Here is a 57,671-nt window from a genome sequence, read left to right on the forward strand (position 1 = left end):
TTCAATTTTTTTAGGTAAGCGAGCTCCATTCGCAGGGTTTGATTCTCCTTGATTAACGCTTCTATGGACCCTGTAGGGGGTTCTATTTCTATCTGAACCTCTTTATTGGCAACACGACCTCGACGCTCCACATAGAGCCCAGGAGCCCCCTCTTTCAGATATATCTGTTCCCACTTACGGACGGATCTGTCTGGTACGTCATGCTTCTTAGCGGCTGCCTTATAACTCAAACGGTTATTGCGCATGTCTTCGACGATGCTTTGCTTCTGCTCTCCAGAGTAGGTCCTCTTGGTATTTTTTACAGCTATCCCCTCAGCACCATGCTTGGAGTATGCAGCAACCCATTCATTTACTGTGGTGTGACTCATTCCATGTTTACGCGCTGCCTCATTCTCTGATAGCCCATTTTCCAGCACATCCTTGACCACTTTCAACCTTGTATTTCCATTAAATTTCACCATATAAAAAGAACTGCCCCCGTTTCAACTGGACTATTATAACATGTGTCCAAGTTTTGGGGAGCAGTTCATAAAGGTCGGTGGGGCTTTTTTACGTTTTATCTCTTTTTCAATCAAGTTATAGTAGGTTGCTGCAGGTAATGCTTATTTCTTTTTCTTCTTTGTGGGTCCGATCTGGCGTCTTACTTTATTGTTCTCGTCAACCTCAATAATATAAATGTCTTTCAATGTACCGGAAAGAGTAAACCATTCACGTAGAGCATCAGCCTCAGTCATTGGTCCCAATATTCGTTTCCCCCTATAACATATAAAAAACACTCTTACTCCTTAGTGAGTTTGCGAGAATGTAATAATCCTCAAAACGATACTCAATAACGATTTTCAGTGAGTTTTATTATTTTATATTAATGCTAAATTATAGGAGATGCAATGTTGAGAGATTGTTCCTGTTTATTTCAAGTAACATTTGAGGTCATCCAAGAAGGTTATTGGAAAGGTTGGGGACGCCTTAGACATTGGTTTTAGTAGGTGTTTATTTTGCTTGTATGTTGTTAGTTATTAATTGCTTAGGGTCATAGATCCATGGCGAAGTTATTTTTGACTTTTCGAAGTTCATGCGAAGCTATCAGCAAGCACGATACTAAACAGCGATTGACAAAATAGAAGAGCTGCCTAATACTAATTGATAATCATTATCAATGTTTAAAATGTAATTAACTTAAATAGATTGCGTAACGGATCGGAGTGAAATGCAAGATGAAGTTGGAAGATCATATTGCCGCATGGAATTATGCAGCCGTTAAAGTGTTGGATATTAGACATGCTGTGATGGAGCCTGGGGACAAGCTGCAAGGCTATATATTACCTGCATGTGGATTTATCTACTGTGTGCGGGGTACGGCCAGGTTGAATCTCAACGGTATAGATTACGACACAGACCGTCATTTTATTGTGCATGGTGGCAAGGGTATGAGACTAAGCATAGAGGCAGGGAAGATTTTTGAATACTATCTATTATTCTATAGAGCCTCCTTACCAGGAAGAAAGGATTTAGCAAGACTTTTAGAACGAAGCAATCCATTTCGAATGCAGTATGGCTTCGAGTCTTTAGAGCCATTGCCACTTCACTATCAACTAATGGCAATGGAACAACTCTGGGCACAAGGAAGTTTATTGGAAAGAATTCAAGTTAAAGGCTTGTTCTATCAGTTTATACATGAATTATTGAAGCAGTTTACAATGGATGGAAATAACCTTAGGCAACCGGATGTCATTGGACAGGTTGTCCGTTATATTGAAGTGCATTATCGTCACAATTTATCACTAGAGTCTATAGCGGAGCAATTTAATTATAGCCCTCGTCATTTATCAACGCGTTTTAAAGGGGAGACGGGGTTCAGCTTGATCGAATATTTGATACGATACCGGCTTGAACATGCAGAAGAGCTATTACGATGTACCGATGCTCCACTTCGCGATATTGCAGAAGAAGTTGGATATAGCGATGTATATTACTTCAGTCGTATGTTTAGTAAATATAATGGTCAATCTCCCATCCGATTCCGCAAGGAAAGCAGGCAGGTGAGCTCATCGGAGAATCGTCCATTTACCACCGCCAGATTCTCCATTGGCCAGAACATATCCTCCCGATATAATGTTGTTGAATATGATAATCATTATCAATACTATTATCATAATAAAATAACCGGAGGGTCTTCACCAATGCGAATAACAAAGACATCAAGTTTTATTGTAGCGATGCTGCTTAGCTTTACCTTGCTTTTAAGTGCATGCGGATCTGCAAACGTTGGTTCTACTGCCACGAATTCTAAGGGATCCAAAGCTTCTGAAGTTACATCATCATCAGCCAATAATTCAATTGTAACTGACAATAGCAATAAAGAGGCTCAGACAAGAACTATCTCTACGGTAAAGGGAGATATTGTCGTTCCAGCTAATCCAGAGAGGATAGTCGTGTTATACCTTCAAGGGGATCTTGTTGCCCTCGGCATTAAGCCAGTAGGTACTTCAAGTGTCTTTGAAGGAGCAGCCTTTGCAGAAGAGCTGGGAGGTATTGAAGATCTTGGTTCATGGTATGAGCCTAATCCAGAGGCTAATATGGCAGTAAAGCCGGACTTGATCATAGCTGCTTCTGAAGAAACTTACGAAATCCTTAAGGATATTGCACCGACTATTCCAATTCCTTTTGAAAAAATGGCGACGGACGAACGTATAATGAAGATTGGCGAGGTATTTGGCAAGGAGAAGGAGGCACAAGCTTTATTAGATAATTTCCACGAGAAGTTGGAGAAAAGTAAGCAGAAGCTTGATGAACTTGGAATTTTAGATAAGACGGTAACCATTATCGAGGGCGGTAAAAAAGAGATGGCGGTGATCGATAGCAAGCTTTACGGAAGAGGCTCTCAGATTATTTATGAATATTTAGGACTAAAAGCACCAGAGATTCTTCAGAAGAAGATTGATGGCAGGGAGAAGGCTACTGGAGGGTTTGTCTCCTTAGAAGTGTTACCTGAGTATATAGGAGACTTCGTGTTCCGCTCTGTATGGGATGGGGCTGATGATTTGTCGGACAACCCCATTTGGAACAGCATTCCAGCAATCAAAGAAGGTAGATTGATCGAAGTTGGGTTTGATTTTTCATATTATTCCGATATCTACTCTCTTGATAAGCAGCTAGATTTTGTAGTTGAGAAGCTAGTGTCAGCGTATGAAAAAAAATAGAAAGCTAGATGATAGCACAGCTGTTATCCCTAATTTAAGAGGGAAATCGTATTTCGGTCTGTTTCTACTCCTAGGGATACTGCTGCTGCTGCTTTCAGTAGCGGCTTCTATCTCTTTTGGCTCTGCTTCCATGAGCCTGAAGATGGCATGGACAGCGATTTTTAATTTTGATCCTGAACTGACCGAGCATCAGATTATTCATGCCCTTCGTATTCCGCGTACAGCTGCTGATATTATTGCGGGTATGTGTCTCGCGGTAGCAGGAGCGGTTATGCAGGGCTATACGCGAAATCCCTTAGCCGATTCGGGATTAATGGGAGTAAATGCTGGAGCAGCGCTTGCAATGGCCGTTACATTAGTTTTCCTTCCAGGGCAACTGCAGACAACTACCTTGCTGGTTAGCTTTAGTGGCGCAGGACTTGGAGCAGGATTAACATATCTTGCCGCTTCATTGAATCGTTCAGGAATGACACCTCAACGACTGGTGCTAGCTGGAATATCAATTACAATGCTTTTTGGAGCTGTGGGGTCATTTATCTCATTAAACTATGGAATTGGTCGTGCCCTTGCTTATTGGACTTCGGGAAGTGTGGCTGGAGCAACATGGGTGGAAATTAGGCTAGTTATACCTTGGTTCTTAGGTGGACTGGCTTTGTCACTATTCATTGCACGCTCTATCACCGTTTTAAACTTGGGGGAAGAGATCGCGAAAGGCTTCGGGCAACGGATCGTTCTCGTTAAGATGATAGCTACGCTTGCGGTCCTTTTACTAGCGGGTGTAGCTGTTGCACTTGTAGGGCCAATCGGCTTTGTAGGGTTGATTATTCCGCATATTATGCGTTTTTTTGTAGGTGTAGATTATCGTTATATTATTCCAGCATCAGCCATTTACGGCGGCGCACTTATGGTTGTAGCGGATATCGCAGGAAGGGTGATTAATCGTCCGGCAGAGACAGCACTGGGCATTATTTTTGCAATGATTGGTGTTCCTTTCTTCTTGCTAATTGCGAGCAAAGAGAGGAGAGCCTTCAAATGAATGTTGTTAAATCGCATAAGGCTACAATATGGATTCTATCTCTCATAATACTGCTTATTGCAGGAGCTATTCTTAGTCTTAATATGGGAAAGGTGTCCCTCAATCCACTTGAAGTATTTCAAGTATTGCTTGGACAAGGTCCAGAGGAACATAATCTCGTTGTTTATAAGTTTCGTCTTCCTCGGATCGTATTAGCGATACTTGTTGGATTTGGGATGGCTCTGGCAGGTGCAGTTATGCAGGCGTTGCTGCGCAATGATCTGGCTGATCCCGGCATGCTTGGTACTAGCTCAGGTTCAGGTCTTATGGTGTTGCTGATTATCTCAACGGTAAGCATTCAAGGCACCGCTATAACATTATTACTGCCGTCTATGGCATTCTTAGGTGGTCTGCTGGCAGCAGCTCTGATCTATATTCTAGCCTATAGAAAACGTCGTATGATTTCTTCTACACGACTTGTCTTGACTGGTGTTGCGATCAATATGGGGTTTAGTGCACTGTCGTTATTCCTAACTTTAAAGCTTGATGACCAGAAGTATGAGTTTGCGCAGCGTTGGCAAGCAGGATACTTATGGGGGGACAAGTGGTCTTATATCAGCTTGCTGGCACCTTGGGTATTGCTGTTATTCGCATATATTATTTCCAATTTCAGGACATTGAACGTCTTAGTGCTAGGCAACGAAATTTCGATAGGATTAGGAGTCGCTGTAAAGAAGAAATTTTTGCGTCTGGCGATTGCGGCTGTAGGCATTGCTTCTGGCTGTGTAGCGCTCGGGGGCTCGATCTTCTTTATTGGATTGATTAGTCCGCATGTGGCGCGCAAGCTGGTAGGTCACGACTACAAAGTACTTCTACCAACTTCAGCACTTATTGGTGCGCTATTGCTGCTTATAGCGGATACGATTGCTCGAACGGTCAGCTTTAAGTCGGATATTCCCGCAGGGATTATTGTAACAATGCTGAGTGTGCCTTACTTCCTATATTTATTGATGCGTTCAAAATAAATATCAGAGTTCTTTCCAACGTATAAAAAAGTCTTCTTTGTGGGTTTTGGTGCGAGCCCTTGCGATGTTTTTGAAAAAACAAAAAAACCGCGAATATCCTTGATTATACAAGGCTTTTCGCGGTTTTTAAATTTCTCCTCTTGGACTTATCTTCTGCTATCAAGCAACCCCAATGCTTGGTGTACTAAGTAGAATTATGACTGAGTGTGAGTAGAACAGTGTCGCAGTAGACGCATACGGCGTAACTAAATTCAAATATGAAAGGTTGATAAAAATGGAAAAATTAACGAATGAGCAAGTTGAAAAGATGGTAACGGAGTATTCGCGAGGCATGGAGTTCCGGGGGTATACTGCCGAGGAGATTTTCCGACTTGGGATGCTGAAAGCACTGGAGATTGCCGGAATCGACATTCCTGAAATCGTTCATCCAGATAATGCGTAGTTCGAAGATATAGCGACACAACAAGAAGACGGTGAACAGGAAGAACAACAGGAACCAGATGAAGAGAACGGTTATAAATCTAGTATCGAGAAGGAGGAAGAGAAGGGGGATTGAACAATTATGACATCCAACAAATGCTTGGTATAGGTGAACGTCAAAAATATGAACTATTAAACTCGGGTCATTTTGATATGGTGCGGGTCGGAAAGATGATAAAAGTATCCAAGGATGTATTTCTTAAATGGTTACAGGGATAAAAAAGTGGTGCCGATTACGGCACCACTTTTTCTTTAGTCTACTACAGGGCACCATAATGGCACCAATTCTTATTTCACTCAGAACATAAATATCCCTAAACAAAAGAAAAAGCCTATAGGGTGCGACATTCTGTGATGCACCGTGGTGGTCGGAGTCAGACTAACGGTTGGGCTTATGGCACGATAGCTTGTCGACCTTCTTCGCCAGCCGTACAAACAGTATAGTCATATTATCCATTTTCATCCTCTGTGGTGCAGTGCCGATCTTGCGCTGCATGGATGGCTAACGGGCAGGTTACCTTAACAAACTAAATGATGGATAAAATATAAATATAAGAGTTCTCTCCCAAACTATTGGAAAATATTATGGTACGATGTCCTTATTCGGTTGTTTCAAGTGGAGGGAAGATACCGTGCTAAATACTCAGGATATTGCAATAGAAGCATTAACTTGTTATTCAATTACTTATCAATCAATAGCTCATATTGGCCAAAATGCGAACACCATCTATAAAGTGACTGATAAGGAAAGTAACTGCTATAGTTTACGCATACATCTATCAAAAAATGATTCGATGGAAAGTATTTGGTCTGAAGAAAAAGTCATCCATTCAGAAATGCTTTGGCTGGAATCATTAACTAATGATACAGATCTGGTGTTGCCATCACCTATAAAAAATAACATTGGTGAATATGTTACTAAGATAGCTGACATAAACTGTACATTGGTAAAATGGGTAGATGGTGAGCAAAAACAATTTGTTCCAACAGTCAATGATGCCGAGTGCGTAGGCGAATTGATCGGAAAGCTTCATAAACAATCATCTTTTTGGAAAATTCCGTCATCATTTACTCGACCGTCCTTTGATAATTCTAGAATTTCACAATCATTAGAAAAGCTCAAACAGCTTGCTAACGGTGGTGAGCTCAATAAAAATGATGTGGAAATTCTGCAATTGGCCGGAGAGTGTGCAATTTTAATGATGAACGACATAGAAAGAACACCTGACAATTGGGGGATAATTCACGCAGATTTGATTCCAAGTAATTTTGTGTTTCATGAACAAGTAGCTAGAGCCATTGATTTTGGAGCTTGCGGGTTCGGATATTATTTATTCGATTTAGGTTGGACACTTTCTTATATCCACCCAGCGTTCAGAAGCCAGTTACTAGAATCATACGCAAAACAATTCGACCTGCCTCATAACTATGTTCAACAATTGGAAGGCTTCTTTGTAGCAGCCCAACTCGAAACAATGAATTTTTGGCTTGGGTTGCCTGAATCAAATGAGTGGTTACCCAGTCACATTAGTAAATTAGCAAGTCGGGAATTTAAGTTATATGTAAATAAAGAAGAATTTCTCTTTAGTGGTACTCCTTACTGGGAGTAGTTTGTTCAACTCCCATGGAAGAACGCATTTTCTTCCATCATCTGTGGTGCGGCGCTTGCGCTGCATGTATGACTAACGGAGAACGATAGTGGAATAGGGTTGCTTCGGCAGCCGTTTTTTATTTGTTCAACGACGGGCAGGATAGTTTAATTGTTTCTCGAATAGATTTCGAAATAGAGTTTTTACGAACCTCTCGTGAATAATACGTTATATGAAAGAAATGAAATGAGGTATTTATCCAATTTTCAAGAAATAGTAACGTAAAGAGATACATAGAACGGCAAGAATTTATAAGGGCTTTTGAAGAAGCACTATCTCTTTCGCAACACCATCCAACTTTTCTGAAAGCGTATGGCTGGTATAGAAAAGGCATTACTTCTGAAGATGCTTTTGATTCATTTCTCGCATTGTGGAATTCAATAGAAATAGTGACTTCTAAGTATCACCCTAGAACTGAAAGAGCAAAGAACGGTTCGAAATCACAGATTTGGGAATCATTTATATCAGTTTGGGGCGAATGCCAGGATTGGCCATTGATGATTAGAGGCAATAATCAGTGGATAGATCAGAACTACTTGACTAGAAATAATATTGCTCATGGATTAGCAAACGTAAACATTGAGGAAATTGATGAAGTTATTTCAAGGCTTGCAACAATAAAAATGGTATCAATAATGTTCTTAAAAGCATGGAAACACAATTTGTAAGATTCATCGGAGGGTGATTTCTTTCATATAACATAATATATCAACGCTTAGGCTGTTCGACCTCAGTTAATAAGAGCATTTCGGGATTAAACTAACGGCGATCGAGAGGTTAATAAATATACTAGAGAATGATCTCTTGATTGACTGACTTTGGAGGGGGATGAAATGTCTTTACTTAACTGGAAATTTGATGATAAAGTTCAATGTTCTTCGAATGAGTGGAATTGGGTAGAGATCACCTTAATGCTTGTAGATGGCAGCAAGCGGTGGAGTATTTTATACACACCAGAAAGGTTGCATAATAGCCTTTCACGACCAAACATAGATCCACCAGGATTACATATTCCGCATATGATTATCGTTAGAAGTTACGAAATCGACGACATTGAAAGAATGTTACGCTACCTTGAAAGTGAGGGAGAGCTTCTCACCGCTTCCAAGCTTATAGAATAGAAATAAAAATCACCTTATCAGGTAACTCATGCAAGCGTGAGGTGAGACTATGAGGTTAGAAATTATTGTTGTATTCACAGTTATCAGATTGAGATTCGAACAATTAAAGCCGCTGCAATGAATAAAACATAGAAGCCGACCATAGGTCGGCTTTTTTATCTATTTGAATTTGATTTTTCCTAGTAGTTAATTCCGTTAAAAGAGCACATTCTCACCTGCAAAACAATTTTAAAAAACTATTCTTGACCAAATCTTGACCAAAGACCAGTTTTACTCCTCATGTCATACTCCGAATTATCCCTAAAAAAAAGAAAAAGCCTTATACAATAAGGCTTTCTACATATAGGACGGATGGGGTTCGAACCCATGACCCCTACCCTGTCAAGATAGTGCTCTCCCGCTGAGCTACCGTCCTGCGACGAATTTCATAATACCATACGATAGAGTAGGATGGCAATTCTTTTTTTACAATCTGTAGGGATGATAGTTTACATAGTCTTAAAAACAATAAGAAAAGGGGATGCCCCTAACATCCCCTCTCACCGTCTCAAATAAAGAACGGGAGTAGAAATATATCGCTTATACCGAAAAATGGGATGCGTCGTGGAAAGAAGCGACGTCTTGGGAAAAAGCCAGGCCGGAAGCCAAATTGTCTATACGCCGATTCGTGTGTAGGCATTCCGTTTAAACGTTCTACCATTTCGTTGCTTGGAACCGCAAGAGTAACATAGTTTTGATCTACATGGGCAATAAAGCCATCAAAGGACTGACCGTCAGTCGTTGTAATACCAACGTATTTGTTCATACAATTCCAACTGACCTGTTGATGTAAATTTGCATTTGTATCCATAAATAACCTCCTCAATTGAATAACCCTGATAATAGTCTATGGTTCGTAGCCTATAACGTTCACGGCGTTAGCCTAGAGGGCATCATATAATTCGGGCTATTTTGTGTGAGGAAGTTAAAATGAAGCGGAATCATTGTCCCAGCGTATAGATCAAGTCTTTCTTGCCCGTAAGCGGGGAGTCATTTAAAAAGTACAACTTATCGCCACTCCGTTTCACGAACTTCAAAGTATCTCCTTTGTAAGGAGTATCGTTATTTTCTGCGTACTTCTGATCCTTTGCAGTAAGCAGCTCCTCGTATAAAAGCGTTCGCTTTCCTGTTTTGCGGTCGATTAAGGTAAGCAATCCTTTTTGATTACCGCGGAGCAGAAGGATATCGTTATCAATAGCTTCTATATAGTAAGCATCATCTTCTTTGCCTCCCAGTTTCAATAGATCTAAAGTAGCTGTTATATTGCCCGTGCCATCCTGTACGAATCGTAAAGTGTTGCCATCATGCAATAGCAGATTGTCGTCAAACGGTTTGAGATCTGCATCTCCTCTGAACTGGTAGGCGAAAGTAGCTTTGCGAAGTAACGCGCCATTCTTGAATACGAGGGTGACAACACGTGTATTGATATGGGGTTCTCCAAAAGAGTCAGTAATCGTAATGACGAGCAGTCCACCCGGTGTTTTATCAATCTGCATTCCTGCCCAGTCAAAACTAGTTTGAAGTGAGGTGAGAAGAAGCACTTTATCCTTGCCTTGAGAGACATATAAGTCTCCATTAGCTTTAATTAGTGTATAAGTACGCCCGCCATAGGTTTCTGTAAATACGTTGTAGGTTTTTAGATCGCTCGCTAATAATGTATTAGTTTTGGGATCCAGATGGAGATTACTACCTTCGAATGCTTTAACGATAAAGCGAGCGGGTACATATATGCCGTCTTCTTTAGATTTGAAAGGGGAACCGCCTAGAGCTACGGTTTTCCCGTCAAGAACACCATTTTGACTCCCGATTCGAACCGCGAAGCTTTTGGTCCAGCCTTTGAACAATGCGCGTTCGCCGGACTTATCCCATTCCATCTTCAGACCCGCACTCTCAGCGATTCCTCGAACATCTACGTAGATTACTCCATTTTTGAGTACCGCCGGACCTCCTACGGTTCCACCAGGAATACCGAATTGATAGTAAACCTGCGAAGAGTTGGACGCAGAGGTGAGTGAGACCGTCTCGTGCTCGGAATTAGATTGCAGAGTACTTGCTGATGCTGAAGTAGGGAGAAGAAGCATAGAGAGCATTACAGCTGATAGCAATGATTTTAAGTATGTAGAGTTCATATTAGTCAGCCCTTTCTTTTAACAGGAGTAAAAATTATCCATTATCTGTTTGTTTGACGCTGAAACGATTTTAAAAGTTGCGCCGTATATTTAGCCAAATGCTTTTTTATGGAAATACTCCTTAAGCGCTTATGATAAAATGGATAGTAATGTACAGCCGTTGGATAAAAATTGAAAGAAAAAGGAGCTTGAGATCTTGCCGCAAAATGAGCAGAAAAAGGATTCTTCCACGCCATGGAAATGGTTGGGGGGCGGGGCGGCGATGCTCCTGTTTAAAGGAAAGGCGATTTTGTCCCTTCTGAAAATAGGTAAAATAGCAGGGCCGCTAATTTCGATGATAATTTCGATATGGGCGTATGCGTTGATTTATCCGTGGGGGTTTGCCGTGGGTTTTGTTCTGCTCTTGCTAGTCCATGAATTAGGGCATGTAATAGCAGCTAAACGAATTGGGCTTCCAGTTAGCGCTCCACTGTTTATACCGTTTTTGGGAGCATTAATCACAATGAAAAAACAACCGCTGGATGCGAAGACGGAAGCTTATATTGCTTTTGGAGGTCCGATTTTAGGAACCGTTGGGGCTACTGCCGTTTTTGGGGCGGCTTTTTACATGGATAGTCCGCTACTCTATTCCTTGGCTTATATAGGTTTTTTGCTTAATCTGATTAACCTGCTGCCGATTCACCCGCTTGACGGTGGACGTATTGCTACCGCGGTTACGCGTTGGCTGTGGCTTGTGGGACTCGTGGGCGGTTTAGGCATCATCATATATATGCGTTCGATCTTATTCTTTATTATTTGGGCACTATTTGCTTACGATCTGTATAACAAATATGTTAAGAGACGTTCTAACAATCGTATTTATTCTGTAACGAAGGGTTTCTTAATTCCAGTAGAGCCGCTTAGAGATGCAGGCTACATGATTCCAGGGCCAGAGCATAGAAGAGATTTACCTTTTACCACTTACAGTGATTTGGAAAGACAGCAGTATGTAGGGGTGCGATGGGATCAACTAAACTACATTGGTAGAGCTACACTTCCTCAGCAATGCATAATTGAAAAGGTGCGTATCTCGCAGCTGGAGCCTGTGACCCTAGAGAATGGGATGCATCTTAAGATGAATTGCGATATTAGCTATACGGTCTACGAGAATGATAAGTATTACGATGTGCCAGCCAGCTCACGCTGGAAATATGGCATCGCTTATTTTGTATTAGCTGGTTTTCTGGCAGGGATGATGTACATGGTTCATGTCATTGGAAATGTGAATCTTTAAGGATTAGAATCAGGGAATGAAGTTCACCAATGGTTTATAAAACTCTTGAACCGTCAAAGCTGTAAAGAGAATAACCGCAGTTGAACGGTGAAAGGAGTATGACCATGCCTAAAATTATGAAATGGGAAGTCGGCGTTTGTCTGTTGTTACTGATGGTTTTGGTAGGTTGCTCCGAGGCAAAGCCAACAAAAGTCATGGAAATCAATGAGATGACGAATCTAGATGGAAAGATTAAAGGTCAGTACCCTCCATTGTCACCAGTGATGCAAGACATATACAATCGTTCGATTCCTGAAGAAGTATATACTGTAGATTAGAGCAGAGATAGAAGACGGTTTCTCATGCTCAGGCTTTTCTTTCTAGTCAAATTTTTATATAATAGACAACTATCGTTGGATACATAGAGAGAGGAGTTTGCGACTAACATGGCGGCAGAAATCTTACGGGTTACTACAGAGGAACAGCTTCGGATGGGGCTGGATATTCGTACTAAAGTATTTGTAGAGGAACAAATGGTACCGGTTGAGGAAGAAATTGATGAATACGATGTTATCGGTCCGAATGCGCACCATATTCTGATTATAGATGAAGGAGTGCCTGTCGCTACAGGAAGATTGATTTACTACAAAGCAGGTACAGCCAAAATGCAGCGTATCGCCGTGCTGAAAGATTATCGAGTTAAAGGATACGGACGTGTTCTGTTGCTGGCTATGGAAGAGCTTGCTCGGGAACTTGGACTAGAAGCTTCGATTCTTGATGCACAATGTCAAGCTGAGAATTTCTACAAGAAGCTAGGATATGAAGTGATTTCTACGGAACCTTTTTATGACGCAGGCATTCTACATGTACGGATGCAGAAAACTCTTTAAAATTAGCGCACATAATTTACCGTTCCATGAAGCAAGCTAGGATGTGCCTTATGATGGCAAATTCTACTGCAAGGGGCGAACTAAAGTGCCAAATAACGAACGCGAAAGTTTCGTAGCCGTACAGAAAAATGGAGATGGAGATCTAACCAGTTTCCAGACCTCCACAGGACGTGTCTTGGCGTATGATCAAGCGCTTCAAGAAGTACAGGCCGGAAATATTGCCGGAGTGAATGCTTTTAAAGGTAAAGACGGGGAGACTTATATTCGCGGCGATGCGGATGGGGATCCAACCAACAATTTGGATAATCTTCCGACATTCTCATAGTTCAAAAGGTAAAGACCGTACTAACGTCCTTGGACGTCAATGTACGGTCTTTTTTATATAATAGTCAAAGTTTATAAATTAGATGCTGCTCTATAAACTCCATCTCTCCTGTAAGTCCGACGAATTGCGGTTGTTCATCACTGTAATGCATGAGCTTGATGATACGTCGAACATCCTCGGGTAAAGACAATAACTCCTCCAGCGTGGTGTGAACAACGCCTGATCCACCAAGCTGACAGTCATGCAGAATCATTCGGATGCCGCGCTCACGCACAAGGTTTATCAGTAGATCCGGTTGAAAAGTCATATCCGCACTGTAGAAAATCTCGTTATTTATTAAAAGAGAATAGCTATCTTTACCGGGAATATGCGGTGTATGTATGATCTCGAGCGAAAGAGAAGGAGCAAGCTTGTACGTAATTCCGGGTTTCATAGTTGTAACCTCGAAGATATCGGTAAGGGAAGCTACTGCATCTTGTTGATATAATCCGCCCTTTAATGTGTTGTTCCATAGAGGCTCAACAAGCGTCTCAGGCAAAAGTAATCTCATCTTTTCCCCGTAGACGTGTTTTAGGGTTAGCGCTAGCTCTTCCAGACCTCCAACATGATCCGCATGAATATGCGTAATTAGAGTAGCATTTACGTCTCGGAAAGATTTTCCAATGGTATGCATGGCAAGCGGGGCTGTAATCCCGCAATCAATCAGTAGGGTATAAGTATCCGCTAGTAGCAAGCCATTGTTGTTGAAATAGTTTTTTGCAAAAGCATTGCCGGTTCCTAGCATTTGTAGGCTCAGACTCATAAGAAAGTACCCTCCTGAAATCACTGATGGCTAAATATATCAACTTTGAACAAATCCATAATATCATTTTTCGCAAGATGAATGAAATATTTACCTACAATTAGCGCAACTTGCTGAGACAAAGTAAGTATACATTAACAGTATGAATTATTTGGAGGGTTTCAAATGAATAGATGGAAAAAAATCACTTTATGCGTGTTTGCTTTTTCCTTAATGGGCGGTTCATTATTGTTCGCCGATTCCGTTAATCAGAAAATCAGGGTTTGGAACAACGGGAAGGAAATTGTGGACGGCGGTTATTTAATTGATGGGAAAACGTATATTCCCGCTAGAGAAGCAGGCGGGCTTGTGAGTTGGGATGGCTCTGGGAAAGTCTCGATTCTTAAGCCTAATGTTCATATTGTTCTTTTTAAGGATAATACGGTCTTTGGTAACGTTAACGTTGGCAAGCTCAAGATTAAGATATTAACCCAAGTAGATAGCTTAACAGAAGAAGTTTCAGCTGTGAAAGTAGCCATAACGGACCCATCTGGTAATGTTAAGGATATTCAGTCGCAGGAGCTTGAAGGCTCGAAGAAGGATAATTTCTGGTTTCCAACCTCGGAGTTTACGTATGATTTTAAAGAAACCGGGAAATATCGGGTGGGCTTTTATATGAAATCTTCGAAAAATGCAGATTATGTTCTTGTGTCAGAGAAGGTAATTACGGCTCTCAATTGATTGTTCTAAATTGACCTGAACTAATCTAACGTGGTACGATACCAGATGTAGGATAATACAATTCAAAGTGAGGTATTACAATGAGCGATCACAAACATGAGCATGGTGAAGCATGCGGTTGCGGGCATGATCACGACCATGAGCACGAGGAGTTTGTGCTGACCTTGACGAACGAGCAGGGCGAAGATGTAGAAATGGTGCTTGTAGAAACGTTCGACATAGGCGAGAAATTATACGCTCTGTTGTTAGAGCGCGAGTATCCAGAAGCAGACGGCATTATTCTGCGTATGGAAGAAGAAGACGAAGAAATGGTATTGTACAATATCGAAGATGAAGAAGAATGGAAAGCTGTTGAAGAAGCTTACAACAATCTGCTTGCTCAGCAAGAATAGATTTTAGCGACTAAATTAAGCTGTTCTATTGTGTATATGACAGTTGATGTTTATATACAGAAACCCGATACTTATTATGGTATCGGGTTTTTGTATAAATGAATGAAGTTTTTTAGGAAAATGATGGATCTTAGGATATAGGATCGGCTTCAACAATCACTTTTATGTTAGTGATGCTGCGGTCTTCAGGACCTTTAACCGGAAGGCCAATCTCCACATGGTCAATAATATAATCGATGTTATCCTGAGTGATTACTTCGCCAGGGAGAAGAATAGGAATTCCCGGCGGATATACATATATAAATTCTGCAATAATGTAGCCAGCAGATTCACGGAATGGAACTAACTGCGTATCCGCATAAAAAGCGTCTCTTGGAATCAGAGCAAGCTGCGGAATTTCTGGAACCTGAACCTTAAGCTCGTAAATTTCACCCTTGCTATAATGAATAGCGGACAACACCCGAAGTGCAGCTAATAATTTATCTACTGATTCTTGGGTATCACCTGGGGTAATAAGGCAAAGAATATTATACATGTCGCTTAGTTCTACTTCGATGTTGTACTTCTCGCGCAACCAGTTTTCGGTTTCGTATCCTGTGATCCCTAAATGGCGCACATGAATGTTGAGCTTGGTTGGGTCATGATCAAATGTGGCTTCTGTCCCAAGGATTTCTTTTCCAAAGCTGTACAGGCCTTCGATCGTATTGATCGTTTCGCGTGCATAGTTGGACAATCGAATGGTTCTTTCCGCCATTTCATGACCGTTCAGCGCGAGATTACGTCTTGATGTATCCAAGGACGCTAATAAAATATATGAGGTGGATGTTGTAGTCAGCATGCTCATAATGGTCTGTACCCGTTGCGGGTTAATCAGACCCGTCTTAGCATTTAGATTCAGTACCGAGCTTTGCGTCATGGAGCCGCCAAGTTTATGCACACTTGTGGCAGCTATGTCCGCTCCGGCCTGCATGGCCGATACCGGCAGATCCTCGTGAAAATGAATCAGTACTCCATGTGCCTCGTCCACCAATACGGGTACACCGTAACGGTGAGCCAGGTCGACAATCGAACGCAGGTCGGCGCATACACCGAAGTACGTGGGATTGATTACTAGAACTCCTTTGGCGTCTGGATGACGCCTTAACGCTCGTTCCAGCGAACTGGTCGTTATGCCGTGATCTATCCCGAGATTCTCATCCTGAACAGGCGAGACAAACACAGGCTTGGCTCCGGAGAAGATAATGGCCGACATTACAGATTTATGAATGTTACGCGGCACAATTATTTTATCACCCGGTGAGCAGACAGAGAGGATCATCGTCATGATGGCATTGCTCGTGCCCTGTACGCTAAAATACGTATAGTCGGCGCCGAAAGCCTTCGCAGCCAGCTTCTGAGCCTCCTGGATTACGCCAGTGGGCTGATGTAGATCATCAAGCGGTGCGATGTTGATTAGATCGATGGATAGAGCGTTATCGCCGATAAACTCACGGAATTCGGCATCGGTTCCTAGCCCCTTCTTATGCCCCGGAATATGAAATTGAACGGGATTGCCGGCGGCATGCTTTTTTAAAGCTGTGAAGAGGGGAGTACGGTGTTGATTCATTTAATGCTGTCACAACCTTTCGCGAATATTAAAATTTAAGGCAAGCATCAGTATAACAAAACAATCTACAGAATACTAGGATTTGGATGTGATAGAATGTCCACGAAAGCCGTGCAACGTACACATATCAGTCTGACATCACCATTTATTATGGAGATGTGGGTAATTATTTTTTTAGTTGAATTTGTGAAAGGGTCGCTTCTTGTCGCTTTGTTACCCGTGTATATGGAGAATATTTTGGGTCTATCAGTGACGGTAGTAGGTTTTGCCTTTGCACTCCAGTATTTGGGTGATAATCTATTCCGCAGTCCTTCTGGCTGGGTTATGGAGCGCATAGGATTTCGCTGGACCATGACAAGTGCCTTGTTGTTGATCCTAGTAGCTGTTGGCATGATAATATATGCTAAAACAGCAGTTACGTTATCGATTGCTTGTCTTATTCTTGGGATCGGGACATCCCCGCTTTGGCCTTGTGTGATGACAGGGATCACCGAATTGGCGGGATCTACTAAAAGCGGCAGCAGCGGGGCAGCTATGGGTGCTGTCGAGATGGCCTCGCTGGCAGGTACGGGAATCGGTCCGATCGTAGTGAATTTTTTGATGGATCATGGAGGACAAAGCTATCGTGTAGCCTTTTTGGTCCTGTTAGGTTGTGCAGCTGTTGTAGTTGTGGTGGCCCTATTTCTACCTAAGAGAATCTCGCCAAGTGGAACTCATGCCGTTGTAAGGGACATGCAGGGGCTCGGTGGAGTCATTGAACGTAAAAAGATTAGTCCGTTAGAAAGTATAAAAAGAACACTGCATCAGGTTAAGACGACGCTTAAGGTCAGTCGATGGTTATATCCTGCTTTATTTCTTCAGGCTTTTGCCATTGGCTTGATGACCCCTGTAGTTACTTTGTTTGCTCGCACAGAGCTTCATGTTAGTCCAAATCAGTTTAGTCTTCTTCTGATTGCAGGTGGGGGGATTACGGTGCTTGCTCTGATTCCAGCTGGTAAGCTGGTGGACCGAATTGGAACAACTGTGTTTCTGAATATCGGCTTTTTGCTCGCGGCCTTTTCCCTTGCTCTGTTCTCACAGGTCCGCTGGCTGCCGCTTGCCTTTATCGCGGTGGCTTTGGTCGGTATAAGCTACGCGCTTATTCTCCCGGCTTGGAATGCCTTTCTAGCCAAGCAAGTCCCTAAGGGGGAACGAGGGACTGTATGGGGGCTATTCTTGACGCTGCAAGGCTCTGGGATGGTGGCAGGTCCGGTATTATCAGGGAGACTATGGGACCATGTAGGTCATGGCGTCCCGTTCCTAGTAAGTGCAATAGTGATGCTGATGCTCTTCGGGCTGCATTTGCTCATTGTGCACAGAACAAAGCTGAAATTTAAACCGAGTTGATCTGAAATGTGAAAAGCCGCTGACAACCTGAGAATTAGGTTGTCAGCGGCTTTTTTTTAGGAATTTAAAAGACATTCGGTATAGCGTTAAACAATAATATGTGAATGATAATGCCCCAAAAGGACCGAAAGGAATAAAAAATTCCGATTAGCGTTTGGAGAATGTCTGTTGGGGGTAAAAATAGTCAATAAACCAAGTTACCGCTACATAAACTGAAGTATAAAATAAGACTAAGACGAACGCAAAAAGTAATGATTACTTGAAGAGGTCCGGCAGCCATAAATACTCTGAAATGGAACGAATGGTGTTGACTTTGCAGATGTGAAGCAGTTAGGGGGGAGTGCCGTGAACAAAAACGACGAGGTGGAGTACTGTAACCTGGAGCTGCGTTTCGACAGACAGCATATCCAGGACCTGATCAAGGATTTGATTCAAAAAGGTTATCCCCTATATTGGAGCGAGAACGATCAGGTCTTTGTAATTTCAGTCCGTACCGGCCGTAAATTGGTGAAATTACGTTTTCAAAGGATCAAAGACGGCTATAAACTCGTGGGTGACTATATGATTCGTGATGCTCGCTTGTCTGAATGGATGGAGAAATTAATTGGGGACATGCGGGGCCATGCCATTGTAAAACGTTTCCGAGACCGTCAGATTATTATTGAAAATATTTTGTTCGGCGAAGTGATACGTCTTGTCGAAATCTCGGGTTATCAGCAGCGGGTCTTATACCAGAAGGGTCCTATGCTCACCGATGAGGAGCTGACCAAGCTCTATTATTCTGTTGAAGGGGAAGAACGGATTCGCCAGCGTAGGATTGAAGTGGATGAGCAGCTGGATCGATTAAATGATGCACTTAAGGCAGAGGATACGGTTCGCGCGGACAAATGCCGAGCTCAGCTTACCTTTTTGACGAAGGAATTGTATACGTTAGAATGGTAAACAAAGTGCCCTACAAATGTTGCTTAGGGGCACCCCGAACTTCGGGGTGTCTTAGATTTGTGTGAGAACTTGCAGACAGGGGTTCACTTCTGGCGCTAAAAACGTTAAAATAGTCATTGTGATCATTTTCAGGTTGGCAATGGTTTTGTCAATGAATTTGATCTCTCTTCGCAGGGCAGGCTTTGCTGTCTCTGATAAAGGGTGGTATTCTTATACTGCGAGAAATGGATTTCCCAAAAATATAGGGTGCAAAGGGTGGAGGACCAGATGGCAAAACAACAAATCGGCGTTATTGGCTTGGCGGTAATGGGCAAGAATTTGGCTCTAAATATCGAAAGCAAAGGTTTTTCCGTATCCGTGTTTAACCGCTCACCGGAGAAGACACATGATCTTCTTGCTGAGGCGGAAGGTAAAAACCTCGTAGGCACATTTTCCGTTGAGGAATTTGTAGCTTCGCTGGAAACACCGCGCAAAATTCTGATCATGGTTCAAGCTGGTAAAGCTACTGATGCTACCATCGAGCAACTGTTGCCGCATCTTGATCAAGGCGACATTATTATCGACGGAGGAAATGCTTATTTCCCTGATACGGTTCGTCGCAGTAAATATCTGGAAGAAAAAGGATTCCGCTTTGTCGGAACTGGGGTTTCTGGCGGTGAAGAAGGAGCTCTTAAAGGTCCTTCCATTATGCCTGGCGGTCAAGAAAGCGCGTATAAGCTAGTAGAACCAATCCTAACTGCAATCTCAGCTAAAGTTAACGGTGAGCCTTGCTGTACATATATCGGACCAGACGGTGCGGGACACTATGTTAAAATGGTGCACAACGGTATCGAATATGGTGATATGCAATTGATCTGTGAAGCTTATCAGCTGCTCAAAGACGTTCTAGGTCTGGATGCAAAAGAACTTCACAATATTTTCAAAGAGTGGAATAGCGGTGAGCTCGACAGCTACCTGATCGAGATTACTACAGATATTTTTGCTCAGTATGACGAAGAAACTGGTAAACCAATGGTTGACGTGATCCTTGATTCCGCTGGCCAAAAGGGAACTGGTAAATGGACAAGCCAAAGCTCACTGGATCTTGGCGTACCTTTGTCCATGATTACCGAATCCGTATTCTCACGCTTCTTGTCTGCAATGAAGGATGAGCGTGTAGAAGCAAGCAAAGTGCTTAACGGACCAGAAACTACGCCATTTGATGGCGACAAAGCTGAATTCATCGAGAACGTGCGTAAAGCATTGTTCGCAAGTAAAATCGTATCCTATGCTCAAGGTTTCGCTCAACTGCGCGTAGCTTCCGACGAATACGGTTGGGATCTGAAATATGGCGAGTTGGCTAAAATTTGGCGTGGAGGCTGCATTATCCGTTCCCGTTTCCTACAAAACATCACAGATGCTTACGAGAACAATGCAGACCTTAAGAACCTATTGCTTGATCCTTTCTTCAAGGATGTTATGGACAATTACCAATCCGCATGGCGTAAAGTTATCGCTTCAGCTGTAACGATGGGTGTTCCAGTACCTGGTTTCTCCAGCGCATTGGCTTACTATGATAGCTATCGTACAGAAAGACTGCCTGCGAACCTGCTACAGGCTCAACGCGATTACTTCGGCGCTCACACGTTCAAACGTGTAGACAAAGAAGGCGTCTTCCACCACAACTGGATGTCAGCAGAATAATCTAGTCTGTTACGGTTATAAGCAAAAACGTTCTCGGCGTCCTATAGGGCGGTAAGCGTTTATGCGAGAAATATAAGGATAATGTATAACGAGAAACTTATACTTTCTTATATTTTCAAAAAAGTGGCCCGAATTGCTTCACCAGAAATGGGAGGCTTTCGGGCCTTTTTTGTTGAAAATTTGATGTGTATTTACTATGTGAAGCAGATTGTCTAATGTTTTGACCCTGTGTTATGATATGACAAATATCGCGGTTGGAGGATAGACATGACTGGGGATACAGAAGAATATAAAAAGTTGAACGAAGAGCAAAGAAATAAGAACATTATTTTAGTAGGGATGATGGCAACAGGGAAGTCAACAGTAGGTGCTATTTTAGCTAGGGAACTAGGCTATGAGCTGGTTGATTTAGATCATGTCATTACTGAAACTGAAGGCAGAAGCATTGCGGAAATCTTCGCAGAAGATGGCGAGGAATACTTTCGAAGCGTGGAAACAGCGGTTCTAAAACGTATGCTAGAGTCCGAGAATAAATTAATATCCACAGGTGGAGGCGCAGTATTGGCGCCGGGGAATACAGCGTTAATGCTGAGTAAAGGGCATGTGGTTGCGCTGACGGCAACGGAAGAAGAGATTATTGCTCGTGTTAGTGGAGATCAGAATCGTCCGCTGCTCGCCGGCAATGCAGAAGAACGGGTTAGACGGATTATGGAAGACCGCCATGATGCTTACCTGTTCGCGCATTACACGGTCGATACAACGGGACTGACTGCGGCAGAAGTGTCGCAACATATTTTAATGCATTACCGCGGTTGAGCTTTTAAGAGAGTGTTTCATTCCATTCAATCATACCGCCGCTTAAATTTGTAGCGTTAATGCCAAACTGTTGTAGATATTCGCATACACGCTGGCTTCGTGCACCGGAGCGGCAAATAAAGATTACTTTAGCATCGCTTGGAATATCCTCTGTGCGATGTGGAATTTCTCCCATGGGGATATGCTGTGCACCGGGAATCATCCCGAAGGCAACCTCTTCGTCTTCACGAACGTCGATGAGTACAAGGTCTTCCCCTGTCTCTAGACACTGCCGCAATTCTTGCGGTGTGATTTGTGGAACATTATGCATGGTTGTGACCTCTTTTCATCAGAAGAATGGTTTAATGATAACACAAGCATGGATTACCCTGTCAAACAAGCACTACATACAACTATATCTACTAAGGAGAGTTTATATTATGGACGTTATTGTTAGGCCAACGCCATCTCTGCAGGGGGAATTCGGAGCCCTCTCTTCCAAAAACTATACCACTCGTTATTTACTGGTTGCCGCATTGTCAGAAGGTGTAAGTACGATTTATCATCCGGCACATAGTGAAGACAGCGATGCAATCCGTCGTTGTATTGCAGATTTGGGAGCTGTACTCACAGAAGATGATGAGAAAATTGTGATTCAAGGCTTTGGACGCAAACCGAAGGATGTTAAGGAACTTAATGTGGGGAATGCTGGAGCAGTATTACGTTTTCTAATGGCTGTGGCTGCGCTAAGCCCTGAGGTTACATTTGTAAATACGTATCCTGACTCATTGGGCAAACGTCCGCATGACGATCTGATCGTGTCTCTAGAACAGCTTGGTGTGAAGGTAGAGCATAACGAAGGAAAACTGCCGATCACGATCCGTGGAGGTAAACCTGTTGGGGGTAAAATTACAGTTTCCGGTGCAGTCAGCTCCCAATTCCTAAGCGCTCTTCTGTTCCTGACACCATTGCTTGAAGAAGATAGTGAAATTATTGTCCTTGATGATTTGAAATCGAAGGTTGTCGTAGGTCAGACGTTAGAAGTATTGGAGCAGGCGGGAATTGTGGTTCATGCGGCGGATGATTACATGTCCTTTAAAGTGCCGGGGCGTCAAGCCTATGCGGCTAAGACTTATACGGTTCAAGGTGACTATCCTGGCTCCGCGGCTATTCTTGCGGCGGCTGCTGTTACAAAGTCGGATGTTAAGGTTCATCGACTTGTGGAACAGAGTAAACAGGGAGAAAGAGCCATTGTTGATGTGCTGCGTATGATGGAAGTACCTCTTACTCATAATGAGGGAACGGTACACGTACAAGGGAACGGTGTTCTGAAAGCCGTTGAATTCGACGGTGATGCTGCAACCGATGCAGTGCTGGCTATGGTAGCTGCTGCTGTATTTGCTGAAGGTACTTCGCGATTCTATAACGTTGAGAATCTGCGATATAAGGAATGTGATCGTATAACTGATTACTTGGCAGAGTTGACTCGTGCCGGAGCCAATGTTGAGGAACGCCGCGATGAAATTATTGTTCACGGCATGCCAGAAGGTGTCGAAGGTGGTGTGACCATCAACGCACATTACGACCACCGTGTAATTATGGCTTTGTCAGTAGTAGGTTTACGTGCTCGTAAACCGCTCTTGATCAAAGATGCTCACCATGTTGCTAAGTCGTATCCGCAATACTTTGATCACCTGCGTGCGCTTGGTGCGAATGTGGAGTGGGTACAATAGAAGTAAGGGGGCTAGCGAAACTAGCTTCAGTCTTCAGTGAAGTAAATCAGGATCATAAAGTGTAACTATGGAAAGGAGCACTATGTATGAGCTTTGAGAATCCAAGCCGGGAGCAGATCGGAGATATCCTTGCTTCTGCCGGTAATATTGCAGTTGTAGGCCTGTCTGACAAAACAGACCGTACCTCTTATATGGTTGCGGGTGCTATGCAAAGTCGGGGATATCGGATTATCCCTGTAAACCCTTTGGTTGACGGTGAAATACTGGGAGAGAAGTGCTATCATACGTTGGCAGAAATTCCAGAGCCGGTTGACATTGTCAATGTGTTCCGTCGTAGCGAACACTGTGCTAAGGTCGCACAGGAAGCCGCTGACATCGGCGCACGTGTGCTCTGGCTCCAGCAGGGGATTATCAGCCAGGAAGCCGCTGAAATCGCCGCTGAGCACGGTATGACGGCGATTATGGACCGCTGCATCAAGGTCGAGGAAGCGATCACGATGCATGGTCGTAGTCGGGCGTAAGTTCGATCAGAGAGTGTAGTCGAAGTCTGTACAATTTTTAATGCAAATCACTATTTGAACTTGTTATACTGAAGTCAGACGAAGAACGTCCTTTATCCGCATGATTTGCGGTGAAGGGTGTTTTTTTATTTTTATAGGGGAGGGTACCATAATGGAATTTGAAGAAGCACATGGTATGTTCATTAACAAGCACTTGAGTGAAAGATCAGGAGAAAGAAGGGGGAGGCTGGTTAGAGGCCATAATTATGCGGAGAAGTTGTTCTTGCAGAATGTATGGTGGCCATTGTTTGAGAGCTTTGATGATTTGCATCCAGAATACGAAGTGTACGACTGGAACCGTAAATCTCAGTTTCTGGACTTCGCTTTTCTTCCGCAGAGCGGCGGCAGTCTCGGGATTGAGTGCGACGGGTTTCAAAGCCATGTGAAGGACATGGACCGCGAGAGATTTAACTATGCAGTTAATCGGGACACTTTTTTGACCGGAATGGGTGGAAAATGATTCATTTTTCTGTTGATGATCTTCAGCACCGCCCTGAGGTGTGCCGGATGCTATTGCAATTGGTGATGGCACCTCATTTGGCGCGTAAATCTGCAAGCGTGGATATTTTATCCGAGGAGAAGGAGGTTCTGCGTTTGGCTTGGCGACTGGGGAGGGCGATTCGTCCGAAGGATGTGACCATGCATTTCAGGATTAACTTTCGTACGGCGCGCAGATTGCTACACTCGTTGAGTGAGAAAGGGCTGCTAAAGCCAATGATAGGTAAAAGAGGGGTTAGACATTATGAGTTGCGACCAATGCACCCTGAACAAAAATGGTGATGAGTGAGTGATTTTAGCGTTTGATTGCACTTTGTACAATAGAATCTTCATTTTAGTTTAAAAAAGTTACCTTGATTGCACTTTGTACAATCAAAAAGAGCAATAGATCCTTAATAGAGTGATTTAGGGATTTTCTATTGTACAAAATGCAATCAAAACCATTTTTCATCAAAATTAAGCTCATTCTGTTGCACATAATACATTAGAATACGAGAACCACCCAGGGGTCTTTAATCCGAAGTTATAAAAGTCCACAGAGTTTCTCCAAAGAGTCTCTAAATAGCATCTTGAGAAATGAAAGGTCGATATCTTATACTAGATTCTTCAACTCATACGACTTGAATTCTTGATGCGGTAAATAGGTTAGAGAAATCAGCCTAATACACCGGAATTTTTTCTTCAGTTTATTTTGACAAAAACACCCGCAGCGCGTACCATTCAATATAGAAAGAAAGGAGAGGGTAGCCTTGAATTGGCTCGGATCATTGCAGCAATTGGGCAGAGCCATAATGCTTCCTACCATGGTACTGCCGGCGGCAGCCATTTTGCTTAGTTTGGGCAGCTTACCTTGGTCTGCATGGGGACTTTCTTCGGTATCCGAAGTGGCTACATACGCTGGGCAGGGAATCTTTTATTTTATGCCTTATTTGTTTGCTGTGGGTGTAGCATGGGGATTATCCAATCAAGCTGGAACGGCGGGTCTTGCAGCGTTGGCTGGGATGTTCACTTACGACCGGATTGTTACCCATATGGGAGACGGGCTTGTACAACCTGCAACACTTATCGGAATTTTGCTGGGTATAGTCGCCGGTATCGCTCAAAACCGGTTTAAAAATATCAAGCTTCCAGAGGCGATCCAGTTTTTTGGAGGGTCGCGTTTTGTTTTGCTGTTCATGGGATTGTTTTCGGCTGGCTTTGCATGGGTGATGTTAGGGATATCTCCACTGCTGCAAAGAGGACTGGATGATCTTTTTCAAGGAATATTGCAGACGGGCGGATTTGGCGTTTTTATTTATGGGGTACTATATAGAGTACTGACAGCCTTCGGTCTTCACCATATTCTTAATAATGTGTTTTGGTTTCAGTTTGGAAACTTTACAACTCCTGATGGTAGCACTGTCGTTCAGGGGGATTTGCCACGTTTTTTTGCAGGCGATCCTACAGCGGGCATTTTTATGGCCGGTTTGTTTCCGATAATGATGTTCGCACTGCCAGCCATTGCTTTTGCTATTATTCAGGAAGCGCGCGAGGATTTGAAGCCTAAGATTAAAAAGACTTTCATGCGAGCCGCTTTGGTTTGTTTTCTAACTGGGGTTTCGGAGCAGATCGAATTCGCGTTTTTGTTTGCTTCTCCGTATTTATTCGCGGTACATACTGTAATGTCCGGTCTCGCTATGGTGCTGACCTACATGCTTGGAATTCACCACGGGTTCTCTTATTCAGCAGGAGCCATTGACTTCTTTTTAAATTTGCATCTGTCGCAGAGGGCTTGGCTTTTGATTCCGATCGGCATTGGCTATGGGATTGTATATTATAATTTGTTCCGCTGGGCGATTCGCCGTTTTCAGATCCCGACACCAGGACGTGAAGAAGGTTCGGAACTCGGGGATTGGGCAGGTAACATCCCTTATCAGGCACCGCTAATCTTAGAGGCGCTAGGTGGTAAGGAGAATATTGTACAAGTACAGTCCTGTATCACTCGTTTGCGGCTTACCGTACACAATGATCGATTTATTGATACCGGGGCGCTTAAAGGTCTTGGTTCTGCTGGGATTATCAAGCTCGGTGGCGGCAATGTTCAGGTAGTATTTGGTACGTATTCAGAGCTGATCCGCGAGGAGATCAACAAGCTGATGCTTCGAGATTTGCCGCAGGTGCTGTTCAGTTCTCCGATGCAGGGTAGAATGATGCCCATTGAGGAAGTGCCGGATCACATCTTTGCAGCGAAGCTGGTGGGTGATGGAGTTGCATTTTTACCCGAAAAAGGGGAGCTTACTTCGCCTGTATTCGGGAAGGTTATGCACGTCTACCCTACAATGCATGCCGTTGGTATTGCTACGCCGGAAGGGCTGGAGGTACTTATGCATATAGGGATTGATACTTCGCAGCTTAAAGGGCCATTTGAGGCGGTTGTAAAAGAGGGTGACAGCGTGGAGCCAGGTCAATTGCTGGTTAAATTCGACCTCGCTTATTTGCGTGAGCATGCGGCTTCACTGGCTACACCAATGGTGATTACGAATCCTGATCGAGTAAAATCATGGAGCTATGCTCCATTTAAAAATGTTAAAAAGGGGCAATCTTCAGTAATGTCCGTAGTCTTACATGAAAGTAACGTTGGAGGGATAGAAGGATGATACAAGGCATAGGCGCAGCAGCAGGTGTAGCTATCGGGAAGGCCTTTGTCTTACCGAACTGGGAGTGGAGCTTACCAGACACACAAGTGAACCCAGTGGATCTAGCTAAGGAGTTTGAGCGTTTATACGAAGGTATCCGTACCTCTAAGGACGAAATTGAATTCATCAAAAAGGAATTCAGAGAAGTGGTCGGTCCAGAGGAATCCAGCATTTTTGATGCTCATCTGGCGATATTGGATGATCCGGTGTTCATGAGTGAAATCCGGGGGATTATTGAACGCCAATATAAGGCGGCGGAAGTAGCTGTTAAGGAAGCGATTGATCATTTTGTAGCGATGTTTGATTTGCTAGATGATGAATACATGAAGGAACGGGCGGTCGATATCAAGGATGTCGGAAATCGTCTGTTAAAGCATCTTTTAGGTGCTCCTGAGGTTACGTTGCCATCCGATACACAGCCGTATATTCTCGTAGCGAAGGAGTTGTCTCCTTCCCAGTTAGCTCACTTGAACCCAACTTATGTTCTAGGTATTGTTACTATGATGGGCGGTAAAACCTCGCATTCCTCCATTATGGCTCGTGCGCTGGGCATTCCGCTCGTAGCAGGTTTGGAGAATAATTTGTCTAATCCTATTCAGACCGGAGATATGCTCGTGATAGACGGCGATACCGGATCTGTGCAAATTCATCCTGATGAGGTAACAATCAATGAATATGTTTCTCTTCGGAATAAGCAGCATAAAAAGAAAGAACAATTGGAATTGCTTGCTACTGTCGATGCCGTCACAAAAGATGGTGTTAACCTGCGGTTAGCCGGTAATATCAGCTCTGTTAAAGAACTGAATTTAGCGCTCAAGTATGGAGCTGAAGGTGTAGGTCTATTCCGCACAGAGTTTCTTTATATGGATCGCAGTTCTTTCCCGACTGAGGATGAACAATTCGAAGTGTATAAACAGGTGGTCGAGAAGGTAGGCAGCAATATGGTTGTGATCCGTTCGCTGGATATAGGCGGGGACAAGCATCTGGATTACTTCCAGCTACCAGAAGAACAGAATCCGTTCCTTGGCTATCGTGCTATTCGAATCAGCTTGAATCGACAAGATATGTTCAAAACTCAACTAACCGCCATTTTGCGGGCGAGTGCATATGGGAATGTAAAGCTAATGTTCCCAATGATATCTTCTGTAGAAGAAGTACAGGCAGCAAAAGCTGTATTGGAAGAAGTGAAGACTGAACTGGAGCTGCGGGGCATCCCGTTTAATCGGAATATTCCAGTCGGTATTATGATTGAAGTTCCAGCTGCGGTTATGATTGCGGATTTACTGGCTGAGGAAGTTGATTTTTTCAGTATCGGTACGAACGATTTGGTGCAATATGTATTAGCTGTAGACCGTATGAATGAACAAATTGCGCATATGTATCATCCATATCATCCAGCGGTTCTGCGCATGATTCGTATGACTGTAGAAGCAGCGCGTAATGCAAAAATAGATATTAGCGTATGTGGTGAAATGGCGGCAGATGAGCGTTCTTTGCCACTTTGGCTGGAGCTAGGGATTAGTGATCTTAGCATGTCGCCACAGGCGCTGCTGAAGGTTAAACACCGTACCCTGAATACACTGGCTATAGATGCTACCAGGGTTGCAAAAGCTTGCTTCCATCATCGTACAAGCTCGGAGACGGAGGAAATCCTAAGTGCTTACGCTCAGAAAAGCGGTATTTCGCTTGGAACGAGCGTGGAAACAAAGGAGAAAGCCTCTTCATAGTTATCAAGCGTAACATCATCAAGTTCAGATCAAGGTTCGGCATTCTTGCCGGGCCTTTTTCTTTTGTACCAGATCATTTGTAAAAAAACAAAACCGTTTGCGCTTCAGCGCAGTCTATACATAGAGCGAGTTGCACAGGAATGATTTTTACGTGAAGGCAAGGGGGGAGGACAGAACAAGCATGGAACACATTATTAATGACGAAATGGAAATTGTCGCTACGGATGAAGACATATTTTATGAGCTGGTAGCTGAGCAGAAAAGAAAGCTATACAGCATTGCTTACAGCTATTTGCGAAACGAGGCAGATTCGTTGGAAGTTCTACAAGAGGCAACCTGCCGCGCATGGATTAAACGTAAAAGTTTGAAAGACTCAGAGCGTTTCGCTCCTTGGTTAACACGTATTCTGATCAATTGCTGTAACGATGAGTTGAAGCGCAGAAAGAGGAATACAGTCGCAGAAGTTGCTCGAAGCGATATAGGGATTATGGAGATGAAAAGCGACCGCAGATTGGACATGGAACATGCGCTAGAAGGAGTAAAGCCAAAGTATCGCCAGGTGCTTGTACTCAAATATTACAAGGATATGACCCTTGCAGAAATTGCGGAGGTGCTCGATAAGCCGGAGGGAACCGTGAAGACATGGCTGAGCAAAGGTCTGAAACAACTGCGTGACAGAATGAAACGGAAAGGGGATCTATTTTATGGCTGAGTCTGAAGAAAAGCTGCTTAACGATTACTTTCAGAGAATCGATGTCGAGGCTGAGGAAATCCTGGAAGTTAAATTGGACGCCGCGATTCGCCAGGGGATGCAGTTAGGTAACCGAAAAGGGTCGTCTTTTAGAAAAAGATACACTGTTGTTGCGTTGGCGGTCCTAGCTATCGCCTTATTGATTATTGTCCCTTGGGCAAATCAGATGGCCAATCCAGTACGTGCGCAATTACCTCCAAAAAGCTGGGGACAGCTTGAAGTGTTTAGACCCATTATTGCTAATAATCTGACCATAACATCAGCACTTGATGCGGGAATAATGAAGGAAGTGAATATTTCTTCAGCTGAGGTGGATGGAATAAAGTGGACGGTTAACGGAATCATCGCTGATCGAAGAGGCATTGCTCTGCTCTATACGATTCAGAATAATACAGATCAGAAAATGCAACTAATGGGCCTGTCTCTGAAAAAAAATTCAGAAGATAATTACGACCTCACAGGATATAGCGGGTTTAGCAATTCTAATGCACAAGAGGCAGGTTCTCCTGGGACGACTCGTATGTTAGAACAAATCGTCTGGAATAAATATCGAGATGATCTGACAGATGAGTTGAATATTACATTATCGCTATATCCAGTATCCAAGGACCCATCTGGGTCGAGCAGTGATATAAAAAAGCTAATTGTTAACATTCCATTGGAAGCCAATAACAATTATTTTAAGGGAGAAATTATTGATCTGAAGGAGAGTCTAGCTATTGCCGGACAGAAAATCAAAATGGATAATGTCTATATTGGACCTACTGGAATTTATATGCGGGAAAACTTTGACGGAGATAATACAATGAGAATTTTTAATATGCTTTCACCTAAACTGGTCATCGGGAAGGGGAATCACCAAGAGGACTTAATGTGGGCTAGTGGGATGAATAATTATCACAATGACAATATGAGACCTGATGAACCAATCAAATTAGAAATTGAAGGGATCTCAGCACTGGATAAATCTAAGGTGGAGCTTGTGATTAACACGGAAACCCAGCAGATATTGCAGGCACCAGATAACAATTTAACGATTTCGAAGCGGATGGAGAACGAAGAGCAGGGAATTCTGGTATTGGATTACTTTATCCCTAAAGAAGATAAGGAGGCGCTTGGCGGCAGCGGTTTTTCATTGGACGATAATTTTGTGGATAGCACTGGAAGCGGGCATTGGCTGGGACGGGTCAAAGATGGTTACTCGGGATATAAAGAATTTAACGAAGGTACTAAAGGAACTACAATAACCTTTTTCTTTAACGTAGGCAAAGAAAAGCTACCTCAACCCTTGACCTTCAAATTTAATTCTTATCCAACCGTAATCAACGAGAAGGCGTCCTTAAGAATTAAGTGAGCAGCCTAGATGTCGTACGAATCAAATCAAAAGCCCTGTTCTTCACAGCAATGTGAGAAACAGGGCTTGTTTTATTTTTAACCAATAGATGTGTATTGTACTTTATTCCCCAGCAAGTGCATCACAAAAGGCTTTGCCATAAGGCGGAAGATCCGGCGGGCGACGAGCGGAGATGATATGTCCATCCGTTACCACTGCTTCATCCTTCCATATAGCTCCGGCATTCTCCATGTCATCCCGGATGCCCGGTGTGGAGGTGACGGTTACACCTTCCAGAATTTTAGCAGAAATTAATACCCAACCTGCGTGGCAGATCTGCCCAATTGGTTTTTTAGCCGCATTAAAATCCTGTACGAGCTTTAGAACGGCACTGTATCTACGGATTTTATCCGGAGCCCAGCCTCCAGGAACTAGAATACCATCATAATCAGCAGCGTTTAAATCATCCCAGGAGTACTCTGCTTTTGCTGGTACACCATATTTGCCGATGTACGTCTTATCTTTTTCCAAACCTGCCAAGTGAACCTCAGCACCTTCTTCTCTCACTCGGTACACGGGATACCAGAGCTCCAAATCTTCAAATTCATCGTCTACGAGTGCAATGACCTTTTTGCCAGCTAGTCTCATTTTGTTAAGCTCCTTTCGTACCACATGATCTTTCATATTCTATCAAATTTAAAATACGAAGTCATCTGGAGAGTTGTAAATAATAGACGAATTGCCAATTTAATCATTATATGCAATTAAGGAGGGTTTTAATCGAGGGAAGTCGAATATAGAAATTGAAAAGTCATACTTTGTACTTATTTTATTTCTTGCAAGAGGTGTAGAAGATGTATACAGATAATTTAATGGAGAAGTTGTGCACTTGTGGTGGCCTCATGACCTTACATATGCATTCATTAATTTTTAATACGAAGGTGAAGATTACACATGTTCCTGTTTATACTTGTCCGAAATGTACTAGTTATGAGCCAATGTCGTTTATTAAAGCGGATCTAGGAAGGTTAGTGAAGGAACTGAGCGCGGATGTGCCAAGAAAAGATTTTTCATTTACAGAAAGAAATGAATTAGCTAGTGTCCTAAAAGAATCTTTGACAGAGGTTATTGTCGGGGGATTTCATGAATTAGAGGTGGTTATCCGAGAGACAATTCAGGCTAGAGTGGATGTGCTGCTCGATTTATACCGATTAGCTGAAAGGCTTACGGACCAGAATTGGATGGAAGAAACTAGTCGAAGACTGTCTCAATTAACGTTCCAAACGACCAAAAACGCAAATTATTAAAACATTCTGTGAAAATAATGAAAAACTTTCACGGAATGTTGGATTTTTCACTCACTTTTTGTTACGATAGATAGAAGTTACATGATTGTGCTCGTGAATAGGGAAACCTTCACTAGTCATAAATTGTAATTTAGGGTTACGTCTTCATCCTTGAAAGAAATTTTGAAAGGAAAATGAAGCGTTATCATTGCACAATTGTACAAAGTGTCGTATCATATTTTTAATTAGTCGAACGATAAAATTTATCGCAATGGAGAGAGTAATTTGACGGTAACCATTTACGATGTAGCGCGAGAAGCAGGCGTATCTATGGCTACGGTATCACGGGTTGTGAATAATAACCCTAACGTGAAACCGCAGACCCGGAAGAAAGTTTTTGAAGCGATTGAGCGTTTGGGATATCGTCCCAATGCCGTGGCGAGAGGACTTGCCAGTAAGAAAACGACAACCGTTGGGGTTGTCATCCCTGATATTTCAAACTCGATTTTTGCAGAAATTGCACGCGGGATTGAAGATATCGCGAACATGTATCATTACAATATCATATTGTGTAACGCGGATAAGCGCAAAGAAAAGGAAATCCGTGTCATCAATACGCTTTTGGAGAAACAGGTCGATGGTCTGCTCTTCATGGGTGGTACGGTAACTGATGAACATATCCAAGCTTTCCAGACTTCTGCAGTTCCAATTGTCCTATGTGCTACACGGGATGAGAAGGGGACTTATCCTTCCGTTGACATCGATCATGAAACCGCTGCTTTTGATGCAGTGAATACTCTGATTCGTCACGGTCACCGTGAAATCGCAATGATCAGTGGTACACTCCAGGATCCTGCGAATGGATATGCACGTTTTCATGGTTATAAGAAGGCACTTGAACAGGCTGGAATCGAATATCAAGAAGACTTGGTGCGTATCGGTAACTACCGCTATGAATCTGGTGTCGAAGCCATGAAGTATTTCCTTGGACTCAAGAAGAAGCCAACCGCTATTTTTGCTGCAACAGATGAGATGGCTATTGGTGCAATTCACAGTATTCAGGATGAAGGCCTGAAGGTACCGGATGACTTCTCCATTATTAGTGTGGATAACATCCGTATGGCTTCGATGGTTCGTCCATTGTTGACAACTGTAGCCCAGCCTATGTATGACCTAGGTGCGGTAGCAATGAGACTTTTGACGAAACTCATGAAGAAAGAGACGGTTGAGAATCCGCGGGTTATCCTGCCTCATGAAACGATTCTCCGCTTGTCTGTTAATCATCTGAATAAGTAATTTAAGAACTAAACAGTCATTCCGTAGAAAGCTCCTTTTGGAGCTTTTTATGTTTTTTACAGCGAAAATCATCGAAGGAGGCGTTAGTTTTGCATGAAATTATCGGATTAATTGGTGCGATGGATGAAGAGATTAAGCTGCTGCTAGAAGGAATGGAGAATAAAGAGACTAAGGTCAAAGCAGGAATACATTATTACATAGGAGATTTATTAGGAAAGTCAGTAGTGCTTTGTAAATCCGGGGTTGGCAAAGTGAATGCAGCAGCTACGACACAAATTCTGATTGATTCCTTTGGTGTAACACGTGTGTTGTTTACTGGCGTAGCTGGAGCTGTGCATCCTGAATTGAATATTGGAGATATCGTAATATCGTCTACTTGTGTCCAGCATGATGTGGATGCAACGGCACTTGGTTTCTCAAGAGGTGAAATTCCTTATCAGGAAAATTCCGTCTTTCAGGCAGATCCTGCACTGGTACTCCTTGCTGAGAGAGCGTGTAACAAGCTAGGTCAAAAGTACTTGGTCGGCAAGGTGCTTTCAGGTGATCAATTCATTTCTAACGTGGAGATTGTGGCCAAATTAAGAGAGGAGTTAGACGGAGCATGCGTGGAGATGGAAGGAGCGGCGGTTGCACAAGTCTGTGTGATGAACGCCACTCCCTTTGTCATAATTCGTTCGATGTCTGACAAATCTGATGGGTCTGCAAATGTTAATTTTAAGGAATTCACGGTAGAAGCCTCAGGGCGCTCACATGCCATATTAGAATATATGTTGCAGCACCTCTGATTTTAGTACATAAAGCGCTGTCTAAAACGTACCCTGTCGAAGGTCTCCTGTGAGGACATAGGCACCTCTTGTCCAATGCGTACCATTAGACAGTTGGCTGGATGGGAGCAGATTTCAGGATCGTCTGTAGCATACCAAACCATATTTACAGTTTTCATTAATCGCTCCATCATTTGACGATAAGCCCATACATCAAGCCCACTTCCTTTTAAATCCCAGTGCCAATAATACTCAGTTGTAAAGACAATACAATTCTCCAATTGCTCCTGCTCAAAAGCAGTGGAAATCAGCAGCCGGCCAAGTCCGGCTCCCCTGTAATCATTACTCACCTCAATAGCCCCAAGCTCAATTAGATCCATCATTCCACCCTGTGACCAAAGCTCCATTTCATCCGGATAATGAAAGGTGACATAACCTACGATAGTGCCGTTCTCTACAGCTGTAATAATACGTCCTTCTGGCAGGCTAGCAATCTCTACGAGAGCTTCTTGCTGTTCTATTGGCTTGCGGAAGGCATCGAGATCATGGTGCATGTGGAGGGCTTCTAGGTCCTCTGGAGACCGGGGACCGCTTACTGTAATTGTTCTACCTTTATATGAAAGCGTATGGGAAACAGGGATTTTACGATGCTCCATAGCCGTGCTCCTTTCAGATCATAAAATATGGAATGTAAACGTTTGCTATGTTATACTAATTCAGACATAAAAAATTCACATTCATTGCATTGACATCATTATCTAAGAGAAGAGTCTTACCCTTAAAGCTTAAATCAAACGAGTGAGGGAGGCAAGAGTGATGGGTCAAGTCCATAGCGAAATTTTGCCGGGCCGTGTACAGAGCTCCAATATGTCTGATTACACCCAGGCAGTAGCCGATTTTAAGTGGGAGGATGTTGAACGTAACTTCTCATGGTATGACACTGGCAAAGTAAATATGGCACATGAAGCAGTGGATCGCCACGTTCAAGAAGGACGGGGAGCGGCAACGGCCCTGCTCTACAGTGATGCGGTGCGGGATGAATCCTATACATTTGCCGATCTGCAGGAACGGTCGAACCGGTTCGGAAATGTATTGCGTAAATATGGTATCGGTAAGGGAGATCGGGTATTTATTTTTATGCCTCGTCAACCGGAACTATATTTTAGTTTACTAGGCATTTTGAAGATTGGGGCAATAGCAGGCCCTCTGTTCGAAGCCTTCATGGAGACAGCAGTCAAAGACCGGCTAGAGGATAGCGGTGCCGTTGCTTTGGTTACTACGCCTGAACTACTTCATCGTGTAAAGCGAGATGAGCTTCCGAATTTGCGTCATATTTTTTTAGTAGGTGGTACCACTGATATCGAGCAAGGTAACTTAGGTTTCACTGAGGAGATGGCTAACGCATCTTCTGAGCTCGAATTGGAATGGCTTGACCTGGACGATGGCCTTATTATGCATTATACATCTGGTTCTACGGGAAAACCTAAAGGCGTTTATCATGTACAAAGAGCTATGATTCAACATTATTATACAGGTAGAGTGGTGCTGGATCTACGTCCAGATGATATTTACTGGTGTACAGCAGATCCGGGCTGGGTGACGGGAACATCTTACGGAATATTTTCTCCATGGTTAAATGGGGTTACGAATGTCGTAAGAGGGGGGCGTTTCAGCCCTCAGGATTGGTATAAGACGATTGAACGAAATAAGGTTAGCGTTTGGTATAGTGCACCTACAGCATTTCGAATGTTGATGGGGGCAGGAGAGAGTTCAATTCAAGGAATTGATTTGAGCAGTCTGCGACATGTCCTGTCAGTTGGTGAGCCATTAAATCCTGAAGTGGTGCGGTGGGGTGATAAGTTTTACAATCAGCGCATTCATGATACTTGGTGGATGACAGAGACGGGGGCGCAGCTGATCTGCAACTATCCTGGAATGGATATTAAACCAGGTTCAATGGGGCGTCCGTTACCAGGTATTGAAGCGGCGATTCTTGATGATCGAGGCAATGTTCTTCCGCCATTCTCTATGGGGAATCTTGCGATACGGACACCCTGGCCATCCATGATGAACTCGATCTGGAACAATCAGACGAAATATGAGGAGTATTTCCGTATTCCTGGTTGGTACATTTCTGGTGATTCCGCTTATATGGATGAGGATGGATATTTCTGGTTCCAAGGACGGATTGATGATGTTATCAATTCTTCTGGAGAGCGTATTGGACCATTTGAAGTGGAGAGTAAATTAGTAGAGCATCCAGCTGTAGCTGAAGCGGGCGTAATTGGTAAACCAGACCTTGTGCGTGGGGAAATTATTAAGGCTTTCATCTCGTTGAGAGAAGGTTACATTCCTACAGCTGCTCTCAAAGAGGAGATCGCGGCATTTGTTAAAGCTGGATTGTCTGCACATGCTGCTCCAAGAGAGATCGAATTTAAGGATAAACTACCTAAGACAAGATCTGGTAAAATCATGCGGCGTGTATTAAAGGCTTGGGAGCTTCATCTCCCGACTGGCGACTTATCAACGATAGAGGACTAGAATGGATTATAAAAAACACCGTTCCCTGATGGATTCGAGGGAACGGTGTTTTGCTGTGTGAAGTTATTCTGTTGACTACAGGTTAATGGTTTCCATTCGTACTGCCTGCTGTGCCACTATTACTGTTTCCATTGCCGCTACCTTCGCCAGATGGCAATGAGGTAGGAGTCGGTAGAATGGTTCCTGGAACCTCAATATCCTCTCCTGGTACACTCTCAGAGTCTGTAGGAGGCGTTGTCTCCGGTCCTTGATCAGGAGTTGGCGTTGCTTCCGGAGTTGGTGTAGTGCCACCAGCAACGCTACCAGAAGCGGTCTCATTACCTGCGACATCAACAGCGGTAACATAGAAAGTTGCATTGGCACTCGCAGGTGTTCCTGGCGAGAATACCTTGCTCTCGTCAGCCATAATTACAGCTTGCTTCTGGAAAGACCCACCGTTTAAAGAACGGTATAAGCGGTATCCTACTACATCTGGAGAGCCGCTTGGGGAGAAGGTGATCACAGCTTTACCGGTGCTGTATGACACACTAACATTTCCAGGAGCAGAAGGGGCTGCGCCATCGTCCACGCGTGGATCGACTTCAGTAGGGAAATCTGTCTTAGCATCGGCTGGCATATAATACTCCAACGATTTATGATCCTTCATCTTAGGGAAGGCTGCTAAGAGCTCCTTGACTAAATCCTGAATCGGCTTTTCACGTTTAACAACGATTTTTTCCCTCAGGAAATCCTCTGGTGTTCCTTCCAGCGGAAGGTAATTCACGCCGTTATAAGTTATATACTTAGCTTTGGAAATACCGTCGTCACTCTCTGTAGGCACATATTTCGCATTGAAAAGATCTGTTGTGAATTTGTCAGTTAGAGCCGTTGGCAGTTTACCGCTGTAGGCGGAAACTGTCTTTTTGATGATTCCCTCAGGTTGTGTGAATTTGTCAGTAACAAACAAGTCTGGCTGCTTATCAATCACAGCATTCATGACTTTAGCCCATAAGGTCTGTGCTTGTCGTTTTTGTGTATCTCCCGAAAGGGTATTGATTTGTTCTTTATAACCGACCCACATGCCAAGTGTGACATCAGGGGTGTAGCCCATGAACCAGACATCTCCATAGTTCTGAGTGGAACCGGTCTTACCTACAATCGGAATGTCTTTAAAGTGTTTATAATCTCTTCTCACTGTACTTGCAGTACCTTCTGTGATTACTGTCCGCAGCATATCAGTCATTAGATAAGCAGTTTGCTCAGAGAATACTTGTTCAGGGTTAACCTTGTGCTGATAAACGATCTTGCCTTCCGAATCCACAATCTTCTCGATCATGTAAGCATCATTAAATGCTCCCTGATTGCCGATGGCGGAATAGGCATTGGTTAATTCTTCAACGGATGTACCGTATCGAAGACCACCTATTACCCCTGTCTGCGCTCTGTAATCATCTTCGGTAAGGGTAGTAATCCCTAGCTTTTTAGTAAAGGCCCAAGCATCCTCAATTCCGACTTTCTCGTTAAACAGTTTAAGCGCCGGCAGGTTGAGGGATTTATTAAGTGCATATCGAGCCGTAACTAAGCCTTGATAGCGGTTGTTAGCATTTTTAGGGATATGGAAGCCTTTTCCACCATCCTTCAAAATGATTGGAGCATCATCCAATATGCCGGCAGGTTGAATCAGTCCTGCATCCAAGGCAGGTAAGTAAGCAGAAATCGGCTTCATTGTTGACCCGGGTTGCCGGACCATTTGGGTTGCATAGTTCATTTGCTCGATATTAAAATCGCGACCCTCAATCATGCCGAGAATGGCTCCGGTCTTGTTGTCGATCATTATGCCAGCCGTCTGTTCGATACCTTTTGTTTTGCTGTCCTTAGTGAAATTACTACTATCTTCGGAAATACTGTGCATTGCACTGTATACTTTCTTGTCAATCGTGGTATAGACTCGGTAACCACCAGTCATTAACTGTTGTCGTGCTTCCTCAAGAAGTACGGCATTATCACTAGAGCTAGCAGTATCAGTTGTACCGTTTTTCTCTTCATTTAGTGACAAAAGAATCTCAGCTGCTTTACGCTCCGTTTCCATCATCAGGTATGGATATGTAGCATAGGCTTTCTTAGTGTGAGGAGCGAGAGAGCTTTTAATATTAAATTTGAGTGCTTCATCATATTGGGAGGTAGTGATCTTGTTCTCCTCAAGCATACGACGCAGTACAAGCTGTTGACGGTCTATAGCTCTCTTGAATGCCTTTTCATTGAATTCTCCAATGCCATTGAATGCCGAATAAGCGGATGGAAGCTGTGGAAGGCCGGCCAAATACGCCGCTTGGGCAATATTCAACTTGTCTAGATCATCTAGACCGAATATACCTTTGGATGCAGCTTTAATCCCAAATACGTTGTAGCCATTCGAGCCATTACCAAACGGAACCTTGTTCAGATAAGCTGTTAGTATCTCTTGCTTGGTCAAGAAGCGCTCCAGTCTTAGTGAGAGCAGAATTTCTTTTGCTTTGCGATCTTCCGTTCGATCCAGATTGAGGAATACACGTCTTGCGAGCTGTTGAGTAAGTGTACTGCCTCCGGTTTGAACGGATTCATTTAATAGCTTTTGCTTGACGGCACGTAAGGTGCCTTTGAAATCCACGCCGTTATGCTCATTGAAATTATTGTCCTCTATAGCGAGAACTGCATCAATAATAATCTGGGGGATGTCGTTGTATTGAATGAGCCTTCGGTCTTCTTCAGTACGAAGCTGGCCGATTGGTGCGCCGTCACGGAAGTATGCGAATCCGGTGATAGCATTTTGTCCGACTTGCTGTTGAATCATTTCCTCGGAGCGAACAGGTTCATCCTTCACCATGGAAGTTACATACCCTGCTGCTGCACCACCGACGAACAGAATGCCTATTATGCCAAGAATAAACATCCACTTTACTACAGAACCAAACCTGCTGAGCCCGGATCTGCGGGGTGAAGGCTTCTTTACGTTTTTTTTCTTGTTCTCTTGAACCATCGACGATAATTCCTCCTTTTAACGGAATTATTATAGCACAAATTGACGATTTTGAATGCAGTCGGAGTGTTCATTACCTATTAGAATAACAAAAAGCCTCCGGATAAATCCGGAGGCTTTGGTCATACTCGCTATAAGCGAGATATTAACGGTTGTAGAACTCGACGATTTGTTTCTCATCGATATCCTGGGAAAGCTCGGAACGTTCTGGCAAACGAATATATTTACCTTCGAAAGATCCTTCAGCATATTCCAGGTAAGCTGGAAGGTGGGAACGGTTAGCAAGAGCTTCTTTGATGGAAGCCATGCTTTGGCTTCTTTCGCGAAGACCGATAACGTCGCCCAAGCTTACACGGTAAGAAGCGATGTCGACTTTTTTGCCGTTAACAGTTACGTGTCCGTGGGATACCAACTGACGTGCACCAGCACGGGAGTTAGCAAATCCAAGACGGTAAACTAGGTTGTCCAAGCGGCTTTCAAGCAAGAACATGAAGTTTTCGCCCGCAAGACCTGGAAGCTTTTGTGCTTTAGTGAAGAGAGTTTTGAATTGTTTCTCTCCCAAACCATACATGTGACGCAGTTTTTGTTTTTCCAAAAGCTGCATTCCGTAGTTACTTACTTTTCTGCGTTGGTTAGCTCCGTGTTGTCCTGGAGGAAAAGGGCGTTTCAAGTCTTTTCCTGTACCGCTAAGGGAAATGCCCAGACGGCGGCTGAGTTTGAATTTAGGTCCGGTGTAACGTGCCATGTTATAGTAGACTCCTTTATAATTGAAATTTCAGGGTAGGGCCTATTTGCGCCGCATTTCGTATCCGTGATTAGCATTAATGGCTTCCACACTGCCAGGGAAGTTCAGCCGCTGCCCTGGCAGTAACGAAATGCGTGAGGGTGACACAACGTTACGCCCAAGTAAGACTTGTTACAGTCTTGTTCAACAATAAATATTATATGAATACAATATATAAAGTCAAGCGATTATTAAAAGATTTTTTGTCAATCTTTGTCGATAGTTCTTTGGTCCTAAAAAAAAGTCCCGGAAATGATGAAAATATAATGCAATACACAAAGAAAGAGAGTAAAATATAGTTAATTAGTAGTTACTAGGGAAGATAGTTTTCTTAATCGAGATGCAAAGGGGATCTTCGTTATGTCAGAGCAGAAAGCATACGTCCATAAAGACAGCCGTATGCTGTTACAGGACAACATAAACGTTAGTAGAGATTCCGAAGATCCCACCGCCTGGCTTAGGGAAACGGAAATAGTAACGCATGACTTCCCTTATCTAGCAAATCTGATTGCAGACAGTTTCAATGAATGGTTTGGTGAGCTCGATGTCCTTCCATTCTCCAGATCCTGGGAATGGTCTGTGCTTAATTTTGAAGGTAAGTATTTAAGCAGCATACGCGATCAACAAGAACTATGGAGACAAAAGTGGGAACAGGCAGCAGCTTCTAGCTTGTTTTCAAGAACAATCTCTGCTGTTGAGTTGACCGTAGAAGGTAAGGATCTGAGCTTTTTTACCATACCGCTATTCACTCGCGTCGACAATGAACTCTTTGCATTTTTGGGCTGTTCTATGCCTACGCAACAATATGAAATGGGTGGACGAGATACCGCAGAAGCAATGTCGCTGCATTACCGTACCTGTTTCTATCATAAGTTTGAACATATATTTGTTGCAGATCTTGCAAGCACCCATATTCATGCTGAACGTGAAAGCAATCGTCGTTCTTTGTTATTTCAGATTGTCCAGCGGATGCATGACAACATAGATGTGAATGCCGTACTTTCGGAAGTCATTGATAGCATCTCTGCGATGTATCCGGGAGCGAGGCTTGAGCTGTTTATGTCTCAAGACCACCGCAGCACGCATCCGCAGGTCAAACCCTTACCATTCCACATGTCCAGTGATGATGTCTGTGCTAGGGCGTTTAAGGATGGACGCGTTGCACTGCACACAAGTGACGAGGATCACCGTAATGTAGAGATTGGTCTTCCGTTAGGTGGCAAGCAGGGGGTTTATGGAGTTTTCCATATGGTAATGGATAATCCAATCTTTCCAGATGTTGATTTGCGGTTTCTTTCAATGGTGGCCGATACAGCAGGAACTGCTTTTGAGAATGCCAAGCTATATGAGCGCTCTAATCAGCTGATCCGTGAGCTCCGCATGAGTAATGAGCTTACCCAACGTCTGAATCAAAGCTTGCGTTTAGGTGATATTTTTCAATTTGCATTTGAAGAGCTGCTTGAAATGTTTGGTGCAGATTACTGCTGTATCTTACATATGAATGAGGAGAAGGGCGGGTTAGAGGTTATTGCCTGCAACCATCCCTCTTTACAGAACGAAATTTTAGAAGTAGGGGCAGGCTTAGGTGGTAAGGTATATTCCACTGGAGAATCACTCATCATGTCTGACTACATAGATAATCCTAAGACAACTTCCCGACTAATGAATGCTACCGGTTCGCAGTCGCTGATCGCTACACCTCTTAGTGTGGGTGGTGAAATACGGGGTGCAATTATGTTAGCACATCGTGATGCACATTATTTTTCATATGATAATTATAGACTGCTGCAAGCGATGGCGGGGCATATTGGTCTAGCGGTAGGTAATGCCAGGCTGCACGCTGAAGTCAGACGACTTGCGAACAGAGACAGCCTAACTGGACTTTATGCTCGACATTATTTGGACGAAGAGATAAAAGAAAGACAGTCTACAGACTTCTGCGGTAGTTTAATAGTTGTGGATATTGACCAGTTCAAGATTGTGAATGATACCTACGGTCATCAAAAAGGGGATAAGATTCTAAAAGAGGTCAGTGAAATCGTGAAATCCTCTATCCGTCAAGGTGATATTGCTGCTAGATGGGGAGGAGAGGAGCTATCCGTTTATTTACCGTTAATGGGAGTGGAACAGGCGGGTTATGTAGCCGAACGTATACGCAAACGCGTCATGGAAGAAACTGAACCTAGTGTAACTGTATCCTGCGGAATAGCGGAATGGAGTTGGATGGACGATCGAGTAAGCGTCGAGTCATTGTTTTATCGAGCGGATATGGCGCTGTATAAAGCTAAGCATAATGGTCGTAACCAAGTTGTCTTTGATATTAAAGAGAATGATAACCATACTAAGAACCCTTGAGGCTCACCTCAGGGGTTCTTTTTTATATACCGGTTATTCAGGCTCTAATAGCGGTATAAGGCTTGCAGGAAGAGAGAACCCTATACGTGGGTTGCAAAAGCAAAATACTCCGAGAAAGGCCTGAGGACCGTGAGAAAGCTATTATTACTTAAGGGTGGAGTCCCTCTAATTCTTACTCTGTACTGTATTTTATGCAGCGGCTGCAGCGTCATAAGAGACAAACCAGCGAAAGAAGATTTAAGTTTGGCATTGGCCGGGATGGCTGGAAGTGATGAGGTAGCTTTTGAAGGGGCGAATATGCTTACAAGAGGGGGAACGACGGTTCCTGAATCCTTATTGTTCTACGGAGGCACAGTGGAGGATCATAAAAAAGTAAAGCTATATACACTTCTTCCAGATAAATCCGCTTCTCAAAAAACAGCTGCTAAAGGTGTTAAAGATTTAAAAAGTAGTACTTATGCTTTGAAACCTTACTACAGTCAGCTGGAGAAAAAAGATGGCAGATGGGAGCTTCTGACTACTGAGAATTCTTCGGAAGAGGGAAACCCATTACCTGCGCTTAATCCGCTGAAACAACTCGAAGAGCTTGACGCCATGGAGAAAAATGTAACCGAAGAGGCTGGGGCAGGCAGAGGGACAAGTGTGCTGAGAATCGAATTGACGCCTTCAGAGGCTAGAAAGCAGTTGTCTGTAGAACTGGAGAAAGAAATGCAGAACCTTAGACCTAAAGGTCTTGAATCTGCTAAGAACAGTACAGCAGCTGATCAGGCAGTGGCGAAAGCTTTGGAGAAGCTGTGGCAAAAGAAAAATAATGAATTACAGGAAAAGCTCAAACAGGCTAATGTAGAAACGGTCTACCACCTAACAATCGATAAGAAGCATAATCTGCCCAGAAGGCTTACCTTGAATCGAAAAGTAAGCTATTCCGGTGAAACGACGAATAAATCTGACAATGAAACATATGTGTCTAAGGTCGATTTTACAGGCTACCGTTGATCTTTACATTGTTTTGCAGGTCTTGCGCTCGATAAAGGGCGTGCTACAATAGAACGGCATGCTTATTTTCAGACAGAGGAAGGAAGAGTACACAATGAAGGATCCCAGAATTCAAAAACTGGCGGCAAATCTTGTAGGTTATTCCGTAGATGTCCAGCCAGGCGAGAACGTGCTTGTAGAAATGATTGGAAACGAAAGAGATTTAATTAAAGCTGTTGTAGAGGAAATCGGCAAGGCCGGCGGTCATGCTTTTGTGCAGTTGACAGATCGTACAGTCCTACGCAGCATGCTTAAATATGCAACACGTGAGAGTCTTCAGACATGGGCTGAAATTGACTTGAACCGGATGAAGCAAATGGATTGTTATATCGGCATCCGTGCAGGCGAGAATGTAAATGACCTGTCCGATGTTCCAGAAGAAAATATGAAATTGTATAATTCTTTGTATTCCCATCCAGTGCATAGTGAACAACGCGTGAAGCATACGAAGTGGGTAGTATTACGTTATCCCAATGCGAGTATGGCTCAGCTTGCAAATATTAGTACAGAAGCATTTGAGGACTTTTATTTCGAAGTATGTAATTTAGATTATGCCAAAATGGACAAGGCTCAGGATGCATTGGCCGATCTTATGCGCAGAACAGATAAGGTACATATTTCGGGTCCTGGAACAGATCTTAAGTTCTCTATCAAAGGAATCGGTGCAGAGAAATGTTCTGGTCAAAAAAATATCCCGGATGGCGAGGTTTACAGCGCCCCTGTTCGTGATTCTGTAAATGGAACGATCAGCTATAATGCACCATCTGTATATAACGGAGTAACCTTCGAAAATATCAAATTCAAATTCGAGAACGGTAAAATTGTTGAAGCAACCAGCAACGACTCCGCTCGCTTGAACGAAATCCTGAATTCAGATGACGGCGCACGTCACATCGGTGAATTTGCCATAGGCTTTAACCCGTACATCTTGCACCCTATGAATGATATTCTGTTCGATGAGAAAATTGCAGGCAGCCTGCACTTTACACCGGGGCAAGCTTATGATGTTACAGATAACGGAAATCGTTCCTCCATTCACTGGGATCTTGTATTAATCCAACGTCCAGATTATGGCGGAGGAGAGATTTATTTTGACGATATATTGATCCGTAAGGATGGAATCTTCGTGTTACCAGAACTAGAAGGTCTGAATCCTGAAAACTTGAAATAAAAATGTAAAAGTACGAAAACACCTTGCACAAGTAAGCGGATTCAAGGTATCATAAGAATGGATTACAAAGACTTATGTTTCATAATCAAGTTGCGGAGGGATTTCTATGTCCAGTAACAATGCGGCAATCGTTGATATTGCTCAAACGGCAGGTCAGTTCAACTCTTCAATCGTTCTTCAAGCGGACAACAAGTACATTGATGTTAAGAGTATCCTTGGTTTGTTCACGACTTTGGTATCAAGCCAAAGCTACGAGCTTCATGTTCACGGAACAGATGCAGAAGAAGCTAAGAAGGCAATGAGTGAAGTTTTTGCTAAACACGGTTTGAACTTTACAGTTGTAGCTGAGTAATAGTTGTATGTAAAGACGTCCTACCGATTTACGGTGGGGCGTTTTTTCTAGAAATAGATGCGGAATTAACTCCGTCCCTTATAAATAACTTAGCTGCTTCTTTCAAATAAATGGTTAGTATAAACAGAATTGTTGTATTGATATCCGATTTCGACTAATATTAAGTAAAATAGTAAAAGCAGCTTAACTTTTGGACATGGGGGGGAAGAGGCATGACTTCGTCGGAATTACAGGAACAGTTTAATCTTAAAGCGATCAATCTTCTACAAGAAGATGCCGATAAAATTCAGCAACTTATTGAAGTGCAGATGGAAAATCTGGCAACACGCTACTGCCCTCTCTATGAGGAAGTGCTGGATACCCAAATGTACGGTTTCTCAAGAGAGGTCGATTTTGCGGTTAGAGCAGGTTTGGTGCCAGAGATTACCGGTAAAATGGTGCTGAGTAAGCTGGAGCGGAATTTAGCAGTACTCTATGAGGCTTTGAATAACAAAGCAAAAGAAGAATAATTTCGATTTTAAAGTATTCATAGAAACGCACATGAGGACAGATCGTCTCTCATGTGCGTTTTTTTTGAAAAGATTAAGATGTTTAGGGAAGTATTTATACTAGATAAAAGGAGACGCCCAGAATGAGGTAGACCGTTAACAGTAAGAGACCCTCATACCAGTTGGTCGAACCATCCTGAGTTATCGATTTGGCAATGAATACGGCGACACCAATGGCGACAATTTCGATCGTTGTAAACACAATGTCCATAGTATCACCCATGAAATAACTGGCGAAGATAAGTACAGGTGCTACGAATAGTGCTATTTGAAGACTGCTACCGACAGCTATTTCTACTGCTGCACCGATTTTGTTCTTCATGGCCAGCATAATGGCTGCGCTATGTTCTGCGGCATTACCGATGATTGCCACTAGAAAGGCACCTACAAACAATTCGCTAAATCCAAAGCGCTCAGTTAATGTTTCTAGCGTTCCTACCAGCCACTCACTAACAAAGGCTACCATCACGGTTGCAACCAGCAGATATAGGATGGATCTGTTTCTAGACCAAGCAGGCGCATGTTCAGTTGCTGATTCATCCTTACCGGCTTCTGTAACGTCCTCTAAATGTTTCTTGTGCGTTATCATGGAGAAGATTAGCCAAGCCATGTATGAGGCGATGAGCAGCCCGGCAACGATTAAACTGAGTACGTCTGTATCTTTTTCAGTTATGGAATGGGTATTGAAGAACATAGCCGGAACAAATAAGGCGATAACCGCTACGATCATTAGGGAACCGTTCATACCAGCAAGGGTTACGTTGAAATTCTGCACTTTGAACTTCATACCGCCAGCGAAAATACTTAAACCTAGGACGAGCAGCAAATTGCCTATAATGGAACCGGTAAGACTGGCTTTTACCATGTCGAACAGTCCTTCCTTAACCAAGAAAAAGGCAATGATTAGCTCTGCGGCATTACCGAAGGTAGCATTTAGGAAGCCGCCTAACCGTTGTCCGGCATAATGAGCCACACTTTCTGTGGCACGGCCCAGAAACCCAGCCACAAACACAACGGCAATTGCAGAGAGAACGAACTGAAGCGTGTGGTCCCAATCTGCATAATGTCCTATGGCACTAAGGATAAAGGTGATTGCCAGCAAAGCTGGTGAAATCCATTTTTTCAATGTAAAGTACACTCCAATCTATGTATTCAGGATCAATTCATAATCAATATACCCAAATTATTCCTAAGTGTAAACGAGAAAGCGAGAAACTGATTTGCTTTTTAGCCTGTTTAGGAATTACAATAATTGATAATGAGTTAAGGGGGGATATGGCATGGCAGAACAACTTCAATTGGAAATGGGAAATATACGAATTTCAAATGACGTCGTCTCGAAAATTGCCGGATTGGCTGCCTTGGAGACTCCAGGTATTGCAGCCATGTCAGGTGGCCTATCAGAGGGCTGGGCGAAGCGTCTTAGTGGTAAGAACGTCCAAAAGGGCGTTACCGTTGAAGTGGGACAGCTAGAAGCAGCAGTAGATCTGCGCATTATAGTTCTCTATGAAACTCCGATACATGAAGTGTGCCGGATGCTTCAACAGAACGTACGCGAAGCTGTGGAGAGCATGACTGGACTTCATATTGTTGAAGTGAATGTCAAAGTTGAAGGCGTAGCCTTTAAGAACGATGAAATTGCTTAATGCAAAAGAGCTTGTACACAAAAAAGCAGTCCAAGATAATGAAGTGCTCCCTGTCAAGTAGACAGTCTAAAAAACAAAAAAATGATTAAATTATCCCCCAGGTTCAGTTTATGAGAGATTGGGGGATTTTTTTTTGTTCATCGTTAAGCAGCTTGTCTATATTCGTTTGGAGATAAGCCGTTTAACCGTTCCGTGTATCGGTAATTATTGTAATAACGGATATAATTGCTCACAACTTCAAAGAGTTCCTCATAAGTGTCGTGTTTTTTCAGATAATAACTTTCTGCCTTTAAAGTGCCCCAAAATCGTTCTATGGGTTGGTTATCTAAACAACGACTTACTCGAGACATACTTTTAGTAAATCCATACTTCACTTGAAGGCGATTATACTCTTGTGATGTGTATTGAAAGCCTCTGTCGCTGTGAAGAAGCGGATTCACTTTGGGGTTGCTTCTGTAAGCTTTCTTCACCGTATCCATGACGAGCATATTGTTGTTGGAATGGCTCATTACCCATGAAACAATGGAGTTGTCATACACATCAATAATAGCGCTCAGATAGGCTTTACGACCGTTTCCATACTTTAATTCTGTGACGTCTGTGCACCACTTCTTATTAGGAGCTTCTGCATTGAATTTACGATTCATTACATTTTCAGCGATATGAATTTCAGTGGCCTTTACGTAATTTGGTCGTTTTCTTCGGATTACAGCCTTTAATCCAAGAGCACGCATAATTCGATAATATTTTTTCTTGTTATAATTCCCCTTAAGTTTACGGTTTAGTTGAATGCGCATTTGACGATATCCAAGAATTCCACCGCGTTTTTCATAGCGAAGCTTCACTTCCTGAGCGAGCGAAAAAATCTCGAGTTCTTGGGTCGATGGCTTCCACTTTAACCATTTATAATAGGCAGATCGGGCGACTCTAGCTAGCTTACATAACGCCGTGATGGGGTAGCCTTTTTCTACGTGCAGTTCCTTGATGGCTGGATACAAATCTGCATGTCGAACTAAAGTTAGCGTGTATTTCTTCGCCGGATCTCTGCCAACTTTTTTGCGAAGGCATTCTCCATTTCTAGGAATTCATTTCGAGCTTCTAGCTCCTTAATTCGAAGTTTAAGGCGTTCATGATCGTCGAGTTCTTCTACTGACTTGATACGGCCACGGTTGTCTCTAAGGGCTTCCTCGCCGCCAGTATTATATTTACGTACCCATGCGTATACCTGTTGATATGAAACTTTATATTTCACGATAGATTTTTGATAGTCTAAGTGATTAGCGATTGTGTATTGTACGATTTCAATGCGTTCTTGAAAAGTTGTTTTCCGTCCGTTATTCATACGAGAGTGTCCATTTCCTTTACGAGTAGGTTTAGTTTCTTTCCTACAAGTATACTTGGAAATCCATCTTCTCAAAACACTACTACTCGAAATATTATACTTCTTGGTAGTTCCCCATAAAGATTCTCCAGATAGAACATCTCTGATAGCAGCAAACTTCAATTCATCAGCGTATTCTTTCCAACCCTTAGATTCTCTTAATCCCTCATAGCCTTCCGCCTTATATTTCCTTATCCAATCTGTAACTGTAGTTTTGGCAACCCCTAATTGCTTTGCTTCATGATTAGGATTTGATACATGCTGAATACATCGCTGTACTACGTGTAATTTTACGTCTAAAGAGATTGAACTCCTTTTGGACATCGCAAAAACTCCCATCATTGTTGAAGTAGAAGTTTTTGTTTTTTCTACTGTCTACTATGATGGGAGCATATCATAATTAACTTGGACTGCTTTTTTTATATATTCCATCACATCCGGATTTATGAATCTCACCGGGAACGAACTTGTCTAACTGTAGTTACAGATTTCGTTACTTCCTCTTTAGCTGGAAGATTAGTTTCTCTGGAAATACTCAGGATAATTCCCATGGACAGCATGCTCACGAGAAGTGAAGAGCCGCCATAGCTGATAAATGGTAAAGTTACTCCGGTAAGCGGAATCGTCTTCGTTACACCGCCAATATTGACAAAGGCCTGAATGGCTATGAGACCCATAATTCCAATGCCGACAAGTGTGCCAAAGGGGTCTTTGCACCTTAATGAGATTAAAATTCCTCGCCAGATAAAATACAGGTATAACATCAGAAATAATGCTGTGCCTACAAAGCCGAACTCTTCACCAATCACGGGGAAAATAAAGTCCGTATACGGGTATTTAAGATAATCCAGCTTTTGAATGCTTTTGCCAAACCCAGAGCCGCTGACTCCACCTTGTCCGAGAGCGGTCAAAGACTGAATAATATTATACCCTTCACCCTCAGCATCCTGATAGGGATCTATGAAAGCTTGAATACGACCTTTTCTGTAGTCCTGATTGGCGGCTACTTTGTCGGTTGCAGGGGAAAGGGAATCAATCGCTGCTTTAGCCCCCATAACAATTCCTACTCCGAGCACCAAGAGTGCAATAGAGCCTAGGATATGCTTCATGCTGGCACCGCCTGCATAAATGACAAGTCCACTGGTAGCTACTAGAATAAGGCATGAGCCCAAATCTGGCTGCATCATAATAAGTCCGGCAACAATACCCACAATGACCATTACAGGGATATATCCTGTACGGAAATCTCTAAACCGTTCACCTTTTTTGGTAATCAGCGCGGAGAGATACAGGATAATCGATATTTTGGCTAGTTCGGTAGGTTGGATCCCTAGCTTCCCGATACTTAACCAGCTCTTGGCGCCATTGATTCTTTCAGAGAAGGCTACAATTAGCAGGAGAATAACGGTGATGATGAAGATAGGGACATACCACTTCTTGAATTTACTGTAGGGAATATTCATGGCTGTAAACATAACAACAATTCCAAGTACGATCCAGATCATTTGGCGTTTCATGAAATATAGAGGGTCATTACCGAACTTCGAGCTCGCTAAAGTCAAACTGGAGCTAGCACTGAAGACCATGACTAGACCGAAACCCACAAGTAGTAGTGTTAAGATAAGTAGTTGGAAATCGGGTGTTCCTCTTTTGGGCAGGCTGACATTTTGTTTCGTCTTTCCCTTTCTGTTACTCAAGCCTCCAACAGCTGCTTTAATTCGAGAATCCGAGTAGCAGCAGTGTCCAATACTGGTTTAGGGACCGGAGAGTCATACTCCAGACCATGGGGGAATGTTGCTTTCCCTAAGTATACGGCTTCAATTGCAAGTACGGCATCAGCTTTCTCTAGCTTCCCCTCGACAGCGCGAGTGTTGATGCGTAGAAAGTATTCGCCACCATCCTGTGGGTCTTCAATTTTGCAGTCGTAAGTGGCACGATAGTATTCCCATTGCCAGCGGATAAAGCCAGCCTTTGTAGCACTCTCGTCCAGATAGAGAAGATCACTCTTCAATCCTACGAGGCCCGTGTTCTCAAAAATCATAGCACGCATATCCCCCTTATGAAGTATAATGATGAATTCATGATCCGTTTGCTGATGTTCTACCTCATGATAGTATGTTTCTAAACGTTGTGCAAGAGTAGGTACCTCCTAACGATACCCAGTTTTTTGCGTTTCTGCTACAATAAAAGAATTATAGCCGTGTGATGCTAGATTAAAGTGAACAGGACTGCTGTCGCATGCTATTGATGCGGGTTTATGAAGAAGGGGATGGAAAACGTATGAAGAGCTTAGCGGTTGATTCGCTCATGCCGGAGATCGTGGAATGGAGACGCCATTTACACCGTCATCCGGAGTTGTCTTTTCATGAAAAGGAAACATCGGCATTTATAGCAAACAAGTTAGCAGAATTCGGTATTGAGGTTAGAAGAAGCACATCAGGGTATGGTGTAACAGGTATATTGCGAGGACAACGGCCGGGGAAAACGGTAGTCCTTCGCGCGGATATGGATGCACTACCTATTAAAGAGGAAAACAAGAATGACTACGTTTCGCAAAATGAAGGGGTTATGCATGCCTGTGGGCATGATGGACATACTTCAATCCTGCTGGGTGTAGCCTCTTACTATAGCAGCCGCCTTGTTGAGATCGAAGGGGAGCTGCGTTTTCTTTTTCAACCTGCGGAGGAAGTCTGTCCTGGCGGTGCACAGGGGATGATTGCTGAAGGCGTTCTGGAAGGGGCGGATGCAATATATGGTCTACATTTGTGGACCCCGCTGCCAATGGGAACTGTCGGCAGTGCACCAGGACCGCTTATGGCATCTGCAGATGAATTTTTTATTGATATCATAGGTAAAGGTGGTCACGGCGGCATGCCTAACCGCACGATTGACAGCATTGTGGCAGGGGCGGCACTTGTGACTCAGCTCCAGAGCATCGTAAGCCGCTCTGTGAACCCGCTGGAGCCCGCTGTTCTCAGTGTAGGAACCATTCAAGGGGGATTCGCCCAGAATGTCATTGCTGAGCATTGCCGGATTACAGGAACCGTGCGGGCATTCGACGAGGAGACCCGTCATCTGATCCGCAGCAGGATCGAAGAAATGACAGTTTCAATTGCTGGTGCATACGGTGCAGAAGCTAAGATAGACTATGTCATGGGTTATCCACCACTCGTAAATCATGAAGGTGAATACCAGCGTTTTTCTGAGGTGGCACCAGGAGCTTTTGGGGAGCCCGTTCAGGTGATTGTGATGGAAAAGCTGATGCCAGCCGAGGATTTTGCCTATTATGTTAAAGAGATTCCTGGCTGCTTTATGTTCGTAGGTGCTGGGAATCCAGATAAAGATGCAGTCTACCCGCATCATCATAGTAAATTTGATTTTGACGAAGATGCTATGCTGCATGGGATGAAATTGTTGATCGCTATGGCTAATTCCTGTTTGGAAGAGAAGATAATCGTATAATTTCGTTTCATAGAGGAGAACCTATTCCATAACATGGAGATCATGATTAGGAGGGTTCGTTCTTGAAGACAGTGAAAGAAGTTATGACGATGGAGCCTGTAACAGTCACATTACAGGATAATGTGTATGAAGTCGCTGTTAAGATGAGAGACAATGACACCGGATTTATTCCTGTAATCAATAATGAAGTAGATAAGACTCTGCTCGGAGTAATTACAGATCGTGATCTTGTGATTAGAGGTTATGCGGCTAAGCACCCTGGATCAACTTCTGTAGAAAAGGTGATGAGTAGAGAAATTCAGACCGTCTCAGAAGATACTTCTGTAGATGAGGCTGCAGAACTGATGTCGAACTGGCAAATTCGCAGATTAGCCGTGACCAGTGGCCAGAAGCTGATTGGTGTTGTTTCCATCGGCGACTTGGCGGTGCGCAACATTTTTGCGGATGAGGCTGGAGAAGCTCTTCATGATATTTCGCAGCAGCATTTACATTGAATAGTTTGATAGGGAAGCTCATGACCGTTATACGGGGATGAGCTTTTTCCTGTTCAAATATAAGAGAATAATGAAATGAATGATTGCGGAGGTGACGTTATGAACGAAACAGGGGCTTGCATTGTGCGCAGGGATCGGACGATTCTACTGGAATGCGCACATCCTGGTTTTGAGAAGGCGAGGAAGGAGCTAGGAACCTTTGCAGAGCTTGTAAAGAGTCCTCCGGCTTACCACACCTATAGAATCACTCCATTATCACTATGGAATGCTGCAGCGCTTAATTATACAGCTGAGGCAATTATCTCAAGTCTGCATCATCTCGCACGCTGGGGTGTTCCTGCAGGGTTGGAGGAAGAGATCGGAACGCTTCTCTCAAGGTATGGGAAGCTCACCCTTCACGGTCAGGAGACTTCGAATGAGATCATTACGCTTAGGGCTGAGACAGCTGAGATTCTGAGTGGACTAGTTAATGAATCAGGTCTAAAGGAGTTAGGTTTGCAGAGAATAAATCCACTAGAAAGCTCATGCCGTGCAGAGAATAGAGGGCTTTTAAAGCAAGAGCTGATGAGACTAGGCTATCCTGTACTGGATTATGCGGGTTACCATGTCGGACAAGCGCTAAACTTGGCATGGAAGGAGAACGGAAATAACGTAAAGGATGGAGCGAAAGGTGAAGCTTTTGGACTGCGTGAATATCAGCAGGAGGCCGTTCAGATGTTTCAAGGCATAGAAGGGCAGGGAGGCAGCGGGGTAGTTGTATTGCCTTGCGGAGCGGGTAAGACGTTAGTCGGATTAGCCGTTCTTGAAAGTCTACAATGCGAAACACTGATCTTAACTTCAAATACGACTTCTGTAAGACAATGGGTAGATGAGCTGCTTGAGCGAACCGATTTGGATGATGAGTCTATTGGTGAATATTCCGGTGAAAAAAGAGAAGTGCGGCCTGTTACTATAGCTACCTATCAGATACTAACGCACCGTCAATCCAAAGGCGGTCCTTTTCTCCATATGAAGCTGTTCAACGAACGCAACTGGGGTTTGATTATTTATGATGAGGTCCATCTGCTTCCAGCCCCAGTCTTCCGGGCTACAGCAGATATTCAGGCTACTAGAAGACTAGGTCTCACTGCAACTCTGGTTAGAGAAGACGGGAAGGAAGGGGACGTATTCTCATTGATCGGGCCTAAGCGTTACGACATGCCTTGGAAGGAGCTGGAGCAGCAGGGCTGGATTGCAGAGGTTGAATGTGTCGAGATGATCGTACCGATGTGTTCTGAGTTAAGGCAGAAATACTTGTATGCGGAAGCGAAAGAGAAATTTCGTATGGCCTCATGCAATCCTGCCAAAGTTGAGGTTGTAATTGAGCTTTTAAAAGCCCATCAGGGATCATCAGTTCTGGTTATCGGACAGTATCTTGATCAATTAACGGAATTAGCGGATAAGTTAGATGCACCGTTGATTACTGGCAAAACGAAGCAGCGAGAAAGAGATGAGTTGTATGCAGCTTTTAACGAGGGAATAATACAGGTGCTTGTTGTCTCTAAAGTAGCGAATTTTGCGGTTAATTTGCCAGATGCGTCGATAGCTATTGAGGTTTCAGGAGCTTTTGGATCCAGACAGGAGGAGGCTCAGCGTTTAGGACGAATCTTGCGTCCGAAAGCTGGTGAGAATAAAGCGTACTTCTATTCGCTGGTATCTGAAGATAGTCGGGAGCAGGATTTCGCTATGCGCCGCCGGATGTTTTTGACAGAACAGGGCTATGAATATGTCGTTAAAATGGTGCCGAGCGGAAAGGAGCGAACGATCCATTGAACCAGCTATCAGCAGAAGCATTAGAGGTCTTAAAGCGATTATGTGCTGCTTATGCAGCCCAACCCTTTGACGAAGGGAAAGAAGAGCGTTTGCGCCCAACGAAGCTCTGCCGTGCCGAACAAAAGCTTGCAATGAATGAACTGCGACGTGCGGGGCTGTTAACTGCGAGGCATAAAATATTGGGTGAGAAGCTGTACCAGATACCGGTTGAACAACTATTAGCGCTAGAACAAGAATTCTTCCCACACCAACCAAAGTTTATAGAGGGGCATTCAGTGAATCTATCCATGGAGGCAGGCGCTGGACTGGCAGTAGATCTGTTTCGGGCATTGCAGTTCATTACACGTGAAGGCCTACCACTGACCGCTAAGGGAATCATTCATAAAAGAAATCTAAACCGTTTAGCGGCTCAGCTTTCTTTTCAGGAAAAACATTTACTGGGGCTCACTATGGGCACTCCTTCGGATGAATTGAATGTTCTGTCAGCCACTCTAGTAGTAGAAATCATGTTGTGTCTTGGGCTTATTACCAGACTGAAAACAGGTTATAGACTTAACCAGGATATGCTGGAACGTTGGTTGCAGCTTCCTGAGACAAGGATGACAGACATCCTGTATGGGATTGTTATTTATCGTTGTGGAAGCATTGGGCCTGCTGATCAGCATTTTCGTTATTTGATATCCGGCAAAGCTTTTGTACCAGAGAAATGGACAGCGCTGCCTGAGCTACTGGACTGGATGACTGATTTGAATCTAACCGGAACGGTCACCCGAGATGAGCTGGAACAATCAAGCTTGCGCTGGCTTCAATGTCTAACAGGCTTTGGGTGGTGTGAATTGGGGTGCACATCTGAGGGTATCCAGTGTTTTCGCTGGACTGCTGTAAAACCGATGCTGATGACGGGTAGCGAGTCCGTCCCTGATTCTGAGACAGAGAATTCGAATGAGATGTTTATTGTACAGCCCGATTTTGAAGTCCTGATTCCACCGGAGGTGTCCTATACCGTTCGCTGGATTTTAGCTGGATGCGCTGAACTGCTGCAAACGGATACGATGTGGAGCTTTCGGCTGACCCGAGAGATGCTTGTACATGCATCAGAGAGACGGATGCCTCCAGAAGAAGCAATTGCTTGGATAAGAAATCATGCACGGGGCGGTCTGCCATCTGTGGTGGAGCTGTCTTTAGAGCAATGGGGAAAAAGCATTGGCCGAACATCACTCTCGGAGGTCATCCTATTGACTTGCCAGACGGAAGAGGATGGAGCGGCAATCGCAGCCCATCCGCGACTACAAGATAGCCTTAAGCGTATCGGTCCGCTTCATTTCCTAGTATCTCCAGAGTCTGTAGAGCAGATGCGTAAGGAATTGTTTTTAGCAGGATTGGCTCCTTCCAGGATGATTGGAGGACGTGAGGAGGAGGACACGGACACTGTTTGGACTTCGTTTAATCAAGAAGCCGAAACCGAGCAAGTGTTGTATTCACTCCCAGTACTAAATTCTGAACTAAGGCTACTCCACCGCGGAAATCCCTTTTTAAACCTACCTGTTATTTCTCCTGAGCAGGAGGAGGATATCTTATTAGAGGGGGATAATGTACCCCAGATCTGGAGCAAGGAATGGCGACATTATCATAGCTCAACCGCTCAGAAAGTAATGGAGCAGGGGTTGAAATGGGGAATTAAGGTGCGTTTTTCCTTGAAGGATCAAATGTTAGATTTCATCCCCTCCAGAATAAAAGGAAATCCTTGGAAAGTGGAGGGACATCTCTTATATAACGATGGTGAAACGGTTGAAGAAATAGAGCTGAGCCCTGAGGACTGGAAGGAAATGAAGTTAGTTATTCCCAAAAGGCGAAGAAATTCCTCTTCTGCTGAAGCGAGTGATTATGTTATGATAGAAAAGTCTACTGAATTCGGTAGAACATTAACGTAGAAAAGAGCTGAGTTCATGAGCGTAGCGGAATTAAATACGGTCGATATGGCTGAAGTGCTGACATACGCCTATGAATTAGGCGATATGATTAATCAATCCGCCGAAGTGTCGGATTACTTATACTGGAAAGGACGGGTTGATACGAACCCGGAAATTCAGGCCATGGTCAAACGACTTCAAGCAAAGAAGGAGTTGTTTGAAGAAACACAACGATTCGGACATTTTCATCCGAACTATCATTCAGCGAAGGATGAGGTTTCAGCAGTAGAAGCGGAACTGGAGCAGTTCGAAGAGGTTGTTCGTTTCAAGCTGGCAGAGAAGACACTTGACGACATTCTTCACTCCATGTCGGAAGCGATTGCTTTTTCAGTATCGGATAGCATTAAAGTACCAAGTAATGATCCTTCCCCTAAAGGTGGATGCGGCAGCGGGGGAAAATGCTCCTGCGGATAAGCTTCCTTTAGGATTTAGAGAGAGAAAGGCGGTTAAGCTTATGTTTGCGGAACGGACAGGATACATCATTTGGGTAAGTGACGTTAAAGCGGCACGTAACCTTGAGAAATACGGAACATTACATTATGTTTCTCGGAAAATGCATTACGCAGTGATGTATGTAAATGCAGAACGTGCCGAGGAAGTTATGAAGAATGTCCGCAGACTCTCCTACGTTCGTAAGATCGAAAGATCCTATCGTAACGAAATTAAGACAGAGTATACCAGTAATGGGCCGGACAAGTCCCGTAATTACGGTATGTAATTTTTGGAGATGAACAGGCGCTTAAGCAACGCCTGTTTTTTTATGCGCAGATCTAGAGTGAACGCGGCTTCTCCTGTGGTCTGAACTTGTACAACTTTCAGCAATGAGGTAAGATGACAACATTAAGTACATACAAAGACCCTTATGGTGGAGTGTGATGATGATGCGCAACAAAGGGACGGATTGGCCCAGCACTTACGAGCCCTTCCACATCATGCTGAACGACTACAGGGTCGCTGACATCGTTATAACAAATCATGCGAAGAGTCGTTATTTGGACCGGATCAGTAAAGGTGTAAGCAATGACGAAGAGGTCGCCGCATGGATGTGGCA

The 57,671-nt window shown here is 43.5% G+C and carries 59 protein-coding genes and 1 tRNA gene (2 of these 60 running past the window's edge); 43 read left to right on the plus strand and 17 right to left on the minus strand.

Going from position 1 to position 57,671, the window contains the following annotated elements; all coding sequences use genetic code 11:
• Nucleotides 1-461, minus strand: a protein-coding gene (locus tag NSU15_RS12150; protein ID WP_339287280.1) for an IS3 family transposase whose coding sequence is annotated in 2 segments (ribosomal slippage) — nucleotides 1-5 and nucleotides 5-461 — 1,353 coding nt in all; it reaches 891 nt to the left of the window's first position. Because the reading frame shifts where the segments join, the coding sequence is not laid out codon by codon here.
• Nucleotides 462-602: 141 nt separating this feature from the next.
• Nucleotides 603-743 carry a hypothetical protein gene (locus tag NSU15_RS12155; protein WP_339290591.1) on the minus strand — a complete coding sequence of 47 codons (141 nt, stop codon included), beginning with the start codon at nucleotides 741-743 and terminating at the stop codon, nucleotides 603-605.
• A 471-nt stretch (nucleotides 744-1,214) separates the two neighbouring features.
• On the opposite strand from NSU15_RS12155, the gene NSU15_RS12160 reads away from it, so the two are divergent.
• The 8 genes from NSU15_RS12160 (at nucleotide 1,215) to NSU15_RS12195 (ending at nucleotide 8,490) form a co-directional block, all read left to right on the plus strand.
• On the plus strand, nucleotides 1,215-3,200 hold the full coding sequence (locus NSU15_RS12160; RefSeq protein WP_339290592.1) for an AraC family transcriptional regulator: 1,986 nt from the start codon (nucleotides 1,215-1,217) through the stop codon (nucleotides 3,198-3,200).
• Nucleotides 3,187-4,236: an iron ABC transporter permease gene (locus NSU15_RS12165; protein ID WP_339290593.1), complete on the plus strand. Its 1,050-nt coding sequence runs from the start codon at nucleotides 3,187-3,189 to the stop codon at nucleotides 4,234-4,236. Before NSU15_RS12160 ends, NSU15_RS12165 begins: the two co-directional genes overlap by 14 nt.
• The gene (locus NSU15_RS12170; protein WP_339290595.1) at nucleotides 4,233-5,240 is read left to right on the plus strand and encodes an iron ABC transporter permease; all 1,008 of its coding nucleotides are present in this window, start codon (nucleotides 4,233-4,235) and stop codon (nucleotides 5,238-5,240) included. Before NSU15_RS12165 ends, NSU15_RS12170 begins: the two co-directional genes overlap by 4 nt.
• 274 nt (nucleotides 5,241-5,514) lie before the next feature.
• A complete protein-coding gene (locus tag NSU15_RS12175) occupies nucleotides 5,515-5,682 on the plus strand; it encodes a hypothetical protein (protein WP_339290597.1) in 168 nt (55 codons plus the stop codon).
• A 110-nt stretch (nucleotides 5,683-5,792) separates the two neighbouring features.
• On the plus strand, nucleotides 5,793-5,939 hold the full coding sequence (locus tag NSU15_RS12180) for a helix-turn-helix domain-containing protein (protein ID WP_339290599.1): 147 nt from the start codon (nucleotides 5,793-5,795) through the stop codon (nucleotides 5,937-5,939).
• A gap of 413 nt (nucleotides 5,940-6,352) precedes the next feature.
• Complete coding sequence (locus NSU15_RS12185; RefSeq protein ID WP_339290601.1) at nucleotides 6,353-7,330, plus strand: phosphotransferase; 978 nt, start codon at nucleotides 6,353-6,355, stop codon at nucleotides 7,328-7,330.
• A gap of 341 nt (nucleotides 7,331-7,671) precedes the next feature.
• Complete coding sequence (gene mauJ / locus NSU15_RS12190; protein ID WP_339291330.1) at nucleotides 7,672-8,037, plus strand: methylamine utilization protein MauJ; 366 nt, start codon at nucleotides 7,672-7,674, stop codon at nucleotides 8,035-8,037.
• Between the two features lie 165 nt (nucleotides 8,038-8,202).
• Nucleotides 8,203-8,490: a hypothetical protein gene (locus NSU15_RS12195; RefSeq protein WP_339290603.1), complete on the plus strand. Its 288-nt coding sequence runs from the start codon at nucleotides 8,203-8,205 to the stop codon at nucleotides 8,488-8,490.
• Nucleotides 8,491-8,833: 343 nt separating this feature from the next.
• On the opposite strand, the gene NSU15_RS12200 is transcribed toward NSU15_RS12195, so the two are convergent.
• The 3 genes from NSU15_RS12200 to NSU15_RS12210 form a co-directional block, all read right to left on the minus strand.
• Nucleotides 8,834-8,905, minus strand: a tRNA-Val gene (locus NSU15_RS12200).
• A gap of 132 nt (nucleotides 8,906-9,037) precedes the next feature.
• Nucleotides 9,038-9,340 (minus strand): hypothetical protein, encoded by a 303-nt coding sequence (locus tag NSU15_RS12205; RefSeq protein WP_042187286.1) that lies wholly within the window; start codon nucleotides 9,338-9,340, stop codon nucleotides 9,038-9,040.
• Between the two features lie 130 nt (nucleotides 9,341-9,470).
• Nucleotides 9,471-10,634 (minus strand): copper amine oxidase N-terminal domain-containing protein, encoded by a 1,164-nt coding sequence (locus NSU15_RS12210; protein WP_339290605.1) that lies wholly within the window; start codon nucleotides 10,632-10,634, stop codon nucleotides 9,471-9,473.
• Between the two features lie 220 nt (nucleotides 10,635-10,854).
• Between NSU15_RS12210 and NSU15_RS12215 the strand changes: the two genes are divergently transcribed.
• From NSU15_RS12215 to NSU15_RS12230, 4 genes are all read left to right on the plus strand, one after another.
• Nucleotides 10,855-11,931, plus strand: a complete 1,077-nt coding sequence (locus NSU15_RS12215; RefSeq protein ID WP_042126775.1) for a site-2 protease family protein — start codon at nucleotides 10,855-10,857, stop codon at nucleotides 11,929-11,931.
• 104 nt (nucleotides 11,932-12,035) lie between these two features.
• Nucleotides 12,036-12,248 (plus strand): hypothetical protein, encoded by a 213-nt coding sequence (locus NSU15_RS12220; RefSeq protein WP_042126777.1) that lies wholly within the window; start codon nucleotides 12,036-12,038, stop codon nucleotides 12,246-12,248.
• 108 nt (nucleotides 12,249-12,356) lie between these two features.
• Complete coding sequence (locus NSU15_RS12225; RefSeq protein ID WP_042126779.1) at nucleotides 12,357-12,800, plus strand: GNAT family N-acetyltransferase; 444 nt, start codon at nucleotides 12,357-12,359, stop codon at nucleotides 12,798-12,800.
• A gap of 85 nt (nucleotides 12,801-12,885) precedes the next feature.
• Complete coding sequence (locus tag NSU15_RS12230; RefSeq protein WP_036686113.1) at nucleotides 12,886-13,125, plus strand: DUF3892 domain-containing protein; 240 nt, start codon at nucleotides 12,886-12,888, stop codon at nucleotides 13,123-13,125.
• Nucleotides 13,126-13,189: 64 nt separating this feature from the next.
• Here NSU15_RS12230 and NSU15_RS12235 read toward each other — a convergent pair whose 3' ends face one another.
• A complete protein-coding gene (locus NSU15_RS12235) occupies nucleotides 13,190-13,927 on the minus strand; it encodes an MBL fold metallo-hydrolase (protein WP_339290609.1) in 738 nt (245 codons plus the stop codon).
• Nucleotides 13,928-14,092: 165 nt separating this feature from the next.
• On the opposite strand from NSU15_RS12235, the gene NSU15_RS12240 reads away from it, so the two are divergent.
• The gene (locus tag NSU15_RS12240) at nucleotides 14,093-14,647 is read left to right on the plus strand and encodes a hypothetical protein (protein WP_042126785.1); all 555 of its coding nucleotides are present in this window, start codon (nucleotides 14,093-14,095) and stop codon (nucleotides 14,645-14,647) included.
• Between the two features lie 80 nt (nucleotides 14,648-14,727).
• The gene (locus tag NSU15_RS12245; RefSeq protein ID WP_339290611.1) at nucleotides 14,728-15,039 is read left to right on the plus strand and encodes a DUF1292 domain-containing protein; all 312 of its coding nucleotides are present in this window, start codon (nucleotides 14,728-14,730) and stop codon (nucleotides 15,037-15,039) included.
• 130 nt (nucleotides 15,040-15,169) lie between these two features.
• Here the strand turns inward: NSU15_RS12245 and NSU15_RS12250 are convergent, their stop codons facing one another.
• Nucleotides 15,170-16,645, minus strand: a complete 1,476-nt coding sequence (locus NSU15_RS12250) for an aminotransferase class I/II-fold pyridoxal phosphate-dependent enzyme (protein WP_042126789.1) — start codon at nucleotides 16,643-16,645, stop codon at nucleotides 15,170-15,172.
• 96 nt (nucleotides 16,646-16,741) lie between these two features.
• On the opposite strand from NSU15_RS12250, the gene NSU15_RS12255 reads away from it, so the two are divergent.
• The 4 genes from NSU15_RS12255 to NSU15_RS12270 all read left to right on the plus strand — a co-directional run bounded on the left by NSU15_RS12255 (nucleotide 16,742) and on the right by NSU15_RS12270 (nucleotide 21,472).
• Nucleotides 16,742-18,031: an MFS transporter gene (locus NSU15_RS12255; protein ID WP_042126791.1), complete on the plus strand. Its 1,290-nt coding sequence runs from the start codon at nucleotides 16,742-16,744 to the stop codon at nucleotides 18,029-18,031.
• Nucleotides 18,032-18,376: 345 nt separating this feature from the next.
• The gene (locus NSU15_RS12260) at nucleotides 18,377-18,973 is read left to right on the plus strand and encodes a hypothetical protein (RefSeq protein WP_076117652.1); all 597 of its coding nucleotides are present in this window, start codon (nucleotides 18,377-18,379) and stop codon (nucleotides 18,971-18,973) included.
• Nucleotides 18,974-19,240: 267 nt separating this feature from the next.
• Entirely contained in the window at nucleotides 19,241-20,656 is a 1,416-nt protein-coding gene (gndA, locus tag NSU15_RS12265) for an NADP-dependent phosphogluconate dehydrogenase (protein WP_076117650.1), read from the plus strand.
• Nucleotides 20,657-20,923: 267 nt separating this feature from the next.
• A complete protein-coding gene (locus NSU15_RS12270) occupies nucleotides 20,924-21,472 on the plus strand; it encodes a shikimate kinase (RefSeq protein WP_042126797.1) in 549 nt (182 codons plus the stop codon).
• Nucleotides 21,473-21,476: 4 nt separating this feature from the next.
• Here the strand turns inward: NSU15_RS12270 and NSU15_RS12275 are convergent, their stop codons facing one another.
• Nucleotides 21,477-21,782: a rhodanese-like domain-containing protein gene (locus NSU15_RS12275; protein WP_042126799.1), complete on the minus strand. Its 306-nt coding sequence runs from the start codon at nucleotides 21,780-21,782 to the stop codon at nucleotides 21,477-21,479.
• Nucleotides 21,783-21,891: 109 nt separating this feature from the next.
• On the opposite strand from NSU15_RS12275, the gene aroA reads away from it, so the two are divergent.
• The 8 genes from aroA (at nucleotide 21,892) to NSU15_RS12315 (ending at nucleotide 30,749) form a co-directional block, all read left to right on the plus strand.
• Nucleotides 21,892-23,184, plus strand: a complete 1,293-nt coding sequence (gene aroA / locus NSU15_RS12280) for a 3-phosphoshikimate 1-carboxyvinyltransferase (protein ID WP_076117649.1) — start codon at nucleotides 21,892-21,894, stop codon at nucleotides 23,182-23,184.
• Nucleotides 23,185-23,270: 86 nt separating this feature from the next.
• Complete coding sequence (locus NSU15_RS12285) at nucleotides 23,271-23,705, plus strand: CoA-binding protein (protein WP_042126802.1); 435 nt, start codon at nucleotides 23,271-23,273, stop codon at nucleotides 23,703-23,705.
• A 151-nt stretch (nucleotides 23,706-23,856) separates the two neighbouring features.
• Nucleotides 23,857-24,204 carry a hypothetical protein gene (locus tag NSU15_RS12290; protein ID WP_339290615.1) on the plus strand — a complete coding sequence of 116 codons (348 nt, stop codon included), beginning with the start codon at nucleotides 23,857-23,859 and terminating at the stop codon, nucleotides 24,202-24,204.
• Nucleotides 24,201-24,524, plus strand: a complete 324-nt coding sequence (locus NSU15_RS12295; protein WP_339290617.1) for a hypothetical protein — start codon at nucleotides 24,201-24,203, stop codon at nucleotides 24,522-24,524. Before NSU15_RS12290 ends, NSU15_RS12295 begins: the two co-directional genes overlap by 4 nt.
• 467 nt (nucleotides 24,525-24,991) lie before the next feature.
• On the plus strand, nucleotides 24,992-26,878 hold the full coding sequence (locus NSU15_RS12300) for a glucose PTS transporter subunit IIA (protein ID WP_042126806.1): 1,887 nt from the start codon (nucleotides 24,992-24,994) through the stop codon (nucleotides 26,876-26,878).
• Nucleotides 26,875-28,644: a phosphoenolpyruvate--protein phosphotransferase gene (gene ptsP, locus NSU15_RS12305; protein WP_339290619.1), complete on the plus strand. Its 1,770-nt coding sequence runs from the start codon at nucleotides 26,875-26,877 to the stop codon at nucleotides 28,642-28,644. Before NSU15_RS12300 ends, ptsP begins: the two co-directional genes overlap by 4 nt.
• A gap of 181 nt (nucleotides 28,645-28,825) precedes the next feature.
• Nucleotides 28,826-29,356, plus strand: a complete 531-nt coding sequence (locus NSU15_RS12310; protein ID WP_339290621.1) for a sigma-70 family RNA polymerase sigma factor — start codon at nucleotides 28,826-28,828, stop codon at nucleotides 29,354-29,356.
• Complete coding sequence (locus NSU15_RS12315; protein WP_339290623.1) at nucleotides 29,349-30,749, plus strand: DUF4179 domain-containing protein; 1,401 nt, start codon at nucleotides 29,349-29,351, stop codon at nucleotides 30,747-30,749. Before NSU15_RS12310 ends, NSU15_RS12315 begins: the two co-directional genes overlap by 8 nt.
• 102 nt (nucleotides 30,750-30,851) lie before the next feature.
• On the opposite strand, the gene NSU15_RS12320 is transcribed toward NSU15_RS12315, so the two are convergent.
• The gene (locus NSU15_RS12320; RefSeq protein ID WP_042126813.1) at nucleotides 30,852-31,376 is read right to left on the minus strand and encodes a type 1 glutamine amidotransferase domain-containing protein; all 525 of its coding nucleotides are present in this window, start codon (nucleotides 31,374-31,376) and stop codon (nucleotides 30,852-30,854) included.
• A gap of 266 nt (nucleotides 31,377-31,642) precedes the next feature.
• Here NSU15_RS12320 and NSU15_RS12325 point away from each other — a divergent pair, with 266 nt between their 5' ends.
• The 3 genes from NSU15_RS12325 (at nucleotide 31,643) to NSU15_RS12335 (ending at nucleotide 34,095) form a co-directional block, all read left to right on the plus strand.
• On the plus strand, nucleotides 31,643-32,035 hold the full coding sequence (locus NSU15_RS12325) for a hypothetical protein (protein WP_339290624.1): 393 nt from the start codon (nucleotides 31,643-31,645) through the stop codon (nucleotides 32,033-32,035).
• Nucleotides 32,036-32,299: 264 nt separating this feature from the next.
• Entirely contained in the window at nucleotides 32,300-33,310 is a 1,011-nt protein-coding gene (ccpA, locus tag NSU15_RS12330) for a catabolite control protein A (protein WP_036686140.1), read from the plus strand.
• 89 nt (nucleotides 33,311-33,399) lie between these two features.
• Nucleotides 33,400-34,095 (plus strand): 5'-methylthioadenosine/adenosylhomocysteine nucleosidase, encoded by a 696-nt coding sequence (locus NSU15_RS12335; protein WP_339290626.1) that lies wholly within the window; start codon nucleotides 33,400-33,402, stop codon nucleotides 34,093-34,095.
• Nucleotides 34,096-34,097: 2 nt separating this feature from the next.
• On the opposite strand, the gene NSU15_RS12340 is transcribed toward NSU15_RS12335, so the two are convergent.
• Nucleotides 34,098-34,730, minus strand: a complete 633-nt coding sequence (locus tag NSU15_RS12340) for a GNAT family N-acetyltransferase (RefSeq protein WP_042126817.1) — start codon at nucleotides 34,728-34,730, stop codon at nucleotides 34,098-34,100.
• Between the two features lie 160 nt (nucleotides 34,731-34,890).
• On the opposite strand from NSU15_RS12340, the gene acsA reads away from it, so the two are divergent.
• Entirely contained in the window at nucleotides 34,891-36,615 is a 1,725-nt protein-coding gene (gene acsA, locus NSU15_RS12345; protein ID WP_339290628.1) for an acetate--CoA ligase, read from the plus strand.
• Between the two features lie 82 nt (nucleotides 36,616-36,697).
• On the opposite strand, the gene NSU15_RS12350 is transcribed toward acsA, so the two are convergent.
• Entirely contained in the window at nucleotides 36,698-39,610 is a 2,913-nt protein-coding gene (locus tag NSU15_RS12350; protein WP_339290630.1) for a transglycosylase domain-containing protein, read from the minus strand.
• Between the two features lie 145 nt (nucleotides 39,611-39,755).
• Nucleotides 39,756-40,355 (minus strand): 30S ribosomal protein S4, encoded by a 600-nt coding sequence (rpsD, locus tag NSU15_RS12355; protein ID WP_042126823.1) that lies wholly within the window; start codon nucleotides 40,353-40,355, stop codon nucleotides 39,756-39,758.
• A gap of 399 nt (nucleotides 40,356-40,754) precedes the next feature.
• Between rpsD and NSU15_RS12360 the strand changes: the two genes are divergently transcribed.
• The 5 genes from NSU15_RS12360 to NSU15_RS12380 all read left to right on the plus strand — a co-directional run bounded on the left by NSU15_RS12360 (nucleotide 40,755) and on the right by NSU15_RS12380 (nucleotide 45,816).
• Nucleotides 40,755-42,749, plus strand: coding sequence for a diguanylate cyclase (locus tag NSU15_RS12360; protein WP_042126825.1), 1,995 nt, complete (start codon nucleotides 40,755-40,757; stop codon nucleotides 42,747-42,749).
• Nucleotides 42,750-42,878: 129 nt separating this feature from the next.
• Complete coding sequence (locus NSU15_RS12365) at nucleotides 42,879-43,745, plus strand: hypothetical protein (protein ID WP_339290632.1); 867 nt, start codon at nucleotides 42,879-42,881, stop codon at nucleotides 43,743-43,745.
• 94 nt (nucleotides 43,746-43,839) lie between these two features.
• Nucleotides 43,840-44,955 carry an aminopeptidase gene (locus NSU15_RS12370; protein ID WP_076117632.1) on the plus strand — a complete coding sequence of 372 codons (1,116 nt, stop codon included), beginning with the start codon at nucleotides 43,840-43,842 and terminating at the stop codon, nucleotides 44,953-44,955.
• Nucleotides 44,956-45,061: 106 nt separating this feature from the next.
• A complete protein-coding gene (locus NSU15_RS12375) occupies nucleotides 45,062-45,307 on the plus strand; it encodes an HPr family phosphocarrier protein (RefSeq protein WP_042126831.1) in 246 nt (81 codons plus the stop codon).
• 212 nt (nucleotides 45,308-45,519) lie between these two features.
• Nucleotides 45,520-45,816: a YlaN family protein gene (locus NSU15_RS12380; protein WP_042126833.1), complete on the plus strand. Its 297-nt coding sequence runs from the start codon at nucleotides 45,520-45,522 to the stop codon at nucleotides 45,814-45,816.
• 94 nt (nucleotides 45,817-45,910) lie between these two features.
• Here the strand turns inward: NSU15_RS12380 and cax are convergent, their stop codons facing one another.
• Nucleotides 45,911-46,981, minus strand: coding sequence for a calcium/proton exchanger (gene cax / locus NSU15_RS12385; RefSeq protein WP_339290634.1), 1,071 nt, complete (start codon nucleotides 46,979-46,981; stop codon nucleotides 45,911-45,913).
• Between the two features lie 154 nt (nucleotides 46,982-47,135).
• On the opposite strand from cax, the gene NSU15_RS12390 reads away from it, so the two are divergent.
• Complete coding sequence (locus NSU15_RS12390) at nucleotides 47,136-47,501, plus strand: Asp23/Gls24 family envelope stress response protein (RefSeq protein WP_042126837.1); 366 nt, start codon at nucleotides 47,136-47,138, stop codon at nucleotides 47,499-47,501.
• A gap of 143 nt (nucleotides 47,502-47,644) precedes the next feature.
• On the opposite strand, the gene NSU15_RS12395 is transcribed toward NSU15_RS12390, so the two are convergent.
• The 4 genes from NSU15_RS12395 to NSU15_RS12410 form a co-directional block, all read right to left on the minus strand.
• Nucleotides 47,645-48,499 carry an IS3 family transposase gene (locus NSU15_RS12395; RefSeq protein ID WP_081390105.1) on the minus strand — a complete coding sequence of 285 codons (855 nt, stop codon included), beginning with the start codon at nucleotides 48,497-48,499 and terminating at the stop codon, nucleotides 47,645-47,647.
• Between the two features lie 20 nt (nucleotides 48,500-48,519).
• On the minus strand, nucleotides 48,520-49,206 hold the full coding sequence (locus NSU15_RS12400; protein WP_076121956.1) for a helix-turn-helix domain-containing protein: 687 nt from the start codon (nucleotides 49,204-49,206) through the stop codon (nucleotides 48,520-48,522).
• 128 nt (nucleotides 49,207-49,334) lie between these two features.
• Nucleotides 49,335-50,579 carry a putative lipid II flippase FtsW gene (gene ftsW, locus NSU15_RS12405; RefSeq protein WP_042126839.1) on the minus strand — a complete coding sequence of 415 codons (1,245 nt, stop codon included), beginning with the start codon at nucleotides 50,577-50,579 and terminating at the stop codon, nucleotides 49,335-49,337.
• Complete coding sequence (locus NSU15_RS12410) at nucleotides 50,576-50,923, minus strand: YugN family protein (RefSeq protein ID WP_042187352.1); 348 nt, start codon at nucleotides 50,921-50,923, stop codon at nucleotides 50,576-50,578. The genes ftsW and NSU15_RS12410 overlap by 4 nt, the downstream gene beginning before the upstream one ends.
• A 239-nt stretch (nucleotides 50,924-51,162) precedes the next feature.
• On the opposite strand from NSU15_RS12410, the gene NSU15_RS12415 reads away from it, so the two are divergent.
• The 7 genes from NSU15_RS12415 to NSU15_RS12445 all read left to right on the plus strand — a co-directional run.
• Complete coding sequence (locus tag NSU15_RS12415; RefSeq protein ID WP_339290636.1) at nucleotides 51,163-52,344, plus strand: M20 family metallopeptidase; 1,182 nt, start codon at nucleotides 51,163-51,165, stop codon at nucleotides 52,342-52,344.
• A 62-nt stretch (nucleotides 52,345-52,406) separates the two neighbouring features.
• The gene (locus tag NSU15_RS12420) at nucleotides 52,407-52,838 is read left to right on the plus strand and encodes a CBS domain-containing protein (RefSeq protein ID WP_042126845.1); all 432 of its coding nucleotides are present in this window, start codon (nucleotides 52,407-52,409) and stop codon (nucleotides 52,836-52,838) included.
• A 99-nt stretch (nucleotides 52,839-52,937) separates the two neighbouring features.
• The gene (locus NSU15_RS12425) at nucleotides 52,938-54,650 is read left to right on the plus strand and encodes a DNA repair helicase XPB (protein WP_339290638.1); all 1,713 of its coding nucleotides are present in this window, start codon (nucleotides 52,938-52,940) and stop codon (nucleotides 54,648-54,650) included.
• Nucleotides 54,647-56,581, plus strand: coding sequence for a helicase-associated domain-containing protein (locus tag NSU15_RS12430; protein WP_339290640.1), 1,935 nt, complete (start codon nucleotides 54,647-54,649; stop codon nucleotides 56,579-56,581). The genes NSU15_RS12425 and NSU15_RS12430 overlap by 4 nt, the downstream gene beginning before the upstream one ends.
• Nucleotides 56,582-56,596: 15 nt before the next feature.
• Complete coding sequence (locus tag NSU15_RS12435; protein ID WP_042126851.1) at nucleotides 56,597-57,034, plus strand: YlbF family regulator; 438 nt, start codon at nucleotides 56,597-56,599, stop codon at nucleotides 57,032-57,034.
• A gap of 40 nt (nucleotides 57,035-57,074) precedes the next feature.
• Nucleotides 57,075-57,338 (plus strand): YlbG family protein, encoded by a 264-nt coding sequence (locus NSU15_RS12440; protein ID WP_042126853.1) that lies wholly within the window; start codon nucleotides 57,075-57,077, stop codon nucleotides 57,336-57,338.
• 163 nt (nucleotides 57,339-57,501) lie between these two features.
• A protein-coding gene (locus NSU15_RS12445) for a hypothetical protein (RefSeq protein WP_042132104.1) crosses the window boundary here: on the plus strand, nucleotides 57,502-57,671 show its start. 268 nt of this gene lie beyond the right edge of the window; only the first 170 of its 438 coding nucleotides appear in the window; the start codon lies at nucleotides 57,502-57,504; its stop codon lies off the right edge, out of view.

This window comes from Paenibacillus sp. FSL E2-0201 (genome assembly GCF_037963325.1).
Taxonomy (GTDB): Bacteria; Bacillota; Bacilli; order Paenibacillales; family Paenibacillaceae; genus Paenibacillus_AQ.

Bases quoted from the DNA above. Each gene is read 5' to 3' on its own strand.
- NSU15_RS12160 (WP_339290592.1), top strand. From the start codon at position 1,215: ATGAAGTTGGAAGATCATATTGCCGCATGGAATTATGCAGCCGTTAAA.
- NSU15_RS12165 (WP_339290593.1), top strand. From the start codon at position 3,187: ATGAAAAAAAATAGAAAGCTAGATGATAGCACAGCTGTTATCCCTAAT.
- NSU15_RS12170 (WP_339290595.1), top strand. From the start codon at position 4,233: ATGAATGTTGTTAAATCGCATAAGGCTACAATATGGATTCTATCTCTC.
- NSU15_RS12175 (WP_339290597.1), top strand. From the start codon at position 5,515: ATGGAAAAATTAACGAATGAGCAAGTTGAAAAGATGGTAACGGAGTAT.
- NSU15_RS12195 (WP_339290603.1), top strand. From the start codon at position 8,203: ATGTCTTTACTTAACTGGAAATTTGATGATAAAGTTCAATGTTCTTCG.
- NSU15_RS12205 (WP_042187286.1), bottom strand. From the start codon at position 9,340: ATGGATACAAATGCAAATTTACATCAACAGGTCAGTTGGAATTGTATG.
- NSU15_RS12220 (WP_042126777.1), top strand. From the start codon at position 12,036: ATGCCTAAAATTATGAAATGGGAAGTCGGCGTTTGTCTGTTGTTACTG.
- NSU15_RS12225 (WP_042126779.1), top strand. From the start codon at position 12,357: ATGGCGGCAGAAATCTTACGGGTTACTACAGAGGAACAGCTTCGGATG.
- NSU15_RS12235 (WP_339290609.1), bottom strand. From the start codon at position 13,927: ATGAGTCTGAGCCTACAAATGCTAGGAACCGGCAATGCTTTTGCAAAA.
- NSU15_RS12240 (WP_042126785.1), top strand. From the start codon at position 14,093: ATGAATAGATGGAAAAAAATCACTTTATGCGTGTTTGCTTTTTCCTTA.
- NSU15_RS12245 (WP_339290611.1), top strand. From the start codon at position 14,728: ATGAGCGATCACAAACATGAGCATGGTGAAGCATGCGGTTGCGGGCAT.
- NSU15_RS12250 (WP_042126789.1), bottom strand. From the start codon at position 16,645: ATGAATCAACACCGTACTCCCCTCTTCACAGCTTTAAAAAAGCATGCC.
- NSU15_RS12255 (WP_042126791.1), top strand. From the start codon at position 16,742: ATGTCCACGAAAGCCGTGCAACGTACACATATCAGTCTGACATCACCA.
- gndA (WP_076117650.1), top strand. From the start codon at position 19,241: ATGGCAAAACAACAAATCGGCGTTATTGGCTTGGCGGTAATGGGCAAG.
- NSU15_RS12270 (WP_042126797.1), top strand. From the start codon at position 20,924: ATGACTGGGGATACAGAAGAATATAAAAAGTTGAACGAAGAGCAAAGA.
- NSU15_RS12275 (WP_042126799.1), bottom strand. From the start codon at position 21,782: ATGCATAATGTTCCACAAATCACACCGCAAGAATTGCGGCAGTGTCTA.
- aroA (WP_076117649.1), top strand. From the start codon at position 21,892: ATGGACGTTATTGTTAGGCCAACGCCATCTCTGCAGGGGGAATTCGGA.
- NSU15_RS12285 (WP_042126802.1), top strand. From the start codon at position 23,271: ATGAGCTTTGAGAATCCAAGCCGGGAGCAGATCGGAGATATCCTTGCT.
- NSU15_RS12290 (WP_339290615.1), top strand. From the start codon at position 23,857: ATGGAATTTGAAGAAGCACATGGTATGTTCATTAACAAGCACTTGAGT.
- NSU15_RS12295 (WP_339290617.1), top strand. From the start codon at position 24,201: ATGATTCATTTTTCTGTTGATGATCTTCAGCACCGCCCTGAGGTGTGC.
- ptsP (WP_339290619.1), top strand. From the start codon at position 26,875: ATGATACAAGGCATAGGCGCAGCAGCAGGTGTAGCTATCGGGAAGGCC.
- NSU15_RS12310 (WP_339290621.1), top strand. From the start codon at position 28,826: ATGGAACACATTATTAATGACGAAATGGAAATTGTCGCTACGGATGAA.
- NSU15_RS12315 (WP_339290623.1), top strand. From the start codon at position 29,349: ATGGCTGAGTCTGAAGAAAAGCTGCTTAACGATTACTTTCAGAGAATC.
- NSU15_RS12320 (WP_042126813.1), bottom strand. From the start codon at position 31,376: ATGAGACTAGCTGGCAAAAAGGTCATTGCACTCGTAGACGATGAATTT.
- NSU15_RS12325 (WP_339290624.1), top strand. From the start codon at position 31,643: ATGCATTCATTAATTTTTAATACGAAGGTGAAGATTACACATGTTCCT.
- NSU15_RS12340 (WP_042126817.1), bottom strand. From the start codon at position 34,730: ATGGAGCATCGTAAAATCCCTGTTTCCCATACGCTTTCATATAAAGGT.
- acsA (WP_339290628.1), top strand. From the start codon at position 34,891: ATGGGTCAAGTCCATAGCGAAATTTTGCCGGGCCGTGTACAGAGCTCC.
- NSU15_RS12350 (WP_339290630.1), bottom strand. From the start codon at position 39,610: ATGGTTCAAGAGAACAAGAAAAAAAACGTAAAGAAGCCTTCACCCCGC.
- rpsD (WP_042126823.1), bottom strand. From the start codon at position 40,355: ATGGCACGTTACACCGGACCTAAATTCAAACTCAGCCGCCGTCTGGGC.
- NSU15_RS12360 (WP_042126825.1), top strand. From the start codon at position 40,755: ATGTCAGAGCAGAAAGCATACGTCCATAAAGACAGCCGTATGCTGTTA.
- NSU15_RS12370 (WP_076117632.1), top strand. From the start codon at position 43,840: ATGAAGGATCCCAGAATTCAAAAACTGGCGGCAAATCTTGTAGGTTAT.
- NSU15_RS12375 (WP_042126831.1), top strand. From the start codon at position 45,062: ATGTCCAGTAACAATGCGGCAATCGTTGATATTGCTCAAACGGCAGGT.
- NSU15_RS12380 (WP_042126833.1), top strand. From the start codon at position 45,520: ATGACTTCGTCGGAATTACAGGAACAGTTTAATCTTAAAGCGATCAAT.
- NSU15_RS12390 (WP_042126837.1), top strand. From the start codon at position 47,136: ATGGCAGAACAACTTCAATTGGAAATGGGAAATATACGAATTTCAAAT.
- NSU15_RS12400 (WP_076121956.1), bottom strand. From the start codon at position 49,206: ATGTCCAAAAGGAGTTCAATCTCTTTAGACGTAAAATTACACGTAGTA.
- NSU15_RS12410 (WP_042187352.1), bottom strand. From the start codon at position 50,923: ATGATTTTTGAGAACACGGGCCTCGTAGGATTGAAGAGTGATCTTCTC.
- NSU15_RS12415 (WP_339290636.1), top strand. From the start codon at position 51,163: ATGAAGAGCTTAGCGGTTGATTCGCTCATGCCGGAGATCGTGGAATGG.
- NSU15_RS12425 (WP_339290638.1), top strand. From the start codon at position 52,938: ATGAACGAAACAGGGGCTTGCATTGTGCGCAGGGATCGGACGATTCTA.
- NSU15_RS12435 (WP_042126851.1), top strand. From the start codon at position 56,597: ATGAGCGTAGCGGAATTAAATACGGTCGATATGGCTGAAGTGCTGACA.
- NSU15_RS12440 (WP_042126853.1), top strand. From the start codon at position 57,075: ATGTTTGCGGAACGGACAGGATACATCATTTGGGTAAGTGACGTTAAA.